We start from the raw sequence: 56320 nt of genomic DNA, 5'->3' as shown, positions 1-56320 counted from the left end.
GATCTGACAGATTGTCAAACATGCCTGTCCGTTACTCCTTTCCGACCCCTGTGGACCGGTAAATGCGAAAAACGCCGGCGGACGAAACCTCGTCAGCCAGCGTGCGAATTGTTTGCCTGGTTACTTCCCTGACGGAAGCTCCCGGACCGAAATCCGACTTTGTTCAGTCTCGAGTGGTGGAGCCTAGCGGGATCGAACCGCTGACCTCTACAATGCCATTGTAGCGCTCTCCCAGCTGAGCTAAGGCCCCGAGCACTCGATATGTGCAGGCGTTGCCGCCTGCGGGAAGCGCCCTTTATAAAGCGCGCCTCCCTATTGCAAGAAGCTTTTTGTTTTTCGCAAGCGCATCCGCGCTTGCATCCTCGCCGCTAATCCCTCCGCTTCGCTATGGGGCGCCTGCGGGCGGCCGGTCGGCCTTGCGCCGGGCGGGTCTTGGTCGCGGCAGCCAAAGCGCGACTGCGCGTCGCGGCTAATGCCGCGAAAGCCAAGCGGGCCGGAGGGCCCGCGCCCGGCGTTTGAGGGCCAAAATACTAACTATCATCCTCATCGTCGTCACCGGCACCGGTGCTGACGCCAAGGTCGTCATCGCCGCCCAGGTCGACATCATTGTCCGGGGAATCGTCATCCTCGTCGATATCTTCCAGATCCTCGAGATCGTCATCGCCGCCCAGATCGCTATCGGCATCGACGTCTTTCTTCTTCTCGTCTTCCTCGAACGGGATCGGCTGCTTCGGCTTGAGCACCGGCTCGGGATACCATTCCTCGCCGCATTCGATGCAAGCGACCGGCTCCGACTTGCCCAAATCGTAGAAGCGTTCCCCGCATTTGGGGCAGGAACGCTTGGTGCCCCATTCTGGCTTTGCCATATCTTTGTATTCCCTTGGTCGGGCCCCTTTGCGAACTTGCCGGGCCGCGCAAAAAATTCTCTTTCTTGATGGGTAGCTTTTCACCCCGAATCAAGAGCGCGGCGCGCCTTGCCATAGGGGCATGGCGCTGTCAAAAGCCGCGCTCCATACCGCATCCACCCAAATCGTCGAGATTCCCTTGCCAGCCCACCGCTTCCAGCCCCTTGGACCCCTGACCGGACGCCTGCGTGTTCCCGGCGACAAGTCGATCAGCCACCGCTCGATCATGTTCGGCGCGCTGGCGGTGGGCGAGACCCGCGTCACCGGCTTGCTGGAGGGCGAAGACGTGATGGCGACAGCTGATGCCATGCGCAAGATGGGCGCCACCATCGAAAAGCGCGGCGAAACCTGGCACGTCCACGGCGTGGGCGTGGGCGGCCTGCTGCAGCCCGAAAGCCCGCTAGACATGGGCAATAGCGGCACCAGCACTCGCCTTTTGATGGGTCTCGTCGCCAGTCACGCGATCAGCGCGACCTTTATCGGAGACGCCAGCCTATCGAAGCGACCGATGGGCCGCGTGATCGAGCCGCTCTCACAAATGGGCGCCGGTTTCGAGGCTTCGGAGGGCGGCACCCTGCCCCTCACCATGCACGGCTCAGTCCCGGCGGTGCCCATCACCTATCGCCTGCCAGTCGCGAGCGCGCAGGTGAAGAGTGCAGTGCTGCTCGCGGGCCTAAACACTCCGGGCATCACCACTGTGATCGAGCCGGTGCCGACTCGCGATCATTCCGAGCGGATGCTGCGCGGTTTCGGTGCGGAGCTGGAAGTCGAGGAAGCGAACGGGGAACGGATCATCCGAATCCGCGGCGAAGCCGAGCTCAAGCCTCAGCAGGTGGTGGTGCCGGGCGATCCCTCTTCCGCCGCTTTCTTCATCGTCGCGGCCCTGATCACCGAAGGCAGCGATCTGGTGATCGAGAACGTCGGGTTGAACCCGACCCGCGCTGGCCTGATCGCGGTCTTGCGCCAGATGGGCGGCAGCATCGAAGAGCTGGACCGGCGCGAAGTTGGCGGCGAACCTGTGGCAGACCTGCGCGTGCGGCATTCACTCTTGCAAGGAATCGCTGTCGATCCAGCCGTGGCCCCCAGCATGATCGACGAGTTTCCTGTGCTGTTCGTGGCTGCTGCGCTGGCGCAAGGCACTACAACGACGAACGGGCTCGACGAGTTGCGCGTCAAGGAGAGCGATCGCCTGTCCGCGATGGCGGCTGCTTTGATGCTTGCCGGTGCGCGGGTCGAGGAACGCGAAGACGGGTTGGTCATCCACGGCACCGGCGGCGATCCGCTGCCGGGCACATCCGGCGAACCCGTCACCACCCATCTCGATCACCGCATCGCGATGTCCATGGCGGTGGCCGGGCTTGCCAGCCGCGCTGGCGTGGAGGTCGATGACACCTCCCCCATCGCCACCAGTTTTCCCAATTTCATGACACTGCTGGAAGCGGCAACCGCGTGAGCGAGCCGACGTACTAGGCCTTCCTGATCGTTGACCCTGCCTGCCCGGCAAGGGATGCTCAGCAATGGGCGAAGGAAAGGCACCGAAGATGCAAAGAGCGTTGACGATCGTGTTCGCTGCAATGGCGTTGGCAGCTTGCGGCAGCGAGCCGGCCAGCGAGCCGCTGGTTGCACCGCCTGAACTGGCCGAGGCATTTATCGAAGGGGCGAAAGCGCAACCTGCCAGCGACACGCCAATTGCCGATCCATGGCAGCGCGCCGGAACAAGCTTCTCGAAATACCCACTAGGAGAAGAGGTGCTGCCGCAAGCGGTCGGGCGCCTTCGCAACGGAGAGATCTGCGACGACGGCGATATCCTTTGCGAATGGGAAGACGAAAGCGGCGTCGTGCATATCTTTGGTGGGCCAAAGCTCGCGATCAAGCTGATCGACGTTTACCCGGACACTGGACCAATTGCCGCATTGGGGATCGGCGATGCGCGCCAGCAAGGTGACGTGCTGAAAAATGTGCGCGCGTTCCTGCCGGAAGTCAAAGTCACTTGCCTCAGCGCTGGCGAAGCGGGCGAAGGTGAAGGGATTTCGTCTTGTGGAGCCGATTTCACCGGTGGCGGCTGGATCAAGCTGCTGTTCGGCGCCGATGGCACGCTCAAGACTGCCCGGATCGACGCTTTCCAGATCGACTAGGCGCCAAGCGGATTGCCGGAGTGGCTTGCGGATCCTATGGCCGCCGCATGATCATCGCAGTCGACGGCCCCACTGCTTCAGGCAAAGGCACCATAGCTAAGGCAATCGCCGCGCATTTCGGCCTGCCGCATCTCGACACCGGGCTACTGTATCGCGCAGTCGGCCGGCAGGTGCAGCTCAATGGCGGCGACCCCGACGATCCGGCCGATGCGCTGGCGGGGTGTCAGTTCCCTGACGACTTGCTGGGCGATCCGATCCTCCGCAGCGAGGAGACCGGCGGCTATGCCAGCCGGGTCTCGATCCATCCCGCCGTCCGCCTTGCCCTTTACGAGCGCCAACGCGCTTTCGCCACGCAGCCCGGCGGCGCCGTGCTGGACGGGCGTGACATCGGCACAGTTATCGCGCCCGAGGCTGACGTGAAGCTCTTCATCACCGCCAGTGTACAGGAACGCGCACGGCGCCGCTGGCTGGAGATGCAGGACCGCGAGATCGAACTGCCCTTGATCGAAATCGAGCGCGACATCGTCGCGCGCGACGCGCGGGACATCAACCGCAAGGACGCCCCCTTGCGGGCCGCACCCGATGCGTTGGTGATCGACACCACCAGCTGCAATCGCGAGCAGGCGATCGAGATCGCCATCGAAGCGGTCGAGACTGCGCTGCGCTAGGCCGCAAATCGCTTGCTTTTCGCAGGTCATTGTCCTAGGCGCGCGCCCGTCCCGGACATCCTTGGATCGAACGGACCTTCGCGACGGCATGCGGCCCCGCGGAGATGTCGGCCTCTTGCCCCGTACACCTGTGCAATCGTGCATGGGGGACGGAGAAAGACCCCGGAAAAACCGGTGGCCGGTAGCAAACATGTGAACAGGAAACCCTGAACTATGGCAACTTCTGCCAATCCCACTCGCGCCGATTTCGAGGCGCTTCTCAACGAACAACTCGGCGGCGCCGGCGAAGATGGCTTCGAGGGCCGCGTCGTCAAGGGCACCGTTACCGCCATCGCCAATGGCATGGTGCACATCGATGTCGGCCTGAAGAGCGAAGGCCGCGTCGATCTCAAGGAATTCATGCGCGGCGAAGACGAGCACGGCCTGGCGGTCGGCTCGGAAGTCGAAGTGTTCGTGGACCGCATTGAAAACGCCGATGGCGAAGCAATGCTCAGCCGTGACCGCGCCCGCCGCGAAGCCGCCTGGGACAAGCTGGAAAGCGAATTTGGCGAAGGCAAGCGCGTGGAAGGCCGCATCTTCGGCCGCGTCAAGGGCGGCTTCACCGTCGACCTCGACGGCGCCGTAGCCTTCCTGCCCGGCAGCCAGGTCGATATCCGTCCCGTGCGCGATGTTGCCCCGCTGATGGACGTGCCGCAGCCCTTCCAGATCCTCAAGATGGACCGCCGCCGCGGCAACATCGTAGTGTCGCGCCGCGCCGTGCTGGAAGAAACCCGCGCCGAACAGCGCAGCGAGCTGATCAACGACCTCGCCGAAGGCCAGATCACCGAAGGTGTAGTCAAGAACATCACCGATTACGGTGCCTTCGTTGACCTGGGCGGTATCGACGGCCTGCTGCATGTCACCGACATGAGCTACAAGCGTGTCAACCACCCCAGCGAAGTGATCGAAATCGGCCAGACCGTGACCGTGCAGATCATCCGCATCAACGAAGACACGCAGCGCATCAGCCTGGGCATGAAGCAGCTCGAAAGCGATCCGTGGGATGGCGTGGCAGCGAAGTATCCGGTTGGCATGAAGCTGTCCGGCACCGTCACCAACATCACCGAATACGGCGCCTTCGTGGAGCTGGAGCCGGGCATCGAAGGCCTGGTCCACGTCAGCGAAATGAGCTGGACGAAGAAGAACGTCCACCCGGGCAAGATCGTTTCGACCAGCCAGGAAGTCGAAGTGATGGTGCTGGAAGTCGACAGCGACAAGCGCCGCATCTCGCTCGGCCTCAAGCAGGCTCAGCGCAATCCGTGGGAAGAGTTCGCCGAGAAGCACCCGGTTGGCACCGAAGTCGAAGGCGAAGTCAAGAACGCCACCGAATTCGGCCTGTTCATCGGCCTCGATGGCGACGTCGATGGCATGGTCCACATGTCGGATATCGCCTGGGGCATCTCGGGCGAAGACGCGCTGGCGCTGCACCGCAAGGGTGAAATGGTCAAGGCGATCGTGCTCGATGTGGATGTCGACAAGGAGCGCATCAGCCTGGGCATGAAGCAGCTCGAAAAGGGTGCTCCGACCGAAGCCGGTACGGCAGCAGCCGGCTCACTGCGCAAGAACCAGACCGTGACCGTGACCGTGCTCGAAGTCCGCGATGGCGGCCTCGAAGTGCAGGTTGGCGAAGATGGCGCGACCGGCTTCATCAAGCGTTCGGACCTCGGCCGTGACCGCGACGAGCAGCGTCCTGACCGCTTCCAGGTCGGCAGCAAGGTTGACGCGATGGTGATCGGCTTCGATCGCTCGAAGAAGCCGAACTTCTCGATCAAGGCGCGCCAGATCGCTGAAGAGAAGGAAGCTGTGGCACAGTTCGGTTCGTCCGACAGCGGCGCATCGCTGGGCGACATCCTGGGCGAAGCGCTGAAGAAGAAGGACTAAGCTTCTACCCTCGCTTTATGGGAATGAGGGCCCGTCTGCTCGCAAGAGCAGGCGGGCCTTTCTTTGCGTAACTTCAGGCCGGGTCGCGCTTCCCTGATGAAGCAAGCAACCAGCCGAGAATCGTTGCCGCAGCAACCATCACGATCACCGCACCCTGAGCGGCGAATGTTAGTGGTATCCCATCGCTGTGGCTCATGGACCCGCCGTAAAGCGGGCTCAGCACATATGCGGCAAGGAAGCCGCCGATCACGATCAACGCAACCGCGCAGGCTTCGCGCTCCCGTCCGCGAAGCCAAACGAGCCAACCCATGTAAGCGGCCAGCGCGCAATGTGTGATCAGCTGCCAGACATTGTGCAGCCGCGCGTGACCTGGCCAGTCAGGATTGAAGACATGCGTAGGACTGACTTCGAGCAGCGGCGTAACCACTGCAAAAGGCAGGATCGCGAGAGTGAACAGCAATTTTCGAATCATCGACACCTCCAGTGAACGTTGACACTGTCAATATAGTGTCGGTTGACAACGTCAATTAAAGAGGCAGGTTCGCCGGTATGAACGCAATCGAAAGCAGCAGACGAAGGAATGGCGACGGGGCGGCAAGGCTGCTGGCCGCAGCCCGCGACCTGCTGGACACGCACGGCGCCGATCATGTCACGATCCGCGAAACCGCACGACGCGCCGGCGTGTCTCACGCCGCACCGGCGAACCATTTTGCGGACCGACGCGCGCTGTTGTCAGCCCTCGCGGCGCAAGACTTCGAAGAAATGGCCCAACTGGTCGAGGCAGCGACAGACGGCCTGCCTCCGGCGTCATTACCCCGCGCACGCGCCATGGCCGATGCGGTGCTGAAATATGCGCTGCGTCATCCCCATCGTTACCGGTTGCTGTGGCGCGCCGATCAACTCGACATCACGAGTGCACCGCTGAATGAGGCAATGGAGCGGCTCTATGCGAACTTGCTGGTCACAATTGGCGATGACCCAGACAGCGAGATTGAGCCCAGTACCAGCCGCTCCCTGGCCCTTTGGAGCCTCGTCCATGGCTATGTCAGCCTGACTATCGACAATCTCTTCTCACTCCAGGCAGACGAGCGGACAGGTGCTCCGCGCCTGCATGCGATGATAGAGCTGCTGTTTGCCGATTAGCTATAGAGACAGCGCCCTCGGCTGATCCCCACTTCCCTAAACCCCTGATCGCTTTTAGGGTGCAAGCCATGCTAGAAATTCACCAGTTCCCCTGCCTGTCCGACAATTACGGATTCCTCATCTACGATCCTGTCAGCGGCGAAACCGCCGCGATCGACACGCCCGATGGCAAGGAATATCTGCGCCAGGCCGAGACCAAGGGCTGGACCATCACCCAGATCTGGAACACGCACTGGCACCCCGATCACGCCGGCGGCAATGCGGATATCGTTGCCGCAACCGGAGCGAAAGTGATCGCCCCGCAGGAGGTTGAAAAGATCTCATCCATCGACCGGGTGGTGGCGCATGGCGATGCCGTGGCGCTGGGCAGCTTCACCGCAGAAGTGATCGACGTGTCCGGCCACACCAATGGGCATATCGCCTATTATATCCCTCAGGCGGGCGTGGCCTTCGTGGGTGACAGCGTGTTTGCGCTGGGCTGCGGCCGGATGTTCGAAGGCGAGCCGAAGCAGTTCTGGGACAGCCTTGCCCGGATCAAGGCGCTGCCGCCGGAAACCACGCTCTATTGCGCGCATGAATACACTCAGTCGAACGCGAAATTCGCCCTGCATGCTGACCCCGACAATGCCGCGCTGCAAGACTACGCCGCCGAAATCGATGCCAAGCGCGCCAAGGGCGAATGGACTGTGCCGACGCAACTTGCGCGCGAACTCGCCACCAACCCCTTCCTGCGTGCCGACAATGACGACATGCAGGCGCGCTGGGGCGGCAACGCACCGCATGAGACCTTTGCCGCATTGCGAGCCGCCAAGGACAATTTCTAAGTCTTCTCGTCATTGCGAGGAGCCCGATAGGGCGACGCGGCAATCCACTGCTGAACGATGGATTGCTTCGCTTCGCTCGCAATGACGAAAGACGTTGATGCAAGCACTTAGGGTAATTGAGCTTACGGATAGTCTTGATGGCGTTGAGCTAGCCGAGCTACCGCAGCCGCAGCGCCAGCCCGGCGAAGTGCTGGTTCGGGTGCAGGCCGCTTCGCTCAATTTTCCCGACCTCTTGATGACGCAGGGCAAATACCAGTTCAAACCCGAAGTGCCCTTCACCAGCGGGCTCGAAATGGCCGGCGAAGTGATCGAAGCCGATCCCGCCAGCGGCTTCGCGCCGGGCGACCGGGTGATCGGCGGCAACAAGACCGGCGCCTTCGCCGAATTCGCCAGCATTTCCGAACGCGGGCTTAGCCCGCTGCCCCAAGGCCTCAGCTTTGCGCAGGGCGCCGCGATGGGCGCGGCCTATTCGACCGCCTACACCGGCCTCGTCGAGCTGTGCGAGCTCAGGCCCGGCCAATGGGTGCTGGTGACCGGGGCCAGCGGCGGGGTGGGCCTCGCCGCGGTCGATCTCGCCAAGGCAATGGGCGCGAAGGTCATCGCTGCGACCGGAGTCGAGAGCAAACGCGTCCGCATCGAAGCGCTCTATGCGCCTGAAGCGGTGATTCTGGCCGAGGGCCGCTTCCGCGAACAGGTGAGCGACATCACCGGCGGGGCACTGGCAGACATCGTGTTCGATCCGGTGGGTGGCGACGTGTTCGACGAATGCACCCGCTGTGTGGCCTTTGGCGGCAGCCTGGTCGTGGTCGGCTTCACCAGTGGGCGGATAACGGAAATTCCCACCAACATTCCGCTGATCAAGGGCTTCTCGATCATCGGCCTGCGCGCCGGCGAATATGCCCGACGCTTTCCCGAACGCGGTGCAGCGATCAGCGCGCAGATCGCGCAGCTTGCTTCGGACGGCCGGATCAAACCCGCCATCGACCGCGTGCTGCCGCTGTCGCGCTGGCGCGAAGGGTTCGAGGCGATGGCCCGCCGTGAGCTTGTCGGCAAAGTGGTGTTCGAACCGGGTGTCTAGCCGAGCAGCACGAAGGCCACGAAGCCGACGACACCGGCTGCACTGCTGCCAATCGTCAGGCGGCGCAGCGGCGGCGATTGCAGGCCCATCACCACCCCGCTGGCGACCAGCACGAACAGGGTGAAGGCGAGGAACGTCGCATAGGCCTTGAAGATCGTGCTGCCCTTGGCCTTGTGCAGCTGGACCAGCCAGCGGTGGAAGCTCGCTTCCTTGACGGTCACCTTGGCAGCCATCGGATTGTCGGTAGCCGTCACGCTGACTTCGGAGCGCGCGCCGGTCCAGCTCAGCTCCTGTTCCGCGCCCTCGCCCGACAGGCTTTCGGCACCGCTCGGGATCGGGACATTATTGCCCAACAGCACTTGCACGGCAACGGAGGTAAGATCACCCTGGCTCTGCGTGGCATAGGGTTCTGCCAGCGTCACCTCATAGCTGTTTTCAAACCACTCGCCCTTGCTGCCCCAGGTGTAAAGCGCGCCGGTGGCGAGGAACATCAGCACCGCCGGGAACATGAAGGCAGCCAGGATCAGGTGGAGCTTGGTCAGGAAAAGGCGGTTCACGATCGAGGGAGTCCTGCTGGAAGTTTCTGCGAATGGTTCGCATTAAAGACATTTGCCGCTCTGCCAAGCCCCTTTCGCACAACAAAAAAGGCGGCCACGCGGGCCGCCCTTCCTGAAATCGTTCTGACGCGCAATCAGATCGATGCGATCATTTCGTCCGCCAGCTTCTTGTCGGCGCTCGCATCGTGCTTTTCAGCGATCAACTTGCGCGCGGCGGCGGCAGCGGCCCCCACGGCGACCGCCTTGACACCCTCAACCGCTTCACGCTCGGCGGCGGCGATCTTGTCTTCCGCCATGCGCTTGCGGCGCTCGACCATCAGCTTGCCGTCTTCCTCTGCCTTCGCGAGGATCGAATTGGCATCGCGCTCGGCATTGGCCAGCATCGCTTCGGCATGCTTTTCGGCATCCTTGAGCTTGGCGGCATATTCGTCACGCAGCGCTTCGGCCTCAGCGCGCAGGCTCTTGGCTTCGTCGAGCTGGTCCTTGATCGCCTGAATCTTGGCATCGAGCCCGCCGGTAATGAGCCCGGGAACCTTCTTCCAGATGAAGATGCCCACCAGGATGAGCATCGAAAGCGAAACCCACTGGTAGTCCTGCAGGCCGAGCGCCACCGGCCCGGAGTGCCCACCCTCTTCGGCGGCGCCAACGAGGATCAAGAGAATATCAGCCATTGGCCATGGCCTCCTTCACGGCAGCCTTGGCGGCCTTGCTATCCACCTTCGCTCCGGCGAGCCGGGCGACGATGTCTTGCGCGGCATCTGCTGCAACGGTTTCGACTTCCGCCATGGCCGCACCGCGTGCTTCTGCGATGCGCTCTTCGGCTTCGGCCAGCTTCTTGTCGAGCCGCTTCTGCGCCGCAGCCACCTTCTTCTCGGTGCTGGCCGCCGCATCGGCCTTGGCTTTGGCGATCAGCGCCTGGGCCTTGGCATGGTTTTCGTTCTCGCGCCGCCGCCAGGTTTCTTCCTGCTCGTCAGCGGCGTCGCGCGCAGCCTGTGCTGCTGCGAGGTCATCCGCGATCTGCCGGTCGCGCATGGCCACGGTTTCCATCACCTTGGGCACCATTCCGCGCCCGATGACGAAAAAGGTGATGCCGAAAAAGATCAGCAGCCAGAAGACCTGGCTGGCATAGGTATCGGCAAGTTGCGCTATCTGAGGCATGTGTCGGGTCCGAAAATCAGTCGACTGAAAAATGCAAGGCCGACCGGCACCATGCCGATCGGCCTGGGCAATTGTCGTTAGGCGACGAAGATCAGGATCATCGCGACGACGAAGGCCAGCAGGCCGAGAAGTTCTGCCGCGGCGAAGCCGATGAACAGGCGGCCCTGCTGGCCGTCGGCTGCACCCGGATTGCGCAGGGCGGACTCAAGGAACGAACCGAACACGTTACCCACGCCGATGGCGGCCATGCCGGCACCGATCGCTGCGAGGCCAGCACCGACGAGCTTGGCTGCTTCTGCTTCCATTTGAAAAACTCCTTTGGGAATAAACTGTTTTGGTTGGAAAAACTTAGTGAAGGTTCTCTGCGTCGTTGATGTAGAGCGACGTCAGAAGAGCGAAAACATAGGCCTGGATGCCTGCGACCAGGATTTCCAGCGCGCTGATGGCCACCATCAGCACCAGGCTGGGAACGCCGATAAACCCGCCATAAACCGCGCCAGCATTCACGCTGCCGATTACAAAGCTGGCGAGCACCTTGAGCAAGACGTGGCCCGCCATCATCGCCACGAACAGTCGCAGCGCGAGGCTGAAGGGGCGGACCATGAAGGAAATGAGCTCGATCACTGGAATCAGCCAGATTAGCCACCACGGCGTGCCATGCGGCACGAATAGGCTGAAAAAGTGCAGGCCGTGCTTCCAGAATCCGACGATCAGCACGATCGAGAAGCTCAGGATCGCGAGTACGCCTGTTACGGTGAAGTGGCTGGTGAAGGTGAACGGGTGCAGGCCCAGCACGCCGATCGGCAGCAGGCCCAGGAGGTTGGCGAACAGGATGAACATGAACAGGCTGAAGATATAGGGCACATATTTGCGCCCTTCCTTGCCCACATTGGCTTCCAGCATGTCATCGATGAAGCCGGTAAAGGTCTCAACCGCCATCTGCCAGCGCCCGGGCACCAGCTGGCGCTTCATGCCGCCGGCCACAAAGGCCCAAAGCAGCACGGTGGTGATCAGCATCCACAGCGCCGAATTGGTAAACGCGATATTGTAACCGGCCACTTCCCAGCCGCCAGAGCCGAACATCGGCTCAATGGCGAACTGCTTCATCGGATCGACCTTGCCTTCTGCGGCTGCCACGATCGCTTTTCCCTAACGCCTGTTTCTCGACCCGCCGTTATCGATCCGTATCAGGATCGTCCGGGCGCGTGTTCGCTGCACGAATAATGTTCCTGAAGGCAACGATGATCCCGAGGAACAGCATCACCAACAGACCCCAGGGCGATGTTCCGGCGAAGGAGTCAATGACCCAGCCGATAACAAAGCCTCCGAAAATCCCGCCGATGAGGTCCGTAAGCACCCGGTTGCCCATGCGCGTATCGGCATCGACACCCTTGACCTGCGGCCGGTTGCGCTCCTCTTCACGCTCGCGTGCGGCTTTTAGCCGCGCTTCGAGCGCGTCGATACGCGCATCCTCAGCGATGGGTTCTCGTGCGGGTTTCTCGTCGCTCATGCCAGCCTCCTAGGGAAGGAACGCGCAGCACGCGCATAAGGTGCCCGCCGAGGGCGCCGCCCCCTTAGAAGGGGGGCATGGGCAAGTCAACCGGTGCTGCAGTGCAAAACGCGGCTATTTTCGGGATTGCGTAGTGATCAAGCGAGGTCAGGCGGGCGGGCAGCGCGGATCGCGCAGCGGAGGGGCCGAAGTGCGGGTCTGCCAAGAGCCGTCGGGCGCCTGGTATTTCTCGCCGGGCACGGTCTTGAGGATCAGCTGGCAGCCGGTGGCGAGCGCATATTCCTCGAGCGTGACCGATTCCGCCTGCGATTTTTCGGCATAGACCGCGCGGCGCTTGATATTGATGTCGTTGACCATGCGGCGCAGGTCGGCGGTTTCGGCACCGACAATGTCGAGATAGCCGTCCATCTTCTCACCCACCTGGCCTGCAGCGCGCGCTGCGGCATAGGCCGGATCGCGCTGTGCCATGGCCGGCGCGGCGAGCACGCCAAGCGTTAGCGCCGCAGCGATACCCGAAACGGCAAGGGATCTGGTCATTATCATCGTCATTACCTTCACTTCAGAAGATTTCCGCATTCTCTTCAATCGTTTCGGCTGCGTCATCGGCCAGCCGATAGATCACTTCCTGCCGGATATTGATGTTGAGTTCGATCACGATCGGCTTGTCGGGCGCTGCAAGGTTGATGCAGCCGCCAAGCATCGCGAAAGGCACCAACGCCAGTCCGGCTCTTGCCCTTGCCATCAATCCTTGCCCTTCCCCCTGCATCGCCGGGGTTGTGGCACCGCCCGATGGCGCGGTCAATTTCGCATGCGTCATGGCAGAGGTTCGCTTTCTTCTGTCTGAATGAGTGATTCATCGTCCGCTGTGTCGCGCGGACGAATCGCGGGTTGGTCCGGCGTGCGGGGCCGCACGAATTGCCCATCTTCGCTGCGCAGCAGGCCCAGCCCGCGCGGATCGCGGATGAAGGCCGGGTCATATGTGCTGCGCAGGCTGGTGAGCAGTTCGTAGAATGCCGCGCGGATATTCACATTGAAGCGAATCGGCAGCTTGGCGATCCGCCGGGTCAGGAAATTGCTGCTGGTGCCCTCGCCCTGGCGCACCCCGTCGAACAGCAGCCGGGTGATGATTTCGCCGGTCAGCGGGCCGTTCATTTCGACCATCATCTGGCTGAAATCGAGCGAACGCAGCGACTGGAAGGCGAAATTGGCCATCGCCCCCATGTCCTCATAGGTAAGCTCGCCGACATAGGAGAGGTTGCCGCCGGGAGGGCGCGAGATCAGCAAGCCGTTCCTGATCTCGCCATTGCCCATTTCGTCGAAGATCAGCGGCACCGTGCCGTCGAAGATGCCGGTGGCGGCGATATTGCCCAATTCCATCGCGGCGATGAATTGTGCAGCGTCGGCCCCGGTGATCTCAATGACATAGCTGCGCTGCTCGCTCACGGCGAGATTGAGCTCGGTCGGGCGCAGTACCATGGCACCGCCGAAGAAAGGCCAGCGCCCGCCCTTGATCGAGATGAGCGTGCCGTCACGCAGGGCGAAATCGAACACCCCGTCAAACACTTCGATACCGGGGTTGATCGAACCGATCTTGAGGCTCTGCGTGCCGTCAGTAGTGAGGTTAAGCAGGTCACTGAAGGTGACAGTGCCGGACACTTGCTGAACCGGGCCAAAGGCGGCGGCGAAATCGAAATCGTCACTGGAAAATGCGCCCTTGCTGGTGATGCCCTCTGCGTCCCAGTCGATACGGCCATTGCCGGAGATGGTGCCTTCCGCCAGAGCGATAACGCCGTCAGCCAGGATGGAAAGCTGGTCGGGCTGCAGGCCATCATCGAAGCGCAGGCCGGGTGTCGCCAGCCTGGCCGAACCCTTGCCAGAGCCGAGATCGTGCTTCAGCGTCACCTCGGTCACCACGCGGTCGCTGTCGGGATTGCGCAAGGCCATCGTGGAGGAGACCGCGCCGCCCTCGACCGCCAGCACGGCATCGCGAGCTAACAGCGGATAGAAGCGCGGGTTCCCGCCTTCCTCTACGCGATCACTGAGCTCGAAGCTCGCATCCGACAGGTAGAGCGCGCCGTCTGCATAGCTCCATTCAGCATTCCCGCTGCTGATATCGAGCGGCACGACGGCAAGGCCGCCGGCAATTCCCTCTGCAATTCCGCCGATCCCGTCGGAGAATGATGCCTGCAAGCGATCAATTGCGAGGCGCGATTGTTCGCCTGTGTTGCCCAGCGTCAGCATGATGTTGCTGGTGCTGAAGCCGTCGCGCGATGAGGCGCGGACGGGCCCGCTCGTTATGGCAACAGGGCTGCCATCCAAATCTCCGGTCAACGTCAGCGCTTCCGTGCGCGCTCCGAACTCCAGGCCAGCGTTCGCACTACGCAGAATCGCATTGCCGCCGTCAGGGCAGATTTGCAGGCGATTGCGAGCCAGCGCCAGTTGGGCAAGCTTCAGTCGTTCAAAGCGCACATCGGCGCACTGCTGCCACATCGCCAACCCGCTCCGGGCGGACCAGCGACCGGTGATCGGCAGGGATAATCCTTCAACCACTCCACCTGGCAAGGGGCCAGCCGTTTCCAGCAGGCCATCGATCTGCCAGCCCCCCACCGCGCCCTGATCAAGCGCAAGCCGCGGCACGGCGAGCCTGCTTGTGCCAGCAGTGTAGGACTCCATTTCCAGCCGCCACGCCGCACGGCCGCCCTCGCCCGCCTCCATCCGCGCACGAATTCGCGGCAGGTCGTTGCCGCCGGTCGCGAAATTGCCTGCCAGCCGGGTCTCGCCGCCATCGCCCACGCCATACTGCAGCTGCGACGCCGCCAGCAGCGCCTGGCCCGTCCGATCGTTGAGCCGCGCTGCCGGGATGACGATGTTCAGGCCTTCATCACTTTGCCGCAGCCTTGCCTCGGCGATAAAACTGCTGCCGGGCAGCGCCTTGGCAAGCCCTTGCGCAAACCGAGCCAGCAGCGGTTCGGCCAGCGTTCCGGCACTGGCCTTGCGCCGCTCCGCCAAGGCTTCATTGGCATCAGCACCAAACCGCGGCTCGACGCCGTCGATCCCCACATCGACCTCGTAACGCCCGTCGGCGGGCCGGATTCGTGCCGCGCCCTGTGCCTTCAGCCGATTCAGCGTCAATGCAGGGGAATCGATTCGGCTGAGGGCAAGGTCATAGCGGGCATTGGCAATGCCATCCCGCCATGACGCGTCGATCGATCCACCAAGCCCCCGGCTGCCAAACTGCCCAAAGCTGGCCGGACCGCCCTTGATCCGCAATTTCGCATCCACCCCGGCCAGATCGCGATCTGCGGTAATGTCCGTCGCCAGGTCGACATTGCCAAGCGCCAGCGCAAGTTCCTCACATTCGGCCGAGGCAAGCTGCAATGGCCCGGCAAAACCGGGCTGTCCGCGCGTGACCGTCACCTTGCCCACCAGCGTCACCTGATCCAGTTTGCAGCCTTCAATCGCCAGCCGCGGTCCGGCCGCGGCAAGGACGCCGCTGAAGCCGCCACTGAGCCGTCCCTTCCCTTCGGCTTTCACCCCGACCACACCATAATCGCTGAAGATGCGGGCGCGGCCATCAACCAGCTTGAGCCGCCAGTCGGGCAGTTCGGGCGGACCATCGCTTTCCATCTCCAGCAGTGGATCAAGCGCCCCAAGGCTCAGCCTGCCATCGCGATAGTTAGCGCGCAGCCGCGGATTGACCAGCGTGATCGATCCGATCCCGGCACCGAAGAAGCCAACCACCGGAACCACCTCGATCCGTTCGATCGAAAGGTCGGGGCGTTCGGGATCGCCGATCACGAAATCGCGCAGCACCTGCCGTGTGGGGCCGATTGAATCGATGGTGTAGCTGGCCTCGATACCCAACCGGTCAAGCTCGGATTCGATAAGATTGCCGACGATCGCCTCGCGCGAACGCCACGTCAGCATGCTCGAAATCGCCAGCAGGATCAGCAGCACGAGCAGGAATTGCCAGCGCTTGCGCCGTGGCCAGTATCGACGCGAACTTGCTGTGTTCTCGGGATTTTCCTCGGCGTCAGCCATTACCGCGCACTCTTGCGCCTTTCCCAAAGCAAAGGCAATGCTGTCATCATCGGGTTGTAGCGGAGGCAGACTTGCCCCAAGCGGAAGAGAATTCGGGCAAACATGCCGGTGCCGGGCACCGAGCGCGACTGCGCGAGCGCTTGCTGAACGGCGGCGCCGAAGCGCTCGCCGATTACGAAGTGCTCGAATACCTACTGTTTGCGGCGATGCGGCAAGGCGACACCAAGCAGGTGGCAAAGGCACTGCTGAAGCGCTTCGGAACGCTGGCGGGCGTGCTCAATGCAGATCCTGCGGCGCTGCAACAGGAACCCGGAGTGGGCGAAACCAGCGCTGCCGCACTTAAGAGCGTGGCGCTTGCCGCACGGCGCATGGCGCGCAGCGAGGTTACGGAAAGACCGGTGCTGGGCAGTTGGCAAGCATTGCTCGATTATCTGGCGATCGACATGGCGCATCTGACCGTAGAGCGCGTGCGGGTGCTCTATCTCGATACGCGCAACCGCCTGATCGATGATCACCACGTGGGTGACGGGTCGATCGACGAAGCCGCGATCCATCCGCGCGAAGTGATCCGCCGCGCGATGGACATCGGTGCCAGCGCGCTCATCCTTGTCCACAACCACCCCAGCGGCAGCCCCGAGCCCAGCCAGGCCGATATCCAGATCACAAGGCGAATCGCAGAGGCGGGGCGGTTGCTGGGGGTGACGGTCCACGATCACGTGATCATCGGCCGCGAGGGGCATGCCAGCCTGCGGTCCAAGGGGTTGATCTGAACCTTCATCGCGCCTAGCCGCCGCGGCATATCCAGATTCCCAAACCGGAGTATCCGATGGTCCCCCGTTACGCCCGCCCTGCCATGACAGCGATTTGGGAGCCCGAGGCGCGCTATCGCATCTGGTTCGAGATCGAGGCGCACGCGACGCAAAAACTCGCTGATCTGGGCGTAGTGCCGGACAGCGCGGCCAAGGCCTTGTGGGATTGGTGGGCAACTGATCCGGTGATCGATGTGCCAGCCATCGATGCAAAAGAAGCCGTGCTCAAACACGATGTCATCGCTTTCCTTGACTGGGTGGCGGAGCAGGTTGGCCCTGAAGCGCGCTTCATGCACCAGGGCATGACCTCGAGCGACGTGCTCGACACCACGCTGGCAGTGCAGCTAGCACGCGCCTCCGACATCCTGCTGGCCGATCTCGACGATCTGCTCGCCGCGATCCGCCGCCGCGCCGAAGAGCACAAATATACGCCCACCATCGGGCGTAGCCACGGGATCCATGCCGAACCGGTCACGTTCGGGCTCAAGCTGGCCCAGGCCTATGCCGAATTCGACCGCTGCAAAGCGCGGCTCGCTGCGGCCCGCGCCGAAATCGCGACCTGCGCGATCTCGGGCGCGGTCGGTACCTTCGCAAATATCGATCCGGCGGTGGAGGAATATGTTGCCGAGCAGCTAGGGCTCAGCGTCGAGCCGGTCAGCACGCAGGTTATCCCGCGTGACCGGCACGCGATGTTCTTTGCCACGCTGGCGGTGATCGCCGGCTCGATCGAGCGGCTGGCGGTGGAAATCCGGCATCTGCAGCGCACCGAAGTGCTGGAGGCGGAAGAATACTTCTCGCCCGGGCAAAAGGGCAGCTCGGCCATGCCGCACAAGCGCAACCCGATCTTGACGGAAAACCTTACCGGACAGGCACGCATGATCCGCGCCTATGCCCTGCCCGCGCTGGAAAACGTGGCGCTGTGGCACGAGCGCGATATCTCGCACAGTTCGGTCGAGCGCTTCATCGGGCCTGACGCCACGATCACGCTCGATTTTGCGCTCGCTCGCCTCACCGGCGTGGTCGACAAGCTGCTGGTTTACCCTGAACGGATGGCGAAGAATCTCGACCGGATGGGCGGGCTGGTGCATTCGCAGCGCGTGCTGCTGGCACTGACGCAAGCGGGCATTACCCGCGACAATGCCTATCGCCTGGTCCAGCGCAACGCGATGAAGGTGTGGGAATCGGACGGGGCGCTCTCATTGCTCGAACTGCTCAAAGCGGATGAGGAAGTGGCTGCGACGCTTTCGCCCGAGGAGCTCGAAGAAAAGTTCAACCTCGATTACCATTTCAAGCACGTCGACACGATCTTCGCGCGGGTGTTTGGCTAGACTTGAGCGCGAAAAGGCTTAGGCTCGGCCTCAAAGAAGGCGGGGAGTAAGTATGCAGATCGTACGTACGATTGTCTGGGTCCTGATCCTGTTCGGGTTGTTGGTGTTTTCCTTTTTCAACTGGGATCCGGTCGAGGTGACCCTGTGGGACAATTTCGTACTCGAAACCAAGGTACCGATGCTTGTGTTGGTGGCCTTCCTTCTCGGCCTGCTGCCAATGTGGCTGTATCATCGAGCCGCCAAATGGAACCTGACCCGCAGGATCACTTCGCTGGAGAACGCCGTGCGGTCGAACGCGCTCAGCAGCCGCCACAGCCCGCCTCCATCTGCCGGTTCTGCGGAAACGCCCCCTTCGACCGATCCCTTGTCACCCGACGGTAACTGATGAGCAATCCTATCTACCTGGCGCTCGACGTCCCGCAAATCGACGCGGGCAAGGCGCTGCTCCAGAAGGTCAAATCGCATATCGGCGGGGTCAAGCTCGGCCTTGAGTTCTTTTGCGCGCACGGCCACTCAGGGGTGCACGAGATCGCGCATATGGGCCTGCCCATCTTTCTCGACCTGAAGTTGCATGACATTCCAAACACGGTCGCCGGCGCGATGCAGGCGATCCATGTCCTCGAACCGGCGATCGTCACCATCCATGCCGGCGGCGGGCGCGCGATGATGGAAGATGCGAAGGCCGCCGCCGCCGATGGCTGCAAGGTCGTTGCCGTGACCATGCTCACCAGCCTGGACGAGCGCGACATGGAGCGCACCGGCATTGCCGGTAGCGCGCATGACCAGGTGATGCGCCTCGCCGAACTGGCGCATGACGCCGGGCTGGACGGGATTGTGTGCTCCGGCCAGGAAGTGAAGGCCGTCCACAAGCAGTGGAAGGATGGCTTTTTCGTGGTTCCCGGTCTGCGCCCCGGCGGCAAGGCGACTGGCGACCAGAAACGAGTCGTCACCCCCCGCCAGGCGCGCGACGATGGTGCCAGCGTGCTGGTGATCGGCCGCCCGATCAGCCGCGCGGACGATCCGCTCGCGGCGGCACGGGCGATCGAAGCCACGCTTTGACATGGCCGACCACGCCACGCCCAACCTGCCTTCGCGCAGCTTTGATATTACCGAGGCATATTACCGCGCCTTAGGTTTCCAGACCAGGTGGCGCAGTCAGGGCTGGATGACCCTGGAACGCGGCGGGACCACGCTGGAATTCTTCCCCTATCCTGACCTCGAACCGGGCAGCAGTTCCTTTGGATGCTGCTTGAGGCTGGACGACCTCGTGGGCTTCTATAAAGTCTGCAAAGAAGCAGGCATCCCCGAGACGAGCACCGGTTGGCCGCGCATCAATCCACCCAAACTGGAAGCGAGCGGGATGACCATTGCCTATATGGTCGATCCCGACGGTACCTTGTTAAGGCTGGTCCAGAACCCCAGCTGACGTTAAGGACGCCGCCGTGCCAACCCAGATCAAGATTTGCGGGCTATCGACCACCGAGACCGTGGAAGCCGCGATTGCGGCCGGGGCCACGCATATCGGGCTGAACCTGTATGAGCCGAGCCCGCGCTACGTCCCGATCGAGCGTGCCGCCGAACTGCGCGAGCTGGCGCGGGGACGCATCATCACCGTGCTGCTGCTCGCCAATGCCGACCCGGAATACACCGCCCGCGCCATCGCCGGGGTGAAGCCCGACGTGGTCCAGTTTCACGGTGGGGAAACGCCCGAGTGGGTGGGCCTGGTGCGCGAAAAGGCCGGGGTCGAAGTGTGGAAGGCGCTGGGCATGAAAGACGCCGGAACGCTTGAACGCAGCGCGAAATTCATCGGCAAGGTTGACCGCCTGCTGTTCGATGCGCCGGCCAAGGCCATGCCCGGCGGCACCGGCGAAACCTTCATGTGGGAGCTGCTGCAGGGCCATGTCCACCGGGTCGACTGGGCGCTGGCCGGTGGCCTGACGCCCGACAACGTGGCCGAGGCGATCCGCCAGACCGGCGCGCCGCTGGTCGACACCGCATCGGGCGTCGAGACCGCGCCCGGTGTTAAGGATGTGGACTTGATCGCTGCGTTCTGCGAAGCGGCCCGATCAGTATGACCGAGATAAAAAACACCTTTCGCAACCAGCCTGACGAACGCGGGCACTTTGGCCAGTTCGGCGGACGTTATGTCGCCGAAACGCTGATGCCGCTGATCCTTGACCTTGAGCGCGAGTATCGCGCGGCACAGGCCGACGCGAGCTTCCAGGCCGAATTCGACGATCTGCTCGAACATTATGTGGGGCGCCCTTCCCCGCTCTATTTTGCCGAGCGGTTGACGGAAGCGCTGGGCGGCGCGCAGGTCTGGTTCAAGCGTGACGAGCTCAACCACACCGGCGCGCACAAGATCAACAATTGCATCGGGCAGATCCTGCTGGCGATCCGCATGGGCAAGACGCGTATTATCGCGGAAACCGGCGCAGGCCAGCACGGCGTTGCCACAGCCACGGTCTGCGCGCGCTTTGGCCTCCCCTGCGTGGTCTACATGGGCGCGGAAGATGTCAGGCGACAGTCGCCCAATGTGTTCCGCATGAAGCTGCTTGGCGCGGAGGTCGTTCCGGTCACCGCCGGGGCGGCGACGCTGAAAGATGCAATGAACGAGGCCCTGCGTGACTGGGTCGCGAATGTGCATGACACCTTCTACATCATCGGCACGGCCGCAGGCCCGCATCCGTACCCCGAGATGGTGCGCAACTTCCAGAGCGTGATCGGCAAGGAAGCGCGCGCGCAGATGCTCAGCCGGACGGGGCGCCTGCCCGATTTGCTGGTGGCAGCAATCGGAGGCGGATCGAATGCGCTGGGGCTGTTCCATCCCTTCCTCGACGATACCGATGTGAAGATGCTGGGCGTGGAAGCGGCAGGCTATGGCCTCGATGGTGACCAGCACGCGGCCAGCCTGCTCGGCGGTTCGCCCGGCATCCTGCATGGCAACAAGACCTATCTGCTGCAGGACGATGACGGCCAGATCACCGAAGGCCACTCGATCAGCGCCGGTCTCGACTATCCCGGCATCGGGCCGGAACACGCCTGGCTCAAGGAATCGGGCCGGGTCGAATACACCGCCGTAACCGATGACGAAGCGCTCGACGCCTTCCAGCTGCTCTGCCGCACCGAGGGGATCATACCTGCACTCGAACCCAGCCACGCCATCGCGGCGGTGGCCAAAGTAGCGAAGCAGATGCCCGACGATGCGATCATCCTCGCGAACCTGTGCGGCCGCGGCGACAAGGACATCTTCACCGTGGCGGAGAAGCTGGGAGTGGAGATGTGATGCAAGCCGTAAAGACCTTGCTCGCAGGCATTGCCTTCTCAACACTTTGCACGCTTACATTGGTACCAATCGCAAGCTACTTCTTCGGAGACGGTTTTAAGCTGACCCCAAGTGATGCGAAGTTCTTTGTCGCAGGTCTTGCGGTTTTCTACTTCAACCGGTGGCTCAGTGAGCGCGCGGCCGGCAAAAACGCGGAAGAAATCAGTTGACCCGCCTCTCCTCAGCCTTCTCTAAGCCCCACCCGGCGCTCGTCTGCTTCATCACAGCGGGCGACGGCGACACTGCAGCCAATCTCGACGCGCTGGTTGAAGGCGGCGCGGACGTGATTGAGCTGGGCATGCCCTTTACCGATCCGATGGCCGATGGTCCTGCAATCCAGGCCGCGAACCTGCGCAGCCTCGGCGCGGGCACGAAGACCGCCGACGTGCTGCTGATCGCCAATGAATTCCGCGACCGTCACCCGGATGTGCCGCTGGTGCTGATGGGCTATGCCAATCCGATGGTGCATCGCGGGGCCGAATGGTTCGCTGCCGAATGCAAAGGTTGCGGCGTGGATGGCGTGATCTGCGTCGATATCCCGCCAGAGGAAGACCAGGAGCTGGGCCCCACATTGCGCGCCCAGGGGATCGCTCCGATCCGCCTTTCGACCCCCACCACCGATGCCGCGCGGCTGCCCGCCGTGCTCGAAGGCTCGGGCGGGTTTCTCTATTACGTCTCCGTTGCTGGGATCACCGGCAAGCAACAGGCCGCGATCGAATCGATCGAAGCCAATGTCAGCCGCATCAAGCAATCGACCGAACTGCCGGTCGCTGTCGGCTTTGGCGTGCGCACGCCCGAACAGGCGCGCGACATCGCCAGGGTTGCTGACGGCGTTGTGGTCGGATCGGCACTGGTCGAACTGGTCGGCGAATTTGGCAAAGACGCCCCTGCCAAGCTAAAGGAGCTGACTTCGGCTCTTGCCCAAGCGGTTCGTACCGCGCGCTAGGAAGATACAGATGAACTGGTTCACACGCGTCCGCAATTCCTTCAGCCGTGGCCCCAAGCGCACCACCGATAAGGATCTGTGGGTCAAATGCCCGTCCTGCGCGGAAATGCTGTTCGAGCAGGAATATCAGGACAATCTGTGGGTCTGCCCACGCTGCGAACACCATGGCAGGATCAGTGCCGACCAACGGTTGGCGCTGTTGCTCGACGCCGGTTTCGAAATGCTGCCCCAGCCCGAAGTCGCCGAAGACCCGCTCGGCTTCAAGGATAGCAAGAAATACACCGACCGGCTGAAGCAGGCCCGCGCCAAAAGCCCGCATGCCGATGCATTCAGCGTCGGATCGGGCGCGATCGACGGGCGCCCGGCGGTGGTTGGCGTGCAGGATTTCGGCTTCATGGGCGGCTCCATGGGCATGGCGGTGGGTGCGGCGTTCGTGGACGGGGCGCAGAAGGCGCTCGACCGCAAATGCGCCTATATCGTCGTGACGGCGGCAGGCGGCGCACGCATGCAGGAAGGCATCCTCAGCCTGATGCAAATGCCCAAGGCGACGGTGATGACCCGGCGCCTGAAAGAGGCCGGGCTGCCCTATATCGTGGTCCTGACCGATCCCACCACCGGCGGCGTGACCGCCAGCTATGCCATGCTGGGCGACGTCCATATCGCCGAGCCGGGCGCCTTGATCGGCTTTGCCGGCCAGCGGGTGATCCAGGACACAATCCGCGAGAAATTGCCCGAGGGGTTCCAGCGCGCCGAATATCTGCACGAACACGGCATGGTCGACATGGTGGTGCACCGGGCGAACCTGAAGGAAACGCTGGCGACGCTGCTCGGCTACCTCCAGCCGCGCAAGGCGGCTTAAGGCAGGCATCATGCGCGACTTCGGGCGCTCGGACGACCCGCGCGTCCAGGCGCAGCTTGACCGGCTGGGCCAACTCAGCGTGCCGCAAGGGCGCCTGGGTCTGGAGACGATCACCGCCCTGCTCGCCCGCCTTGGCGATCCGCATCTGCGCCTGCCGCCGGTGTTCCATGTCGCGGGCACCAACGGCAAGGGATCGACCTGCGCCTTCCTGCGGGCGATGCTGGAGGCCGAGGGCTACAAGGTTCACGTCACTACCAGCCCGCATCTGGTACGCTATAACGAGCGGATCCGGCTGGCGGGCGAACTGATCTCTGACGAAGCGCTGGCGGAAGTACTGGCAGAAGTGCTCGACGCGGGCGAGGACCTGAATCCGAGCTTTTTCGAAGTGACCATTGCTGCGGCTTTCCTGGCCTTCAGCCGTACTCCCGCCGACGCCTGCGTGGTCGAAGTGGGCATGGGCGGCAGGTTCGATGCGACCAATGTGCTGACGCCCGTTGTGCTCGCCGCCTGCGGCATCGCGGCGCTGGGGCTGGACCACGAACGCTTCCTGCTTGCGCCCGAAGACGGCGTGCCGACCGAACCAATGGCGCGGATTGCGTTCGAGAAGGCGGGGATCGCCAAAAAGGGCGTGCCACTGGTGACGATCGCGCAGCCGGAACTCGAGATGCAGGCCATCACCGTGGTGGCTGAGCGAATTGGCGCGCCGCTGCACATCGCCCAACCCCTAGCCGAGAACACCCTCGGCCTGACCGGCGCGCATCAGGTGGTCAATGCGGGCCTGGCCGTGGCCTTGCTCCGGCATCAGCGCGCAATCAGCGTATCAACCGATGCAATTCGCGCAGGGCTTGCCAAGGCCAAGTGGCCCGCACGCCTGCAGCGCCTTTCCGATGGCCCGCTGACCGGAGGCCGCGAAGTGTGGCTCGACGGCGGGCACAATCCCAGCGCAGGTGAAGCCCTTGCCCGCCATTTCGCTGGCAAGAAAGTACATCTCGTCATCGGCATGATCGAAGGCAAGGACCCCGCCTCGCTGATCGGCCCGCTCGGGGATTCGCTTGCCAGCATCACCGCCGTGCCCGTGCCAGCACATGACTGGTACCCCGCTGAGGCGTTCGGACCGCGAGCGATCGCGGCGCCCGATGTCCCTGCTGCCCTCGCCACTCTACCTGACGACGGTTTGCCGGTGCTGATCGCCGGTTCGCTCTACCTTGCGGGCGAAGTGCTGCGGCTCAACAACCAGCTGCCGGACTGATCACTCCGCTGGCTGAGCCGCAACATCGGGCGTCACAACTCCAGAAGCCTTGCCTGCGCGCCGCTCGCGCGCCCATTCCAGCAGCACCAGCACCACCGCGCCCAGCCCGATGAAGGTGGTGAGCACGAAAACGTCGAAATAGCCCTGGTTCTCGATCATCTCGCCCAGCGCGCCGCGCCCCAGCGTGCCGACCAGCATGGTCAACGATGAGAGCAGCGCGAATTGTACGGCGCTGAACTGTTTCGACACGATTGAGGACAACCAGGCGATATAGGCCGCACCCGCAATTCCGATCGCGAGGTTTTCGAACCCGATCGTGATCGTCAGTTTGGCGAGCTTGGCGCTGCCGATTTCAGGGATTTGCTCGATGAGCCAGGTAAAGCCCGTCGCATCGCTCAGCGCCGCCATGCGGTGGCCGCCCACGGCAAGGTCGGCATAGAGCAGGTTCGTAAGCGCAGCGAGCAGCCCGCCCAGCGCCAGCGTGAACATGCGGCCTAACGCGGTCAGCATCCAGCCGCCCAGCGCCAACCCGAGGATGATCGCACCGACACCGAAGAACTTGGAGGCAAAGGCGACCTCGTCATTGGTGTACTGCAGCTCCCCCAGGTAGAACGGATAAGCGAAAGTCCCCCAGATCGCGTCGCAGATGCGATAGGTCAGCACCACCGCCAGGATCAGCACCAGCGACCAACCCATCCGCCCGACGAATTCGACCAACGGCAGCACCAGCGCGCGATAGAGATGGTCGAGCGCGAACTCGAACCCCTTCGATGGCGGCGCATCTTCTTCCAGCAGGTTCAGCCCCTGCTTCTTCTGTGAGGCCAGCCAGCCGGCAATCAGCGCAGGCAGGATGATCGTCGCGACGATGATCCATGGCCCGAAATTGACCGTGAATTCCGTCGGGTTCGGCCGATCCTCAGGCGCATAGGTCAGCGACATGATCATGAACGCCAGCACAACAGCAATCGCACCCGCCCACAGAATTCCGACCACTGCCAGTGCACGGTTGCGGACATGGGGTGCAAGTTCGCCCGCCTGGCGCAGCACCCGCACCTGCGCATCGCTGGCCGCCATCGTGTTGGCGGCATCCCCGTCTGCATTCGGCGCGAACAAGCCGATGAAGCCCGCTGCCAGCAGAATCCCACCCATCAGCATATAGGTTTCCGGCCAGCCGATCCGCGCCGCGATGATCAGGCCCAATGCCCCGCCGACCAGCGACGAAAAGCGGTATCCCATCTGGTAGATCGTGGAGAGGATATCGAGCGTTGCCTCTTCGTCTGCCACGTCGATGCGCCAGGCGTTGATCGCGATATCCTGCGTGGCGCTGGCGAAGGCGCCGATCCCGGCCAGCAGCGAGAACATGCCCAGCTGCAACTTCGGATCGAGCAGGCTGAGCGTGACCAGGATCGTTCCCAGCAGCACCTGCATCGGCACGATCCATTGCTTGCGCTTGCCCAGCTTGCGCAGCAGCGGGATATCCACCTTGTCGATCAGCGGCGACCACAGGAACTGGAAGGCATAGGCAAGCCCAATGAGCGAGAAGATGCCCATCGTCTCCAGCTCAACCTCGGCCTCGGTCAGCCAGGCGAACAGCGTACCCAGGAACAGCGCAAACGGCAGGCCGCTGGCAAAACCGAAGACAAGCATGAAGCCGGTTTTGCGGTTGGTCAGCGCCTGGCCAAGGATGCGCCACGAGGATTTCTTTCCTGTCGCAGCTGCTGCAGCCATTCCCTAGCGTCCTTCCTGATTGCTCCGATTTGTGCGACACTAGCCGTGGAGAGTTGAGATAGGAACGCCCCGATGAACGAGGCTGATACGAAATCACCACCTTTGCGCCCGACCGAAGGGCAACTGGCGCTGGCTGAAGCAATTGCCCGGGGTGAAGAACGCAGCGGAAGCGAGATCAGGCGCGTCCCGGCGAGCGTCTACACCGATCCTGACCACTTCTTGCGGGAAAAGACAGCGCTGTTCGACCGGCTGCCGCAGGTACTTTGCCCCTCTGCCCTCCTGCCAGAACCCGGCATGGCGGTGCCGCATGATGCGACCGGGCGCCCGCTCCTCATCACCCGCGATGCCGAGGGGACAGCACATGTCTTCCTCAACGTCTGCCGCCATCGCGGCACGCGGCTGGTCGAAGGCGCGGACGTGCAATGCGCCAAGCGACTGGTCTGCCCCTATCACGCATGGACCTATCGCCTCGACGGCAAGCTGCTAGCCCTGCCACGCCCGGAAACATTCCCCGGCATGGACAAGGGCGATTACGGCCTGGTCGAACTGCCCAGCTGCGAAGCTGGCGGGTTGATCTGGTTTGCGCCGGTTGAAGGCGCAGACTTTACCGATGCCCGCAAGCTCGGCGAGGATCTCGACACCTTCGGCACGCGCGACCTGGTGCTGTTCCGGCGCAAGCTCCACACCGTGAAAGGCAATTGGAAGCTGATCATGGATGCTTTCCTGGAAAGCTACCATGTCACCCGCCTGCACGCGCAGACGATCGGCCCCTTCTTCAAGGACGGGGTGACCAGCGGTGACCAGATCGGCCCGCACCAACGCAGCGCCGTCGGGCGGCTGGAGGAGATGGAGGGCGTGGACCTGACCGATATGGCCGCGCTGCGCCGCGTCGTCACCTTCGCTTACCAGTTGCTGCCCGCCACCATCATCATCCCCAGCCCGGATTACCTCAATGTCATGGTGCTGATGCCGCAGGCGCATGACCTGACGCTGGTCGAGGACTTCATGCTCATCCCCGAGGCGCCCGCAACGGAAAAGGCGCGCGACCATTGGGAACGCAGCTGGGCCTTGCTCGACGGGGGCGTATTCGCCAGCGAGGACTTCCGCGCCGCCGAATTGGGCCAGCAGGGGCTTTCGACCGGTGCGGTGCCCGAACTGACGCTGGGCACGCTAGAAGGCGGCGTCCATCGCTTCCACGAGATTGTCGAAGAGGCGTTGCGCGCGGTCAATTGAACGCGTAACCGGCGGATATGCCTGACAACCCCCGCCCCGCTGGTGATCGCCCCGAAGGCGAACGCATCGCCAAGTTGCTGGCGCGCGCTGGTGTCGCCAGCCGCCGCGAGGTGGAGCGCATGATTGCGGATCGGCGCGTGGCCATTGACGGGCTCATCCTGGAAACGCCGGCTACGATCCTGAAGGACCTGCGCGGCGTGACGGTGGACGGAAAGCCAGTTGCCGCACCAGAGCCGACCCGGCTGTTCGCCTTTCACAAGCCGACCGGCCTGATCACCGCCGAAAGCGATCCCAAAGGGCGCCCCACTATCTACAATGCGCTGCGCAACGCCTTGCCCCGCAAAACCCCGCGGCTGATGCCGGTCGGCAGGCTTGACCTCAACACCGAAGGCTTGCTGCTGCTGACCAATGACGGCGAGTTGAAGCGCCAGATGGAGCTGCCTTCCTCCGGCATCCCGCGCACATATCGTGCGCGCACATTCGGCGATGTAACGCAGGAAATGCTGGAAGAGCTGATCGACGGGATCACTATTGATGGCGTCCATTACGGCAGCATCGACGCCAATCTTGAGCGGCGCACCGGCCGCAACCAGTGGATCGAACTGACCATCACTGAAGGCAAGAACCGCGAAGTGCGCAAAGTGCTGGAACACCTTGGCCTGCAGGTCAGCCGCCTGATCCGCACCGCCTATGGCCCGTTCGAACTCGAAGATCTTCCGCGCGGTGCCGCGCGCGAAATTCGCAGCCATGAACTCGGGCGGTTCCGCAGCCAGATCAAGCGCTCGGGCAGCCAGTGAGGATCATCGCCGGGGAATGGCGCGGGCGCAAGCTGGTTGCCCCGAAGGGCGACGCTACGCGCCCGACCGCGGACCGCACCCGCGAAACCCTCTTCAGCATGCTCACCAGCAGGCTTGGTTCGTTCGAAGGATTGCAGGTTGCCGACTTGTTTGCCGGCTCGGGCGCGCTGGGGCTGGAAGCGCTCTCGCGCGGCGCGGCGCATTGCCTGTTCGTTGAGCAGGACAAGCCGGCGCTGGACGCGATCAAGGCCAATATCCAGGCGCTTGGCGCGCGCGAGCGTACCGCGGTTCAACAGGGTTCGGTACTAACGCTCGGCCCGGCGAAAGAGCCTTATGACCTGATCCTGCTCGACCCGCCCTACGCCACCGGCGCCGGAGCGGTTGCGCTGGATCGGTTACTCAGGCTGGGCTGGATCGGACCGGCGACATGGATGGCGGTCGAAACGTCCGACAAGGAAAGCGTTGAGGTCAAAGGGCTGGACGTTGCAGCCGAACGAAAGGTCGGCAAGGCCAAGCTGACACTGTTGACCGCCGCCAGCTGAGCCTTGCGGCACGCGCCAACGTTCTCTACCTGTTCACTTGCCCATGTCCGATCCGAGCACCCTTCCCTCGCCCACGGGCGACGCTGGCCTTCCCCCTATGCCGCACGGCTGAACCCGCCGCAGCGCGAAGCAGTGCTGACCACCGAAGGCCCGGTGCTGATGCTGGCGGGCGCCGGTACCGGCAAGACCGCAGCGCTTACCGCGCGGCTCGCGCATCTGGTGGCGACCGGACGTGCCTGGCCCAGCCAGATCCTGTGCGTGACCTTTACTAACAAGGCTGCGCGCGAAATGCGCGAACGCGTCGGGAGGCATCTGGGGCAAGCGGTCGAGGGCATGCCATGGCTTGGCACCTTCCATTCGGTCTGCGCCAAGATGTTGCGCCGCCATGCCGAATTGGTGGGCCTCGAAAGCAATTACACGATCATCGACACGGACGACCAGCTGCGCTTGCTCAAGCAGCTGATCACCCAGAACGACCTTGACGAGAAGCGCTGGCCTGCGCGCCAGCTGGCCGGGCTGATCGATCGCTGGAAGAACCGCGGGCTCAACCCCGCCGATCTCGATGCGGTGGAAAACGAAAGCTATGCCAACGGGCGCGGACAGCAGTTCTACCAGCTTTACCAGGACCGATTGAAAGCGCTCAACGCCTGCGATTTCGGCGATCTGATGCTGCATATGCTCAACATCTTCCGCACGCACCGCGAGGTGCTGGAAGATTACCAGCGACGCTTCAAATATATCCTGGTGGACGAATACCAGGATACCAACGCGGTCCAATATTTGTGGCTCAGGCTGCTGGCGCAGGCGCACAAGAATATCTGCGTCGTGGGGGATGACGATCAGTCGATCTATTCCTGGCGCGGGGCGGAAGTCGCCAATATCCTGAAGTTCGAGAAGGATTTTCCCGGCGCCAAGGTCGTCAAGCTCGAGCAGAACTATCGCTCCACCCCGCATATTCTGGGCGCGGCATCGGGCCTGATCCGCGCCAATTCGCAGCGTCACGACAAGACGCTGTGGACTGAAGCCAATCACGGCGAGAAGCTGCGCGTCATCGGCGTGTGGGACGCGCCGGAGGAAGCACGCCGCGTAGGCGAGGAGATCGAGCGTCTCGAACGCGAGGGCGCACCGCTAGATAAAGTCGCCATCCTGGTGCGCGCGCAATACCAGACGCGCGAATTCGAAGACCGCTTCATCCAGATCGGGATCAACTACCGCATCGTCGGTGGCTTCCGCTTCTACGAGCGCGCGGAAATCCGCGATGCGCTGGCTTACCTGCGTATGATCGCACAGCCGCAGGACGATCTGGCCTTCGAACGGATCTACAACCAGCCCAAGCGCGGGCTTGGCGCCAAGACGCTGGAGAAAATGCACCAGCATGCGCGGCGCACCGGGCTGCCGCTGGCCGCCGCCTCGCTCCAGCTGGCCGACAGCGACGAGCTGCCTGCGCGTGCCGCCAATACTATCGGCGAATTGCTGAGGCAGTTTCTTGCATGGCGCGAACAGGCCGAACTCGTCACCCCGGCAGACTTGCTACGCATGGTGCTGGAAGATTGCGGCTACTTTGCCATGCTCGAGGCCGAAAAGACCGCTGAGGCCAAGGGCAGGCTCGAAAACCTTTCCGAACTGGCCCGCGCGATGGAGGAATACGAAACGCTCGGCGATTTCCTCGAGCATGTGTCGCTGGTGATGGACAATGACGCCGCCGACGATGGCGAGAAGGTCACCATCATGACCATGCATGCGGCCAAGGGGCTGGAATTCGACCATGTCTTCCTGCCCGGCTGGGAAGAAGGCGTATTCCCCAGCCAGCGGGCGCTCGATGAAGGCGGGCTAGCCAGCCTGGAGGAAGAGCGCCGCCTGGCCTATGTCGCGATCACCCGCGCGCGGCGCCGCTGCACCATCCTGCATGCCGCGAACCGCCGCATCTATGGCCAATGGACCAGCAGCATTCCCAGCCGCTTCATCGAGGAGCTGCCAGCGGAGCATTTCGAACAGGAGACCACGCTGAGCGGCGGCGCATCGCTGTGGCGCGCCAACTGGACCGAGAACGAAGATCCCTTCGCACATGTCTCGACCTCGCGACCCGAGCGTTCGTCGCAACGCGGCCCCGGCTGGCAGCGGGCGCTCTCGACCGGATATGACAGCAAGCAGGCGCGCGTGCGCGAAAGCACCCGTTCCGCCGCCAGCTTTGCCGCCAAGCCGCGCAGTGACATCGCCATCGGCCAGCGCGTGTTCCATGAGAAATTCGGTTATGGCACCGTCACCGACCAGGAAGGCAACAAGCTGACAATCGAGTTCGAGCACGCTGGTGAAAAGCGTGTGATCGACAGCTTTGTGACAGTGGTGCGGTAGTCCAACCGGTACTAGTACACTTTGCCCCTTGCGTCGCCTTGTGTCTTATAGAATTAATACAGCGATGCACTACCGACCCGGCCGTATGGCACTCGCTCTCGTCACTCTGCCAATTTCACTGCTTTCTGCCGGTGCGGCATGGGCAGAAGCGCCCGCTGAACCAGCGGATCCCTTCGCACTTTATCTGGACCAGTGTCGCCTCGCTGAGGTTTGCAATGGCACCTATCTGGTCGCCCGCAAGGGCAAGCCGATCCATCGCGCCGCTATCGGCGATGCCGGCGATCTGGATCGCTCACCGCTGACCATGGACAGTCAGTTCGATATCGGCTCGATTTCGAAGCAATTCACCGCCGTCGCCGTCTTGCGGCTGGCGCGACAAAAGCGCCTTGCGCTGGCCGATCCGGTGGCGCGGCATCTGCCCGCGTTTCCCTACCCGGACATCACCATTGCTCAGCTGCTGAGCCACACCTCCGGCATGCCCGATGTGCTCAACCATTATTCAGCGCTGTTGCGATCGGGCCAAGCCACCGCCCCGCTCGACGGCTCGGATATCGTCTCGGTGCTGGCCGAGGGCAAACGCCCGGCCGTTTTCGCACCGGGGACAAAGTACGCGTACAACAATTCCGGCTATCTTGTTCTTGCCGCATTGGTCGAAGCCCGGACGGGCGAGACCTTCTCCGATCATCTCCATCGTACCTTGTTCAAGCCGCTGAGGATGAAGCGCACCCTCGTACGGACACCCGCGAACGAAGGGCAGATTTCCCGGCGCGCGTTTGGCTTTCAGCCGATGCCTGATGGCACCCGCAGGGCCTACGACCAGACGCCGATGTTCTACATCCGCGGGGCAGGAGGGATCTATTCGACGGTCGACGACCTGCTGCGCTGGCAAAATGCACTGTCTGGTGGGCGCATTCTGAGCCCGCGCGAATGGCGCATGGCAACCACCGCCATGCAGCTGAGCGACGGCACAGCAGCACCCTATGGCTATGGCTTTGCCCTGCGCAAGACCCCCGAAGGTCTCGCCAAAGTGGGCCACAACGGCCATTTTCGCGGCTTCAAGTCCGAACTGGCCTATTTCCCGGCCAGCCAGGTTACCGTGATCCAGCTGACCAACAACGCCCAGGACGACCGGATGGACGCGAACGCCCGCGCGCTATTCCAGCTGTCGCAAGGGAAGGCGCCGCCCGCCGTCAGGCCGACCATCGGCAAGGCGTTGTATCAACGGGTGACAGCGGGGTCCGAAGCGGACACCCGTCAGTGGTTTGCCGACCAGCTTTCCGCCACCTCGCCTGCGTTCGAACTGGATGAGGATGAACTCAACCGGCTGGGGTACAGTCTGCTGAAAGCGCCGGACAAGCGCCCGGCGATCCTGGTGTTCGAACTGACGGTTCTGGCCTTTCCAAAATCCGCCAACGCATACGATAGCCTATCGGAAGCGCAGGAGGCCGCGGGTGACACAGCGGCCGCGCTGGTCAGTTCTCGCATGGCACTCGCGCTTGAGCCGCAATCGGCGACCTTGCAAAAGCGGGTGGAATTGCTGAGCAAGGCTCCACAATAGCTCAACGGGTGGTTTGTCAGCCGCCAAAGCCGACGCTAAGGAAGTCCGGTTTGGGGCCATTCCATTCCCCAGCCGGTACCGGCTCGTCATCATCGTCGCGGCGCGGGCTCGAACGCTTGGGCTTTTCAGCCCGCATTTCCTTTTCCCGGCGCGGCTTCTTGGGGCGTTCTTCGCGCGGCTCATCCGCCGGCTGCCTGGCGGGTATGCGCGGCGGCTTTTCATCAGCCTCGGGCTCGGCCGGCTTTAGTTCGACGCGAACGTCTTCCTTGCCGAACACCTTGATCTTGCTGCCGGTCAGCTTTTCGACATTGGCGATCGCCTCGGCATCTTCTTCGGCTACGAAGGTAAAGGCCCGGCCCTTTGCCCCCGCCCGGCCCGTGCGTCCGATGCGGTGGACATAGTCGTCCGGGTGCCATGGTGTATCGAAATTGAACACGTGGCTGACGCCCTTGATATCGAGACCGCGGGCGGCGACGTCGGAAGCGACCAGAATATTCACTTCGCCCTGCTTGAACCGGTCGAGTTCCTTGAGGCGCGAGCTCTGATCCATGTCGCCATGGATCTCGCTGCTCCTGAAGCCGTGACGCTGCAGGCTCTGGTTCAGTTCACGCACGGTGGTCTTGCGGTTGGCGAAGATGATCGCGGTTTCAACCAGGTCATGCCGCAGCAGCCAGCGCAGTGTCTCGCGCTTCTGACGGCTCTTGACGGGCACCTTGAAGGCAGTGATGTCCTTGTTGGTGCTTGCCGCCCGGCTGACTTCCATCCGCTTGGGATTGTTGAGGAATTTCTTTGCCAGCTTCTCGATCGGCGGCGGCATGGTGGCGCTGAACAGAAGGGTCTGGCGCGTTTCAGGCAGCTTGGAACAAATGAATTCGATGTCGGGGATGAAGCCCATGTCGAGCATGCGGTCGGCTTCGTCGATGACCAGCAGTTCGCACCCGCTGAGCAGGATCTTGCCGCGCTCGAACAGGTCCATCAGCCGGCCCGGCGTGGCGATCAGCACATCCACACCCTCATCGAGCGCCTTGAGCTGGTCGCCCATTTGCACCCCGCCGATCAGCAGCGCCATCTTGAGATCATGGTTCTTGCCGTATTTTTCGAAGTTCTCCGCCACCTGCGCGGCAAGCTCGCGCGTCGGCTCAAGGATGAGTGAGCGCGGCATCAGCGCACGGCGGCGCCCGCTGGCGAGCACGTCGATCATCGGCAGCACAAAACTCGCGGTCTTGCCCGTCCCGGTCTGCGCAATACCGATCAGGTCCTTCATCATCAGGACTGCTGGAATGGCCTCCGCCTGGATGGCAGTGGGCGTGGTATAGCCGGCGGCTTCAACCGCCTTGAGCAATTCGGGAGAGAGGCCGAGGTCGGCGAAGGTCATGCGTCGATCGATTTCCGGGTAAGCTAGCGCGAAATCGCGCCGGTCATTGTGCAACCGCGAAGAAGATCGCGGGCGACGCCGCGCCTGTTGCCGAAAATGCGCCGGAAGTCAAGAAATCACGCGGTATGGAACCGTCCGGTCAATCGTTGACCGGAACCAGCTCGCGCAAACGATCGACCTCGCAATTGGCGCCCGCCCTCGATTGCAGCTTGTCGCGCTCGATGCAAAGCTTCCCGTCCTTGCTGCGTTCGAGATAGAAACCGGAGTAGAAATCGCGCGCACGGCACGCTTTTTCCAGCCGCGCGCTGACCATGCGCCGATCACGCAGGAACAGGACCAATCGGTCGCCGCTGCCGGTTTGCACCCCCGCGATATCATCAACCGATACGCATTTGCCGATCTTTCGCTCCTGATAGCGTGTCGGGCGCGGAGCTTGGGGCATTTCCGCCATCAGGCTTTGCCGTTCGATCGTGCTGCGGCTTGTAAGCGGCGTAATCCGGACCGTTACCTGTCGTTCGATACGCACTTGATTAGCGGCGGGCGATTTCGGTGGCCATTCCGCCACAAGGCTGTCACGCAGCACCGCTCCCGGGTTTATCTCCACATCCGGCTGTTCGGGGCCAAACCTTAAAACCTCAGGCTGATTGCTCCACCGTGCATCATGCGCGACGCCGGCGGCGGCGAGCAGTGCGACAGGCGCGAGCGAGGCGATCAGGCTGGGCATGCTGGGAAATCCGGGCGACGTGTACCGCTGATTTATCGACCTTCTGGTTGCTTGGTGCGTTCCCGTCTACCACGCGGGCTTGAATGGAGGCTTAATCCATTTTCACCTGCCAGCAAGTGCTGGCATTGCGGGCTGCGGATATGGCATAGGCGCAAACATGACCTCATCGGAGAATTTCCTGCGCCGCGCCGCAGAACTTTTGGGGCCGCGCGGCTTCACTTGCGATCCTGATTTGCTGGAGCCATGGCTAACCGATTGGCGCGGCCGGTTTCACGGAAGCGCGCTGGGCCTGGCTTCCCCCGCCTCTACCCGCGAAGTGTCGGAATTCGTCAAACTATGCGCCGAATGCGGCGTGCCGATTGTGCCTCAGGGTGGCAATAGCGGGATGTCGGGCGGCGCGACTCCCGATGCCAGCGGACAATCGGTAGTGTTGTCACTGCGCAGGATGGAAGCGATCCGCAGCTTCGATCGGGAAAACCGGCAAATCGTTTGCGAGGCGGGTGTGATCCTCCAAAACCTTCACGAAGCTGCTGAACAAGAGGGGCTGCGATTTCCGCTTACACTAGGCGGCAAGGGCTCTGCCACGATTGGCGGCCTGGTATCGACAAATGCGGGCGGCACGCAGGTATTGCGGCACGGCACGATGCGCGCGCAGGTATTGGGGATCGAGGCGGTGCTGGCCGACGGGCAGATTTTCGACAGCCTGACTGCACTCAAGAAGGATAATCGCGGCTTTGACCTCAAACAGTTGCTGATCGGATCAGAAGGTACGCTGGGGATCGTCACAGCTGCCAACCTGCGCCTGATCCCGGCGATTGACGAACGAGTGGTGACATGGGCCGGCGTAGAAACGATCCACGAGGCGCGCGAGCTGCTCCTGCATTTCGAACGCACGATGCCAACCGAGCTTGAAGGCTTCGAAGTGGTACCAGCGCATTGCCTGGAAAGCGTGCTGCTGCACCTCCCCAATGCGCGCGCGCCCTTGGCAAATGCTTATCCCTGGCATGCATTGATCGAATTGGTCGGCGGCCCTGACAGCAAGGGCGAATTGCGGGAGCATGCCGAAGGTGCCCTCGCAGCCGCGATGGAAGCGGATTTGCTGGACGATGCTGTAATCGCAGCGAACGAGGCTCAGGCGGAGCAGTTCTGGCTGCTGCGCGATTCCATTGCGCCAGCCGAACGTGCGATCGGCCCTGCGATGCAGCACGACATATCCGTTCCCGTGGAGCGCATGCCGAGCTTCATCGAAACAGCCATTCCCGACGTTGAAATGCGTTTTCCAGGCACAACCGGGGTCGCGTTCGGCCATCTGGGCGACGGCAATGTCCACTTCCATGTCCTGGCGCCCAAAGGTGCAAAGCGCGGCGAGTGGGAGGAGCGCGAGGGGAAGGCGATCAGCCGCCATGTGCACGATATGGTGGCCGAATGGGGCGGATCGATCAGCGCAGAACACGGCATCGGCCAGATGAAACGCGATGAACTGGCCCGGCTGCACGATCCCGCAGCGCTTTCAATTATGCGCAGCGTTAAGCAGGCACTTGACCCTTATGGCCTGCTCAATCCTGGCAAGCTTGTCTCGCTTGCCTCTGGCCAGTTGAACGCCTAAAGGCGCTGTGTCCGGCCCGCTGGCACGCCAGCGCGGCCTTTTTGAATTTAACACCACGTTTCGGAGAATTCCCATGGCCAGCGCGCCGCAGCCTCAACTGCCCCTGTTTTACAAAGACCTCCTGCCGCTCAACAGCCGCGACCACAAGAGCTGGAAGATCAAGCCGTTTGCCGATGCAGGCTTCATCGGCCAGACTCACGCGCTTCCCGTCACCGTCGATGAACTGATCGACGCGCAGCGCGATTTTCCGATCGTGTTCAGCGCTGGCGACAACCCGGTGCCGCTGGCGCTGATGGGGCTGAACGAAGGGGTGAACACCTTTGTCGACGCCGAGGGCAAGATCACCGAGAATGTGTACCTGCCCGCCTACACCCGCCGTTATCCCTTCATGCTCGCGCGGCTGCAGCCCGGTGCAGAAGAGCTTTCGCTCTGCTTCGATCCGAGCGCTGGAGTGGTCGGCGATTTCGCTGAAGGCGATGCGCTGTTCGACGAGAATGGCGAGCCCAGCCAGGTTACGCAGGGCATCCTTGATTTCTGCCAGAAGTTCGAGGAATCCGGTTCGCGCACCAAGGCGTTCATGGACGAGCTGGCCAAGCATGACCTGCTGATGGACGGTGAAATCGCGATCACCCGCAATGACAAGCCCGACCAGCCGTTCATCTATCGCGGCTTCCGCATGGTCGATGAAAACAAGCTGCGCGAGCTTCCGGCGGCAACGCTCGAAACGCTCAACAAGAACGGCATGCTGCTGATCATCCATGCGCACCTGTTTTCACTGAACCTGATGCGGGTGATTTTCTCGCGCCAGATGGCCCAGGGCAAGGTGCCCGAACCCAATGCTGCAACCGAGAATATGGAAGCCGCAAACTAGACATCAGAGCGGGTCAAGCCAGGCGAAGCTTGAAAACTTCGCCGGCGACACCTAGGTTTACTTTATCCGGCGCAGGCTTCCCTCATTGCCTGCACGGATGTTGCGTCCCGCTTGTGGGCGCATCCTCCCTGAACCTTGGCCACCTCGTGCACTTCGCACGAGGTGGTTTTTTCATGCTTGAATGGAAATCGCGTAGGCTTGCCTCACTCGGCCGCGAGCTGGATGGTGCCACCAGCTGCCATTCGCGCGGTTTCAATGCCCAATTCGCGCACCCAGGCTGCCAGCAACCGCGCCAGCGGCTTTATCCTGGCCGTCGAGCGCTCTAGCCGGGCGTCGAGATAGCTTGAGCGGCATACTTCGAGCTGCAGCGCATGGATCCCCCGTTTGGGCGCGCCATGGGTCTCCAGCACATAACCGCCTGCATATGGGCGGTTGTGGGCAACGGAATGCCCCCTCGCCTCAAGGAAGCGGTATCCGTGGCTGGCCAGCGCCGAAACGCAGCTTGTCCCGAACCGGTCGCCCAGCACGAATGCCGGTGGATCTGGCAATTCGCGCGTGCGGCGCAGCGGCGGCATGGAATGCAAATCGATCAGCAAGGCTGCACCCCATTGGTCGCGGATCCTGGCAAGCTCGCGTGCGGTTGCCGCATGATAGGGCCGGTGGATGCCTTCGATTCGGCTTTCAAGCTCGGCAGCGGGCAACTGCCTGCGCCATATCTCGCCATGCCCGGGGAGGCGGCGCGGTACCAGCCCAAGCCCGCTGCGGGCGCGCCGATTGGCCATCGAATGCCGCACACGCGGCGAGCGATGGCCTTCAATCATGTCCCAATCGACATCGTCGCGTGCGCGATTGAGATCGAGCATCGCGCGCGGCGCATGGGCCATGATCAGCACAGCCCCCGTTTCCTCGGCAACCAGCGCGGCAACTTCATCTATCAGGCGATCTTCCAGCCGCAGGCAGGCGTAGTCTGGATCGCGCATGGCAGCGAGAAGCGGCGAAGGGTAATCACGCCCGGCGTGGGGCACGGTGATCAGCACAGGCAATGGCGGCGATAGCGGCGCGCGCAGGCTGTAAGCCGGACGCTCACCCTCACTGCCGGTATGACCGGGAATGAAGCCGCCCGCTTCGTGCCGCACGGGTCTTGATTCGCGTTCCGCAGTGGTCATCCCTTGGTGCTGCCGGTTGGATGGCCGGATGTCAAAGCCCGGGTGCCCCTCGCGGGATCGGTGGCGGCATCAGGCAGGGTGAAAAAGGTTTCTTAATGGACTCACGCTAAACCGGAAGGATGACAGCTGGAACACCCTTGCGAATTCTCCTTGCGGAGGATGAAGATGCAATGCGCACCTATCTGGAGCGCGCGCTGACCAATGCCGGTTATGAAGTGGTTGCGGTCGATCGCGGTACGGCGGCAGTGCCCTATCTCGAACGCGAGCCGTTCGACCTGTTGCTGTCGGACATTGTCATGCCAGAGATGGACGGGATCGAGTTGGCACAGCGTTGCGCCGAGATCGCGCCGCGCACGAAGGTGATGTTCATCACCGGCTTTGCTGCGGTATCGCTGAAGGCTAGCCGCGAGCAACCGCATGCGAAAATGCTCTCCAAGCCGTTCCATCTGCGCGACCTAGTGCTGGAAGTTGAACGCATGTTCGAGGACCGCCGCGAAGCTTCACTCTAAAATAGCGCCGGAACCCCTTGATTGGCAGAAAGGCTCAAGCTAAGGGGCCTCTCCGCCGCTCAAGGAGTGGCCGTTCGATGGTGCGGGCGTATAGCTCAGTGGTAGAGCACTATGTTGACATCGTAGGGGTCCCAAGTTCAATCCTTGGTACGCCCACCATCCAAAACCCGCCGCGTGTCGGCGGGTTTTTTATTGCCCGCCCCCTCCCTTGCGCGCACGCACACCTCTGCTAAAGCCCGCGCGAACTCCAATTCCCAAAAATTGCAGCGAACAGGGACAACATGCAGAAAATCCAGGTCAAGAACCCGGTCGTCGAACTCGACGGCGACGAAATGACGAGAATCATCTGGCAGTGGATCCGCGAACGTCTGATCCTGCCCTATCTCGATATCGACCTGAAGTATTACGATCTCTCGATCGAGAAGCGCGACGAGACCGACGACCAGATCACCGTCGATGCCGCCAATGCCATCAAGCAATACGGCGTCGGCGTGAAATGCGCGACGATCACCCCGGACGAAGCCCGCGTCGAGGAATTCAGCCTCAAGAAAATGTGGAAGAGCCCCAATGGCACGATCCGCAACATCCTGGGCGGCGTGGTCTTCCGCGAACCGATCGTGATCGAAAACGTGCCGCGGCTGGTGCCCGGCTGGACCGATCCGATCGTCGTCGGCCGCCATGCCTTTGGCGACCAGTATCGCGCGACTGACACGCTGATCCCCGGCCCCGGCGAACTGCGGCTGGTTTTCAAGGGCGAGGACGGCCAGGAAATCGACCTCAAAGTGTTTGACTTCCCCAGCGCCGGCGTCGCCATGGCGATGTACAACCTTGACGATTCGATCCGTGACTTTGCGCGCGCCAGCTTCAATTATGGCTTGAACCTGGGCTGGCCGGTGTATCTCAGCACCAAGAACACCATCCTCAAGGCGTATGACGGGCGCTTCAAGGACCTGTTCCAGGAAGTGTTCGACAACGAAGGTTTCGCCGAGAAATTCAAGGAAGCGGGCATCGTCTACGAACACCGCCTGATCGACGACATGGTTGCATCGGCGCTGAAGTGGAACGGCAAGTTTGTATGGGCCTGCAAGAACTACGACGGTGACGTCCAGTCGGACACGGTGGCGCAGGGCTTCGGTTCGCTGGGGCTGATGACTTCGGTCCTCATGACCCCGGATGGCAAGACTGTGGAAGCGGAAGCCGCCCATGGCACCGTCACCCGCCATTATCGCCAGCACCAGCAAGGCAAGGCGACCTCGACCAACCCCATTGCCAGCATCTTCGCCTGGACCCGGGGCCTGATCTATCGCGGCAAGTTCGACGGTACGCCGGACGTGGTGCGGTTTGCGGAAACGCTTGAGCGGGTCTGCATCGAAACCGTTGAAAAGGGCGACATGACCAAGGATCTGGCGCTGCTGATCGGCCCCAACCAGAACTGGCTTACCACCGAGCAATTTTTCGAGGCGATCGTGCAGAACCTTGAAAAGGAAATGGCCAGCTGGAGCTGATTTTCGGAACAACAGCTGTGCCATAGCGTAAGTTCAGGGCAGCCCTTCCCCAACCGGATCGGCTGCCCTTTGCATGTAAAGACTTGGACCGGGGGACTTTCATGACCGAAACGCGCGCCAGGGCACGGCTGGAAATTCGCCAAGCAAAACTGTCTGATGTGCGGGCGATCGCCGATCTCGTAAGGCGGGTGTATGACGATATGCCGGCCTATACCCACGGCGAAATCCGCGGCCAGTTGAACAATTATCCGGAAGGCTGCTTTGTCGCCAAGCTGGATGGCAAGCTGGTGGGCTATTGCGCGTCGATGCGGCTGAGCCAGCGTGTCGCCTTCTCCGATCACAGCTGGGACGAAGTGACCGGAAACGGTTTTGGCAGCCGCCACAATGCCAAGGGCGAATGGCTCTATGGCTACGAAATGTGCGTCGATCCAAAGACGCGCGGTACGCGGATCGGACGCAGGCTTTACGAAGAACGCCGCGCGCTGGCCGAACGGCTTGAATTAAGCGGGATCGTGTTTGGCGGCCGGATGCCAGGTTATACCCGGGCCAAGCGTCGCAAGACCAATCGCGCCGACACACCCGAACAATATCTGGAGATGGTGCTCGCCGGGAAGATCCACGATCCTGTCTTGCGTTTCCAGCTCGCCAATGGCTTCGAGGCGCAGGGTGTGCTGCGCGCCTACCTGCCAGAAGACAAGCAATCGCGGACTAATGCGGTGCGCATGGTATGGCGTAACCCATACGTAGACACAGACGCACCGCCCAAACACAGGGTGCCGCGCGATGTCGAGAGCGTGCGCATCGCCACTTGCCAGCTGCAGGCGCGCGCAGTCTCCGGCTTCGATGAATTCATGCAGCAGGTCGAATATTTCGTCGACGTGGCATCCGATTATGAAGCCGATTTCATCGTCTTCCCCGAGCTTTTCACGCTGATGTTGCTAAGCGCGCAGGAGCAGGAACTCAGCTCGCAAGAGGCGATCGAGGAACTCAGCCGTTTCACGCCGCGGATCCGCACCAGGCTGAGCGAGATGGCGCTCGGCTACAACATCAACATAATCGGCGGATCGCACCCGACCCGGATGGACGATGGCGACATCCACAATGTCGCCTATGTCTGCTTGCGCGATGGATCGGTCCACGCGCAGGAGAAGATCCACCCCACACCCAACGAAGCCTATTGGTGGAACATCAAGGGCGGCGATACTATCGATGCGATCCAGACTGATTGCGGCCCCATTGGCGTGCTGATCTGCTATGACAGCGAGTTCCCCGAACTCGCCCGCCGGCTGGTTGACGAAGGCGCGCGGATCATTTTCGTCCCGTTCTGCACCGACAGCCGCCAGGGCTATATGCGCGTGCGTTATTGCGCGCAGGCCCGCGCGATCGAGAACCAGTGCTACGTTGTGATGAGCGGCAATGTCGGGAACTTGCCCAATGTCGCCAATATGGACATCCAGTATGCGCAAAGCTGCATCCTCACACCCTGCGATTTCCCCTTCGCACGTGACGGTATCGCCGCCGAGGCGACCGAAAATGTCGAAACGCTGACGATCAGCGACGTCAACCTCGCCGATCTCAGCTGGGCCAGGGCAGAGGGCACGGTCCAGAACCTCGCCGACCGCCGCTTCGATCTCTATCGCATCGAATGGGACAAGCGCGTAGGCCAGGTTTCCCCCGCATCGGCGAAGATAGCGACAGCACCGAGCCATCGACCGGGCCGCACGGTGGCCGTGGTGGATAGCTATGCAAAGCGGGTGACCATCGCAGCAAGGGCGCTATAGTCATTGCATGGCAGGCGAACTCGCACCTTCCCCGATGTTGTCTGATGCGCTGGTGATCCTGGGCGCTGCCGGTATCGTGATTCCGGTATTCGCGCGTTTCCGGATTACGCCGATCATCGGATTTATCCTGATCGGGATTGCCGTGGGGCCGTATGGCCTGGGCTCGCTTGTGCCGCAAATCCCGTGGCTGGCGCATATCACGATCACCGATCCAGAGGGCCTGACCCCCTTCGCCGACTTTGGGATTATCCTGCTGCTCTTCGCAATCGGTCTCGAACTGAGCTTCAACCGACTTTGGCAATTGCGCAGGCTGGTGTTCGGGCTGGGCGCGCTCGAACTGCTGATTATCGGTTCCTCGCTCGCGGCCTTCCTTGGCATGGTGAATGGCCAGGCCTGGACCGGGGCGCTGGCGCTGGGCTTTGCGCTCGCCTTTTCTTCGACCGCCATTGTGCTGCCGATCTCCGGGACAAAAACGCCGGTCGGGCGTGCGGCGCTCTCCATGCTGCTGTTCGAAGATATCATGATCGTGCCGATTGTTTTCATTCTCGGCGCCATGGCCCCCCACGCCCAGGACGCTGGCTGGAGCGGAATGGTCGACACCCTGTGGCAAGGCGGGCTGGTGGTTGCCGCCCTGCTCGTACTTGGGCGGATCGCGTTGCCGCGCCTGTTTGCGCAGGCAGCCCGTACCAAAAGTCCGGAACTGTTCCTGGCCGCCTCGCTACTGGTCGTGATCGGAGCGAGCCTCGCCACTGCCGCGACCGGCTTGTCACCCATAGTTGGCGCTTTGATCGCCGGCCTGTTGATCGCTGAAACCGAATACCACGCCGAAGTCGAAACGATCATGGACCCGTTCAAGGGCCTTGCGCTTGGCGTGTTCCTGATCACGGTCGGCATGAGCATCAACCTCATCACGATCTGGGAAAACCTCGGCCCGATCATGCTGGCGGTGGTGGGCGTGCTGGTGTTCAAGGCGATCGTCACGGGTATCCTGTTGCGCCTGATGGGCGCGCGGAGGGGCACATCGGCCGAAACCGGCGTCTTGATGGCCAGCCCCAGCGAAACGACGCTGATCGTGCTCGCGGCCGCCAGTTCTGCGCTGTTGATCGATGCGGAAACCGCGCAATTCTGGCAGATAGTCACCGCGATCGGCCTGACTGTTACACCGTTGCTGGCACGGCTTGGTCGCGTCATTGCCCGCCGCGTCGAACCTGTCCCGGAACTGGCTCAGGTCGAGGTCGACGAGCCGCGGACGATCATCGTCGGCGCCGGGCGCGTCGGGCGGCTCGTCGCGGATATGCTGGCCAAACACAACAAGCCCTATGTTACGATCGATTCCGATCCGGACCTGATCGAGCGCGCCAAGCGTGAGGGTTATCGTGCCGCCTTCGGCGATGCAGCGCGGGGGGATGCCTTGTCGCGGCTGGGGATCGAGACCGCGCCGGCAGTTGTGCTGACCATGGACGAGCCAGTGCTGGCGCAGCGACTGGTCGCCAAGCTGCGCGCGGCGCATCCCGATCTCCTCATTGTTGCCCGCGCACGCGATCCTGAGCACGCCGCCGCTCTCTATCGCGCCGGGGCAAGTCATGCCGTGCCCGAAACGCTCGAGGCGACGCTGCAGCTGTCGGAGGCGGTGCTTGTCGATATCGGCGTGGCCATGGGCCCGGTGATCGCCTCGATCCACGAAAAGCGCGACGAATTCCGCGAACAGCTCGAGCGCGACGGCCAGCTGGACTTCCGGCCGAAACTACGGACCTCCAGCGCCGATAGCTAAGGCAAACCTTCAGGCGCTGACTTTGGCCAGCGCCTCGCGCACCGCAGCCAGCGCCTGATCGGCCTTGCTGCCATCCGGGCCACCGCCCTGCGCCATGTCGGGCCGCCCGCCGCCGCCCTTGCCGCCCAATGCCTCCACACCAATGCGAACAAGGTCGACCGCGCTGAAACGGGCTGTCAGGTCATCGGTCACGGCAACGGCAAAGGCCGCCTTGCCGTCATTCACTGCCACGGCCGCAGCAACACCCGAACCGAGCCGGTTCTTGGCTTCATCGAGCAGTGGGCGCAGCTCTTTGGGGTCAAGGCCTTCAAGCACCTGGCCGCTGAACGTGACGCCGCCGATCTCCTCGTCAGCCGACTGCGCCGGGCCGCTAGCGCCGCCGCCTGCAAGCGCCAGCGCCTTCTTCGCTTCGGCGAGCTCTTTCTCAAGCGTCCTGCGCTCGGCCAAAAGCGCCGCAATGCGCGCGGGCACCTCTTCCGGCGTTGCGCGGATCTCACCGGCAGCAGCCTTCAACGCCTCTTCGCGGTCGACCAGCCACTGGCGCGCAGCCTCGCCGGTCAGGGCTTCGATCCGGCGGATACCGGAAGACACGGCGCCTTCGGATACGATCCGGAAAATTCCGATGTCGCCCGTCGCGCGGACATGGGTCCCGCCGCACAGTTCGACCGAGTAATTGCGGCCGCCGGTCGCCGCGCGTCCCATCGCCAGAACACGCACTTCGTCGCCATATTTCTCGCCAAACAGCGCCAACGCGCCCGCCTCGACCGCCTCATCTGGGCTCATCAGCCGGGTCGACACCGGCTCGTTGGCGCGGATTTCCGCATTCACTTCGGCTTCGACCGCAGCGATCTCTTCGGCAGTCAGCGGCTTGGGGTGCGAGAAATCGAACCGGAAGCGGTCATCCGCCACCAGCGAGCCCTTCTGCGTCACATGCGCCCCCAAGGTGTTGCGCAGTGCGGCATGCACCAGGTGCGTCGCCGAATGATTGGCCCGGATCCGGTCGCGCCGTGCCACGTCGACATCGAGATGGACGGTATCGCCCACGGCGATTGAACCCGCCTCGATGCGGGTGTGATGCGCATGCAGCCGCCCGAGCGGCTTCGAGGTGTCGTGCACAGCGGCACGCAGGCCAGCGGCGGTAGAAATTGACCCGGCATCGCCCGTCTGCCCGCCGCTTTCGCCATAGAACGGCGTCTGGTTGGTCAGGATGACAACTTCGTCTCCCGCAGCGGCCTGCTCGATCTCGGCCCCGTCCTTGACCAGTGCCACGACCCGGCCCTCGCCGCTGGTTGCGGTGTAGCCGGTAAACTCGGTCGCGCCTTCCCGCTCGGCAATGTCGAACCAGACTTCGCTGTCAGCCGCCTGGCCGGAGCCCTTCCAGGCCGCACGGGCGGCCGCCTTCTGGCGCGCCATGGCCGCATCGAAGCCGGCGCGGTCGACACTGATTCCGCGCGAACGCAATGCGTCTTCGGTCAGGTCATAAGGGAAGCCGTAGGTGTCATAGAGCCTGAATGCGGTTTCGCCATCAAGCTCGCCGCCTTCGCCCATGTTGCCGGTCGCTTCGTCGAGCAGCCGCAGGCCCTTGTCGAGCGTCTTGCGGAACTGGGTTTCCTCACGCTCGAGCACTTCCTGGATCAGCGCCTGGCCCCGGGTCAATTCAGGATAGGCCTGGCCCATTTCGGTCACCAGCGCTGGCACGAGCCGATGCATCAGCGGCTCGCTTGCGCCCAGCAAGTGGGCATGGCGCATGGCGCGGCGCATGATCCGCCGCAGCACATAACCGCGCCCTTCATTCGAGGGCAGGACGCCGTCCGCCATCAGGAAACTGGTGGAGCGCAGGTGATCGGCGATTACCCGATGGCTGGCCTTGCTCTCCCCTTCAGCCTTGACCCCGGTCAGGCTTTCCGATGCCGCGATCAGCGCCTTGAAGGTGTCTGTGTCGTAATTGTCGTGGACGCCCTGCATCACTGCCGCGATGCGCTCGAGGCCCATGCCGGTGTCGATCGAGGGTTTGGGCAGGTTGCTGCGCGTGCCATCAGCCTGCTGGTCGAACTGCATGAACACGAGGTTCCAGATCTCGACGAAGCGATCCCCATCCTCATCCGGGCTGCCCGGAGGGCCGCCGAAGATGTGCTCACCATGATCGTAGAAAATTTCCGAGCAGGGACCGCACGGGCCGGTGTCCCCCATCGACCAGAAATTGTCGTTGGTGGGGATACGGATGATGCGGCTTTCAGGCAGGCCCGAAATCTTGCGCCACAAGTCAAACGCCTCGTCATCGGTGTGATAGACCGTGGTGGTCAGCTTGTCCGCCGACAGGCCCCATTCCTTTGTCAGCAGGGACCACGCGTGGTGGATCGCCTGTTCCTTGAAATAGTCGCCGAACGAGAAATTGCCGAGCATTTCGAAGAAGGTGTGATGCCGCGCGGTGTAGCCGACATTGTCGAGATCGTTGTGCTTGCCCCCGGCGCGCACGCATTTCTGCGAGCTGGTGGCGCGCGGCGCAGGCGGGGCTTCGAGGCCCGTAAAGGAATTCTTGAACGGCACCATGCCCGCATTGACGAACATCAGCGTGGGATCGTTGTAGGGAACAAGCGGCGCGCTCGCGATCTCGGCGTGGTCAGCCGAAGCGAAATAGTCGAGGAAGGAGCGGCGGATTTCGTTGGTCGACGTCATGGATGCGCAGTTAGGGCTTACTTGGCCGCGCGACAAGCCGGTTAGCGCATTCAGCTGTGCCGCGCTGACACAATCCACACACCGGCACCCAACGCGACTTTCCCGTGACGCAAATTTGCCTCGGACAGTTCGCGAATGCGCGCCAGCATTTGCTCCTCTTCAGCCCCTTCGATGTCGGCGAGCGCGCGCGCCGCTGGGCCGATGCGGCTGAAATAGCCCACCGCATCTTGGACCGGATGCTCGCCCGCACCAGCGATCATATCGAAATCAAAGGCTTCAAAACGGATATCTCGCCAACCCGCCTCGGCCAGGATACGCTCGACCCGGTCCTTGTCCGCGAAGGCAAAAGGACCTGGCGCATGCGGATCGCCCGGCGGTGCTGCCGGATCGGGAGGAACCAGGCGCCCCGCCTCGCGAAAGAACGGATTCTGGTCGATCTCCCGAAAGCAGGAAAAGATCATACAGGCACCAGGCGCGGAAATGCATCGGAGATTGGCAAACGCCGCCACCGGATCGTCGAAGAACATTACCCCATGGCGAGACATCAATAGGTCGGGTGCAGCCCCATCATCCGGATGCCAAGTGGCCGCATCGGCCAGTTCGAAATGCAGATTCTCGATCGAGCGCGCCCGAGCCCGTGCCGCCTCGATCAGGTCGGGCGATACATCCACCCCCACCACCTGCGCGTTGGGGCGCGCTGCGGCCACCGCCAGCGACAATTCGCCGGCGCCACAGCCGATATCGAGCACATGCGAAAATTCGAGGGCGAAGATTTGCCGCTTCAGCTCTTCCGTTAACTGCGAGAAGCTGCGATCGGTGCGCTGCCACTCGGCAGCCCACGATTTGCCCACCCGGCCCTGCCATTCCTGTGTATCGACGCCAGCCATAGTCTCTCCGATGGTTCTTGCGGTCCCAAGCTCCGGAGCCCGTCAGTTCCCCATGCGCGTCGGTGCGGGAGAATTCAATCCATGCGCAGGAATCGAAAAGCCGACGCGGGCCCTGGAGAGGAACGCTCGCGCCGGCTTTCCGGTTTTCCAGGCGCCGCTTGCGCCTGCTTGAGGATCAGTCGTCGGAATCCGCGTCCGGGCCCGTCATCATCTCCTCGGCGACCTTGTCGGTCTGGCTGCGGATGGCAGCTTCCAACTTGTCGCAAATCTCTGGGTTGTCCTTGAGGTACTGCTTGGCATTTTCGCGGCCCTGGCCGATCCGGATGCTGTCATAGGAGAACCAGCTGCCGGATTTCTCGACCAGCCCTGCCTTGACGCCCAGGTCCAGGATCTCGCCGATCTTCGAGATGCCTTCGCCATACATGATGTCGAATTCGACCTGCTTGAACGGTGGCGCGACCTTGTTCTTCACCACTTTCACGCGAGTGGTGTTGCCAACGATATCGTCACGATCCTTGATCTGGCCGGTGCGGCGAATGTCGAGCCGAACCGAGGCGTAGAACTTGAGCGCATTGCCGCCGGTGGTGGTTTCCGGATTGCCGTACATCACCCCGATCTTCATGCGCAGCTGGTTGATGAAAATCACCATGCACTTCGAACGGTTGATCGAACCCGTCAGCTTGCGCAGCGATTGCGACATCAGGCGGGCCTGCAGGCCGACATGGCTGTCACCCATCTCGCCTTCGATCTCCGCGCGCGGCACCAGCGCCGCGACCGAGTCCACCACCAGCACATCGATCGCATTCGAACGCACCAGCGTATCGGTGATTTCCAGCGCCTGCTCGCCCGTGTCGGGCTGCGACACGATCAACTCGTCGATATCGACGCCGAGCTTCTTGGCATAGACCGGGTCCAGCGCATGTTCGGCATCGACGAAAGCCGCCGTGCCGCCATTCTTCTGCGCTTCGGCAATCACATGCAGCGCCAGCGTGGTCTTGCCCGAGCTTTCCGGACCATACACCTCGATCACGCGCCCCTTGGGCAATCCGCCGATACCAAGCGCGATATCGAGGCCGAGCGAGCCGGTCGAAATCGATTCGACCTGCATCGTTTCCTTCGAACCGAGCTTCATCGCCGAGCCTTTGCCAAAGGCCCGGTCAATCTGGGCCAAAGCGGCTTCGAGCGCCTTCTGACGATCCACGGATGACTCCTTTTCAACCAGTTTCAGACTCGTCGCCATCGCATGGCCTCCCTTGCTTGCCTAGGGCTGAAAGCCGGTTATCGACCGCCCTGTTGAGAGGCTATGTATCGGGTTTGTTCCACAAGAACAAGTGGGGAACGAAATTTTTTGTCACAACACCGCCAAGGCCGGAAAAACGAACAGCACAAACGCGTCAGTCAAGCTCTCGGACCCAGAACTTCATCTCGGAAGTTCCCCCCGCCGCGACACGCACGGTCACTACGTGCGTGCCATTGCGCACCCTTGCCCCACGCGCCTTTTTTACCTGCCAGCCGGTACTGCTGCCGATTTGAAGTTCGACCTCGATCGAATTGCTTCCCGCATTGGTTAGCACCGCGCGCACTTCCTGCCAGTCGTTCTCGTCAGGCCCCATGTCCTGGGACGATCCCGTGCCTGCACATTGGCCAAAGACGAGGGAGCTTTCACCCAGCCGGATTTCGACCTCTTCGCCAACAGCATAATCGCGCAGGCCGCTTTCGCCGATCAGCAGTTCTCCCGCCGAAGAAGGTTCGAACACTGTCGCGCCGCCGCGCGGCAATGACGCGCCGAGGCCCAGCTTTTCTTCGTTCTCAACGCGGTAAAGCAGGCTGACGGGGCGGAAATCCTGGTCGTCATCAAACCGGTCGTAAAGATCGCAATAGGCTTCTTTGATCAATTCGCCGCGCACCCGGTCCTTGTCGAGAAAGGCGACCTGCTTCATCCCCTTAGCCCGTACGGTGACCGGCTCCGGCACGCGAAACAGCTTGAAATCGCCGAGATTTTCCTCGCTCGCGATCATCGCTACGGGAGACGCGGAATCGAATTCCTTTGCGCGAAGGCGCGAACCGGTGACCATGATCGCTTCGCTGATCGGGGCCATCATCATGGGCGGAGGAGGGGCCGGCAGGTAATCGATATACGTCCCCAGCGCAGTGCTCCCGATCGGCCAGCATTCGAGTCGCAGCGGCGCGCCGCGCGGAGGCTCAGCCAGATCCTCGAAGTCAGATTCGATATTGAGCGTGCCGGCAACAACCGACAGTTCGGCATTTTCGAAGCTCTGCGCATTGTCATTCACCAGTGTCAGCCAGCTGCGCATGCGCATGTCACGGCGCCCGCCTGCCTTGCCGTCATGCAGCGTCGCGACATAATGCGCGCGCCAGTCGAAGCCCCAGGCGAGATAGGTCAACGTGACGGTGTAGTTGCCGCCGGTCTCGTCGCGCGTGTCGATGGTAAACACCGGTTCCGCTGACAGTCCCGCCGGTACACGGTCAAAGCCGAGCCGTTCGGGCAGGCCTGAGCAGCGCACCGCTTCATATCCTTGCGACGTTTGCAGCACGATGCCGCCATCGGCACGGGTGCGGACGACCGCTTGCTCGCTTTGTGCAACGCCGGTTGCGGGGTTCGTGCGGGTGACGGTAACGCGGTTGCCCAGTGTTCCGTCGACCAGCGCAGCAGGGGAAAGCAGCGCTGCATTGCGGTTCTTCTCGATCGTGCCGCCGGGCAGGCCGGTGACCATGGCCGAGACCGCGACCATTCCCTCGGCGACGCCGGTGAAGCGGATAGTCGATTCGCCGGGTGGCAAGGTGACTGTGCGGGTTTCGCTGATCAGGCCGAAGCCTTGCGGCCTATCGGGATCGAACTCTCCCTGGCTGGGATCGCGATAGATCGTGACCGCAAGCTTTTCTGGCGCGGATGCATCCACTACCTCGCGCGCGGCCAGCGGACCGCCGAGCAGTGCCAGCGCGGCAATTACACAGGCGCGCAAGCGGCGCATCGGATCAATACCGCGTAGCGTAGGTCACCCGCACCACCCGCTCGCCATTGGCGGGCACGCTGATGACATATTTGCGCTTGTTGGCGTTCAGCTGTTCCCCCGGCACGTCCTCGCTGACAACACGGAAATCGCGGCTCCACCAGCCATAGTCGAGCCCGGCCTGGACCAGTTCGACCTCTACAGGCGAGGATTTGGCGTTGGTCAGCGTATAGCGCATCGTGGTGGTCCAATAGGTCTTGGGCCGCTCACGAATGCCGCTCACGGCCTCGCCATCGGGCAAGGTGACCTTGAAGCGTTCGACCCGCTCCCACTCGTCCGGGGTCATTTTCTCGCGCTTTTCGACTTCGGACTTCACTTGGATATCGAAGGCATCGCCGGTTCGCAGCGTCAGCTCGCTGCCCATGGGAGTGTGATCGATCGCGCTCTCACCGATGAATTGCGGGCTGCCCTTGCGGTCGCGCTGATAGAACCGCACGGTGCCTGCGGGCAGCGCATCGCCCAGCCCGCCCGAGCGCGACGAACTGAAGGCGATCTCGCTGCTGACGTTCTGGGGTTCACCATCATTCGCCAGCCAGACAACAGTGTGGCCATAGACCTTGCGCGCCGGAACGCCGTGCGCGTCAAGGAAGCTGACCTGCTTGGTCTGGGCGTTGGCAATCGTGGTCCGCCCGCTGATCGGGTAAAGGTAGAAATCGCCCACCTGTTCGCGGTCCGCACTTTCCGTGCCGGGGCGCGTGGTTGCGACGGCGCGCGACATGATCTGCCGATACCGCACAGATGCATTGGACGGGTTGCCAGCCACCAGCAGGGTGTTGGCGTTGTTGAAAGTGGTGCCGGTGTTATTGGTCAGCGTGACCCAGCCCTGGACGTCGATCGTGCCCCGCCCTTCGTCGAACAGCGCGACATAGTCGGCGTTCCAGCCCAGCCCCGGGGTCAGGTAACGGATCGAGGCAGGGCGCGTGCCGGCCCGGTCGCTCTGGACGTTTACCGAGAGTGTCGGCCGCGCGCGCAGGTTCGGGGGAACCCGGTCGAACACGACGCGCACCGGCAGGCCGTCGTCACGCAGCACTTCGATCCGGTCACCGATCTGGATCACCACGCCGCCTGCGGTCGACAGCACCTTGGCGCGCTCGCGCGTTTCTGCACCGGTTGCGGGATTGGTGCGGATCAGCGTGACCGTTTGGCCGATCGCCTTCTCCATCATCTTTTGCGGGGTCAGCAGGTCAAAGTCGAAGTTCTGCTCGACAATCGCCGCGCCACTGGCAGCGAAGCTGAGCGTTTCCGGCCTGATCTGGGCCGAGACATCGGGGAATTCGATCCGGCTGCGGCCTGCAGCGATCGCAATTTGCCGTACGTCCTGCACCAGCGCCTGGCCGTTATTGTAGATGGTGATCGAAAGGTCGCCCTGCGCGCTTTCGTCGCTTTGGGAGAGCACCGCCGTACTCGTCGCCAGCAAGGTCCCTGCCAGAGCAACCCGCTTCCATTTGCGAAAATTCGCCATCAAATCCTCCTGCCCGCAATCCAAGCCACTGTTTCACAGTCCGTTTGTGAACCAATGCTGGCCGACAGGATAGACGACTACGGTCGCTTCGCCCTCTATATGGCGTACTAGTGCCTCGGCAGGGCCTGCATGATCCCGGCAACCTTGTCGCTGATCTGCTGCACGCTGAACGGCTTCGCCAGGAAGTGCATGCGCGGGATGTCGATATCCTTGCGCAGCTGTTCCTCGGCATAGCCGGACATGAACAGCACCGGCAGATCGGGCTGCGTCTGGCGGATCGCGCGCGCCATGGCCGGGCCATCCATCCCGGGCATCACGACATCGCTTACGACCAGGTCGAATTCGCCCCCCGGAGGTGATGGCGGCAAGTCCTTCCTCGCCATCGGCACAGGGGGTGACGACATAGCCTGCGCGGCTGAGCGCGCGCTCGGCCACGGCACGCACCATGTCTTCGTCCTCCACCAGCAGGATGCGCCCGCCGCCCGACCATTCGCTCGACGGCGCTTCAGCGGGTGCTTGCGGTGCCTGCGGCATCGGCCCTTGGTGGACCGGAAGATAGACTGCGAAACGCGCACCGATCACGCGCCCGCCAGCACCCGTCACATTGTCTGCGAACAGGAAGCCGCCCGACTGCTTGACGATACCGTATGCGGTCGACAGGCCAAGCCCGGTGCCCTTGCCTTGCTCCTTGGTGGTGAAGAACGGTTCGAACAGCTTTGGCATCACCTGCGGCGGTATGCCCCCGCCGGTGTCTTCGACCACCAGCACGGTATAGTCGGCCGCAGGGAGGATTTCCGAACCCATCTGCTCAACCTGCCGCATATTCACCCGGCGTGTGGTCAACGTAATCTTGCCCGCCCCGCCGCGGTGCATCTGGATCGCATCGCGCGCATTGACCGCAAGGTTCATGATCACCTGTTCAAGCTGCTGCGGGTCGGCACGCACCGGCCCCAGGTCGCGGTCATGCTGCACCTTGTATTCGATCTTTTCGCCAAGCAGGCGGGTGATCAGCGGGTTCACTTCGCTGACGACATCGGGCAGCTGCAGGATTTCAGGGCGCAGCGTTTGCTGGCGGGAGAAAGCCAGCAATTGCCGCGTCAGCGAGGCGGCCCGGTTCGAATTCGCACGGATCTGCTGGATATCGTCGTAATCGCTGTCCCCCGGCGTGTGACGCAGCAGCATCAGGTCGCATGTGCCGATGATCGCGGTCAGCACATTGTTGAAGTCATGTGCCACGCCGCCGGCCAGCTGGCCCACCGCCTGCATCTTGGTGGCTTGTGCGACCTGGCGCTTGAGCTGGGTTTCTTCCTTCGAGTCTGTGAGGCTCAGCAGGACAGCGGCTTCGCCCAACCCGCGCACGCCGGCCAAGCCCAGCGATACCGTCTCATCGGGCGCATGGCTCAGCCGTATCGCCATGTTGCCGCTGGTGGCAGGACCGCGGCCATGGCGCCGCACCGCGTCAGACAGCGCGGCCTTGTCCTCCCGCACCACCAGATCGGTCGGGAATGCCGGAAGCCCGCGCTGCTCGCGGTCGATCGCCCGCAGGAATGCCTCATTCGAGAACAGGAACCGGCCATCCCGATCGGTCATGGCGAGGCCTAGCGGCAGCTGCGCCAGCAATGCCTCCAGCTGGGCCACGCCTTGGGAAGATGTTTCCCATCCGGAACCGATGCCAACCCCGCTATCGACCAGCAGCATCAGCGATTGCGCCTCTTCCGGCCCTGCCGGCGAGGGATTGTCGGGATCGTCCAGCGGGACATGGATCAGGGTCTGCGGCGTTCCGCCCTTGCCTTCGCGCGCGAAATAAATGCGCTCGCGGTCGTCGGAGCGAAGGAAAGACACGAAATCCTGCCCGGCCAGAGTGGTATGCGCGTCTCCGGCGGCGCGCTCTGCGAAACCGGCACTGGCACTCTTGATCGTGCCATCGGGGCCGGTGATGGCAGCTTCGATCCCGGCCTTGGCCAGCATCCGCCCGAACGCCCCTGTCACATCGTAACTCGCCAGCGGATCGGCGATCTTGGGTTCGATCTTGCGGAAGCGCCAGATCAGGTGATCATCACCCCTGCCCGCACGTTGCGCACTGGCTGTAAACGGTGTCGTGCCGTTCGTGCCGTCAAGTCGATCAGCCTGAGCCTTCCCATCGCGCCATGCCCGGCGGACCAGCCGCACAAGCTCCTCAAGCGCCGCTCGCTCAACCGGCAAGCTGGGCGGCGCGGCATCCACGCCAAACCATTCAACATAGGCTGAATTGGCGCACACCAGCCGGTTGGCGCGGTCAGTAATGGCAATCGCTTCGCCAGGTTTGTCAATCGCGGCAACCGTCACCGACCAGTCAATGGCAGCAGCGATTTCGCCCTGTGGCAGGGATTGCAGGCGCTGCATGGCAAGGCCTGCGCCAAACAGCACCGCGAGGCCCAGTGCATATGCCAGCACCAGCAGGATTTCGCCTGTAGCGAGCCACAGGATTGCCGCACTCAGCAGCATCGCACCGGCGATACCGCCCAGCAGCACTGTGGGTTGGTCGATTGCCTTGCCGTCCAGCAAACCGGCTCGCAAATTCATCCTTTGCCGACCCCGAGCCGGTCATCCAGCCGCATTTCCATCTGCCGCAATCGCCGGGAGCGGCGGCGCGATACGATGATGCGCCAGATCGCGCCTGATGCCAGATAGCCGATCGCCGCGGTCACAACGGCCAGCACGATGAAACCGAAGGCGGTGACGCCGGCCAGCTCCCAAAGCTCTTCCAGCCAGGCAAACCGCCCGCTTTCCATGCCATGGGTTGCCACCCCGGCTGTGGCCGCGTCGACCATCAGCGTCAGGCCCCCAACCTTGTTGGCGACAACCAGCCAGAAGGGCAGCGTGAAGGGATTGGTGACAAAGGTCACCGCTGCCGCTAGCGGCACATTGGCCCGCGCCGGAAGTGCCAGGAACGCCGCGAGGAAAATCTGGCCGATCGGCACGATAAAGGCGGCGAACAGGCCCAGCGCCACTCCGCGCGGCACCGAGCGGCGGGTAAAGCGCCACAGCTCAGGGCTGAGGAAGCGATGCGCAATCGGCGCAAGCCAGCGATTGCCGGCCATTTCCTCGCGAGTCGGGAAATAGCTGCGCAATTTGTCCGCCAGCCATGTTTTCGATCGTGGTCGCCATTGCCTTTTCCGCCGCCGCCTTGCGCCCGAAACTGCCGCTCCGCAAGGGGAGCACGCGGCAATTTCGGCAAAGCGGGTTATCTGGCCGATATGGGTAGCAGGATTTCCCTGACAATATGGTGAATCCGCAACAGCGAAACCGGTTTTTTTAGCCCCGTTCGCGCATCAGCCGCGCCTTGTCGCGCTTCCAGTCGCGTTCCTTGATCGACTGGCGCTTGTCATGCGCCTGCTTGCCCTTGGCCAGCGCCAGTTCAACCTTCGCCCGGCCGGTCTTGTTGAAATAGATCGACAGCGGGATCAGCGTCATGCCCTTGCGCTCTACCGCGCCGAACAGTTTTTCGATCTCGCGGGCATGGAGCAGCAGCTTGCGCGGGCGGCGCGGCTCGTGGTTGAGCCGGTTGCCATGGCTGTATTCGGGGATATTGGCATTGACGAGCCACACCTCGCCATCGCGGACTTCAGCATAGCTTTCGGCGATCGAGGCCTCGCCCGCGCGCAGCGCCTTCACTTCAGTGCCGGACAGCGCCAGCCCGGCTTCGAACTTGTCCTCGATGGCATAGTCAAACCGCGCACGCCGGTTTTCGGCGACGGTCTTCTGCTTGTCGAAGGTTTCGGGTTTCGGGCGAGCCATGATGGCGCGCCATGTAGGGGCTAAAACATCAAAGCGAAAGGGGCGGTCTGGTCAGAGCAGCCCGGCGATCGCCAGCGCTTCGTCGACCTGCTTCTTCGCCGCGTCCGAACATTCGACCAGCGGCAGGCGCACCGTCGGTTCGATCCAGTCATGCACCCGGCTAAGCGCATATTTGACCGGCGCGGGCGAGGCATCGCTGAACATGGCGTAATGCAGCGGAAACAGCCGGTCGTTCAGCTCACGCGCCTTCTTGAGCTCATTCGCGGCGATCGCTTCGTGGAATTCCGCGCAAAGCGCCGGAGCGACATTGGCGGTCACAGAAATGCAGCCCCGCCCGCCTGCTGCCGAGTGTGGCAGCCAAAGTTCGTCATTGCCGGAAAGCTGGCAGAACTCGCGCCCGATCCCCATGCGGTGGTCGGCGACGCGCGACAAATCGCCGCTCGCATCCTTGATCGCCACGATCCGGTCAGGGTACTTCTTGACCAGCGCAACCACCGTTTCATCCTCGATATC

Annotated in this window: 53 protein-coding genes, 2 tRNA genes and 1 pseudogene (2 of these 56 only partly in view); 30 read left to right on the top strand and 26 right to left on the bottom strand. The window is 62.7% G+C overall.

From position 1 onward, the window contains the following. From ffh to G6N82_RS14670, 3 genes are all read right to left on the bottom strand, one after another. On the bottom strand, positions 1-22 hold the 5' end (the start) of the coding sequence (gene ffh, locus G6N82_RS14680; protein ID WP_165197715.1) for a signal recognition particle protein. It extends 1451 nt beyond the left edge of the window; the window shows 22 of its 1473 coding nt (coding positions 1-22); its start codon is at positions 20-22; the stop codon falls past the left edge of the window. A gap of 152 nt (positions 23-174) precedes the next feature. After that, positions 175-250, bottom strand: a tRNA-Ala gene (locus G6N82_RS14675). Positions 251-530: 280 nt separating this feature from the next. Beyond that, entirely contained in the window at positions 531-866 is a 336-nt protein-coding gene (locus G6N82_RS14670; RefSeq protein WP_165197713.1) for a TIGR02300 family protein, read from the bottom strand. A 121-nt stretch (positions 867-987) separates the two neighbouring features. Here G6N82_RS14670 and aroA point away from each other — a divergent pair, with 121 nt between their 5' ends. The 4 genes from aroA (at position 988) to rpsA (ending at position 5628) form a co-directional block, all read left to right on the top strand. Next, a complete protein-coding gene (aroA, locus tag G6N82_RS14665) occupies positions 988-2358 on the top strand; it encodes a 3-phosphoshikimate 1-carboxyvinyltransferase (RefSeq protein ID WP_165197711.1) in 1371 nt (456 codons plus the stop codon). A gap of 88 nt (positions 2359-2446) precedes the next feature. After that, positions 2447-3040 (top strand): hypothetical protein, encoded by a 594-nt coding sequence (locus G6N82_RS14660; protein ID WP_165197709.1) that lies wholly within the window; start codon positions 2447-2449, stop codon positions 3038-3040. 47 nt (positions 3041-3087) lie between these two features. Next, positions 3088-3708 carry a d(CMP) kinase gene (locus G6N82_RS14655; RefSeq protein ID WP_165197707.1) on the top strand — a complete coding sequence of 207 codons (621 nt, stop codon included), beginning with the start codon at positions 3088-3090 and terminating at the stop codon, positions 3706-3708. A gap of 213 nt (positions 3709-3921) precedes the next feature. Further along, positions 3922-5628 (top strand): 30S ribosomal protein S1, encoded by a 1707-nt coding sequence (rpsA, locus tag G6N82_RS14650; protein ID WP_165197705.1) that lies wholly within the window; start codon positions 3922-3924, stop codon positions 5626-5628. Positions 5629-5701: 73 nt separating this feature from the next. On the opposite strand, the gene G6N82_RS14645 is transcribed toward rpsA, so the two are convergent. Further along, positions 5702-6100 (bottom strand): hypothetical protein, encoded by a 399-nt coding sequence (locus G6N82_RS14645; protein WP_165197703.1) that lies wholly within the window; start codon positions 6098-6100, stop codon positions 5702-5704. A gap of 77 nt (positions 6101-6177) precedes the next feature. Between G6N82_RS14645 and G6N82_RS14640 the strand changes: the two genes are divergently transcribed. From G6N82_RS14640 to G6N82_RS14630, 3 genes are all read left to right on the top strand, one after another. Further along, positions 6178-6771: a TetR-like C-terminal domain-containing protein gene (locus G6N82_RS14640; protein WP_165197701.1), complete on the top strand. Its 594-nt coding sequence runs from the start codon at positions 6178-6180 to the stop codon at positions 6769-6771. A gap of 68 nt (positions 6772-6839) precedes the next feature. Next, the gene (gene gloB, locus G6N82_RS14635) at positions 6840-7595 is read left to right on the top strand and encodes a hydroxyacylglutathione hydrolase (RefSeq protein WP_165197699.1); all 756 of its coding nucleotides are present in this window, start codon (positions 6840-6842) and stop codon (positions 7593-7595) included. A gap of 97 nt (positions 7596-7692) precedes the next feature. Next, positions 7693-8673, top strand: a complete 981-nt coding sequence (locus G6N82_RS14630; RefSeq protein ID WP_165197697.1) for an NADPH:quinone oxidoreductase family protein — start codon at positions 7693-7695, stop codon at positions 8671-8673. Here the strand turns inward: G6N82_RS14630 and G6N82_RS14625 are convergent. The 9 genes from G6N82_RS14625 to G6N82_RS14585 form a co-directional block, all read right to left on the bottom strand. Next, positions 8670-9230: a PepSY domain-containing protein gene (locus G6N82_RS14625; protein WP_165197695.1), complete on the bottom strand. Its 561-nt coding sequence runs from the start codon at positions 9228-9230 to the stop codon at positions 8670-8672. The genes G6N82_RS14630 and G6N82_RS14625 overlap by 4 nt on opposite strands. A gap of 134 nt (positions 9231-9364) precedes the next feature. Next, positions 9365-9901 carry a hypothetical protein gene (locus G6N82_RS14620; RefSeq protein ID WP_165197693.1) on the bottom strand — a complete coding sequence of 179 codons (537 nt, stop codon included), beginning with the start codon at positions 9899-9901 and terminating at the stop codon, positions 9365-9367. Then, the gene (locus tag G6N82_RS14615; RefSeq protein ID WP_165197691.1) at positions 9894-10388 is read right to left on the bottom strand and encodes an ATPase; all 495 of its coding nucleotides are present in this window, start codon (positions 10386-10388) and stop codon (positions 9894-9896) included. The genes G6N82_RS14620 and G6N82_RS14615 overlap by 8 nt, the downstream gene beginning before the upstream one ends. A 77-nt stretch (positions 10389-10465) precedes the next feature. Next, complete coding sequence (locus G6N82_RS14610; RefSeq protein WP_027442220.1) at positions 10466-10693, bottom strand: F0F1 ATP synthase subunit C; 228 nt, start codon at positions 10691-10693, stop codon at positions 10466-10468. Between the two features lie 43 nt (positions 10694-10736). After that, positions 10737-11495, bottom strand: a complete 759-nt coding sequence (locus G6N82_RS14605; RefSeq protein WP_165198311.1) for a F0F1 ATP synthase subunit A — start codon at positions 11493-11495, stop codon at positions 10737-10739. 67 nt (positions 11496-11562) lie between these two features. Further along, positions 11563-11898 (bottom strand): AtpZ/AtpI family protein, encoded by a 336-nt coding sequence (locus G6N82_RS14600; protein WP_165197689.1) that lies wholly within the window; start codon positions 11896-11898, stop codon positions 11563-11565. Between the two features lie 147 nt (positions 11899-12045). Next, positions 12046-12435, bottom strand: a complete 390-nt coding sequence (locus tag G6N82_RS14595) for a YdbL family protein (protein ID WP_165197687.1) — start codon at positions 12433-12435, stop codon at positions 12046-12048. Positions 12436-12457: 22 nt separating this feature from the next. Then, entirely contained in the window at positions 12458-12715 is a 258-nt protein-coding gene (locus G6N82_RS14590; RefSeq protein WP_241255129.1) for a YnbE family lipoprotein, read from the bottom strand. Beyond that, a complete protein-coding gene (locus G6N82_RS14585) occupies positions 12712-15939 on the bottom strand; it encodes a YdbH domain-containing protein (protein WP_165197685.1) in 3228 nt (1075 codons plus the stop codon). The genes G6N82_RS14590 and G6N82_RS14585 overlap by 4 nt, the downstream gene beginning before the upstream one ends. Before the next feature lie 71 nt (positions 15940-16010). Between G6N82_RS14585 and radC the strand changes: the two genes are divergently transcribed. Genes radC through G6N82_RS14530 form a run of 11 tightly spaced genes read left to right on the top strand, consistent with a single transcriptional unit; the run spans position 16011 to position 24455 of the window. After that, positions 16011-16709 (top strand): DNA repair protein RadC, encoded by a 699-nt coding sequence (gene radC / locus G6N82_RS14580; protein WP_165197683.1) that lies wholly within the window; start codon positions 16011-16013, stop codon positions 16707-16709. 56 nt (positions 16710-16765) lie between these two features. Beyond that, a complete protein-coding gene (purB, locus tag G6N82_RS14575) occupies positions 16766-18076 on the top strand; it encodes an adenylosuccinate lyase (RefSeq protein ID WP_165197681.1) in 1311 nt (436 codons plus the stop codon). 52 nt (positions 18077-18128) lie between these two features. Then, on the top strand, positions 18129-18461 hold the full coding sequence (locus G6N82_RS14570) for a LapA family protein (protein WP_165197679.1): 333 nt from the start codon (positions 18129-18131) through the stop codon (positions 18459-18461). Next, positions 18461-19135 carry an orotidine-5'-phosphate decarboxylase gene (gene pyrF / locus G6N82_RS14565; RefSeq protein ID WP_165197677.1) on the top strand — a complete coding sequence of 225 codons (675 nt, stop codon included), beginning with the start codon at positions 18461-18463 and terminating at the stop codon, positions 19133-19135. The genes G6N82_RS14570 and pyrF overlap by 1 nt, the downstream gene beginning before the upstream one ends. 1 nt (position 19136) lies before the next feature. After that, positions 19137-19502, top strand: coding sequence for a bleomycin resistance protein (locus G6N82_RS14560; RefSeq protein WP_165197675.1), 366 nt, complete (start codon positions 19137-19139; stop codon positions 19500-19502). Between the two features lie 16 nt (positions 19503-19518). Next, positions 19519-20151 carry a phosphoribosylanthranilate isomerase gene (locus G6N82_RS14555; RefSeq protein WP_165197673.1) on the top strand — a complete coding sequence of 211 codons (633 nt, stop codon included), beginning with the start codon at positions 19519-19521 and terminating at the stop codon, positions 20149-20151. Beyond that, on the top strand, positions 20148-21362 hold the full coding sequence (gene trpB, locus G6N82_RS14550) for a tryptophan synthase subunit beta (RefSeq protein ID WP_165197671.1): 1215 nt from the start codon (positions 20148-20150) through the stop codon (positions 21360-21362). The genes G6N82_RS14555 and trpB overlap by 4 nt, the downstream gene beginning before the upstream one ends. Then, entirely contained in the window at positions 21359-21571 is a 213-nt protein-coding gene (locus G6N82_RS14545; protein ID WP_165197669.1) for a hypothetical protein, read from the top strand. The genes trpB and G6N82_RS14545 overlap by 4 nt, the downstream gene beginning before the upstream one ends. Beyond that, entirely contained in the window at positions 21568-22347 is a 780-nt protein-coding gene (gene trpA / locus G6N82_RS14540) for a tryptophan synthase subunit alpha (RefSeq protein WP_165197667.1), read from the top strand. The genes G6N82_RS14545 and trpA overlap by 4 nt, the downstream gene beginning before the upstream one ends. Positions 22348-22357: 10 nt before the next feature. Further along, positions 22358-23206 (top strand): acetyl-CoA carboxylase, carboxyltransferase subunit beta, encoded by an 849-nt coding sequence (gene accD / locus G6N82_RS14535; RefSeq protein WP_165197665.1) that lies wholly within the window; start codon positions 22358-22360, stop codon positions 23204-23206. A gap of 10 nt (positions 23207-23216) precedes the next feature. Then, positions 23217-24455, top strand: coding sequence for a folylpolyglutamate synthase/dihydrofolate synthase family protein (locus G6N82_RS14530; protein ID WP_165197663.1), 1239 nt, complete (start codon positions 23217-23219; stop codon positions 24453-24455). Here the strand turns inward: G6N82_RS14530 and G6N82_RS14525 are convergent, their stop codons facing one another. Next, positions 24456-26183, bottom strand: a complete 1728-nt coding sequence (locus G6N82_RS14525; protein WP_165197661.1) for an AmpG family muropeptide MFS transporter — start codon at positions 26181-26183, stop codon at positions 24456-24458. Positions 26184-26255: 72 nt separating this feature from the next. On the opposite strand from G6N82_RS14525, the gene G6N82_RS14520 reads away from it, so the two are divergent. The 5 genes from G6N82_RS14520 (at position 26256) to G6N82_RS14500 (ending at position 32665) form a co-directional block, all read left to right on the top strand. Continuing rightward, positions 26256-27416, top strand: coding sequence for an aromatic ring-hydroxylating dioxygenase subunit alpha (locus G6N82_RS14520; protein WP_165197659.1), 1161 nt, complete (start codon positions 26256-26258; stop codon positions 27414-27416). Positions 27417-27433: 17 nt separating this feature from the next. After that, complete coding sequence (locus tag G6N82_RS14515; protein WP_165197657.1) at positions 27434-28213, top strand: pseudouridine synthase; 780 nt, start codon at positions 27434-27436, stop codon at positions 28211-28213. Next, positions 28210-28755: a 16S rRNA (guanine(966)-N(2))-methyltransferase RsmD gene (gene rsmD / locus G6N82_RS14510; RefSeq protein WP_165197655.1), complete on the top strand. Its 546-nt coding sequence runs from the start codon at positions 28210-28212 to the stop codon at positions 28753-28755. Before G6N82_RS14515 ends, rsmD begins: the two co-directional genes overlap by 4 nt. A 159-nt stretch (positions 28756-28914) precedes the next feature. Next, positions 28915-31107, top strand: coding sequence for a UvrD-helicase domain-containing protein (locus G6N82_RS14505; RefSeq protein WP_241255277.1), 2193 nt, complete (start codon positions 28915-28917; stop codon positions 31105-31107). Between the two features lie 64 nt (positions 31108-31171). Continuing rightward, the gene (locus G6N82_RS14500) at positions 31172-32665 is read left to right on the top strand and encodes a serine hydrolase domain-containing protein (RefSeq protein WP_165197653.1); all 1494 of its coding nucleotides are present in this window, start codon (positions 31172-31174) and stop codon (positions 32663-32665) included. A 16-nt stretch (positions 32666-32681) separates the two neighbouring features. Here the strand turns inward: G6N82_RS14500 and G6N82_RS14495 are convergent, their stop codons facing one another. Beyond that, the gene (locus G6N82_RS14495) at positions 32682-34040 is read right to left on the bottom strand and encodes a DEAD/DEAH box helicase (RefSeq protein ID WP_165197651.1); all 1359 of its coding nucleotides are present in this window, start codon (positions 34038-34040) and stop codon (positions 32682-32684) included. 139 nt (positions 34041-34179) lie between these two features. Beyond that, entirely contained in the window at positions 34180-34764 is a 585-nt protein-coding gene (locus G6N82_RS14490) for a hypothetical protein (RefSeq protein WP_165197649.1), read from the bottom strand. 157 nt (positions 34765-34921) lie between these two features. Between G6N82_RS14490 and G6N82_RS14485 the strand changes: the two genes are divergently transcribed. Together G6N82_RS14485 and G6N82_RS14480 are read left to right on the top strand one after the other, a co-directional pair. Beyond that, positions 34922-36370: an FAD-binding oxidoreductase gene (locus tag G6N82_RS14485; protein ID WP_165197647.1), complete on the top strand. Its 1449-nt coding sequence runs from the start codon at positions 34922-34924 to the stop codon at positions 36368-36370. A 73-nt stretch (positions 36371-36443) separates the two neighbouring features. Next, a complete protein-coding gene (locus G6N82_RS14480) occupies positions 36444-37241 on the top strand; it encodes a SapC family protein (protein ID WP_165197645.1) in 798 nt (265 codons plus the stop codon). Between the two features lie 203 nt (positions 37242-37444). Here G6N82_RS14480 and G6N82_RS14475 read toward each other — a convergent pair whose 3' ends face one another. After that, complete coding sequence (locus G6N82_RS14475) at positions 37445-38407, bottom strand: N-formylglutamate amidohydrolase (protein WP_165197643.1); 963 nt, start codon at positions 38405-38407, stop codon at positions 37445-37447. A 119-nt stretch (positions 38408-38526) separates the two neighbouring features. Here G6N82_RS14475 and G6N82_RS14470 point away from each other — a divergent pair, with 119 nt between their 5' ends. The 5 genes from G6N82_RS14470 to G6N82_RS14450 all read left to right on the top strand — a co-directional run bounded on the left by G6N82_RS14470 (position 38527) and on the right by G6N82_RS14450 (position 43973). Further along, entirely contained in the window at positions 38527-38916 is a 390-nt protein-coding gene (locus G6N82_RS14470; RefSeq protein WP_165197641.1) for a response regulator, read from the top strand. 84 nt (positions 38917-39000) lie between these two features. Further along, positions 39001-39075: transfer RNA gene (locus G6N82_RS14465), tRNA-Val, on the top strand. Positions 39076-39197: 122 nt separating this feature from the next. Further along, positions 39198-40421, top strand: coding sequence for an NADP-dependent isocitrate dehydrogenase (locus tag G6N82_RS14460; RefSeq protein ID WP_165197639.1), 1224 nt, complete (start codon positions 39198-39200; stop codon positions 40419-40421). A 101-nt stretch (positions 40422-40522) separates the two neighbouring features. Continuing rightward, positions 40523-42202, top strand: a complete 1680-nt coding sequence (locus tag G6N82_RS14455) for a bifunctional GNAT family N-acetyltransferase/carbon-nitrogen hydrolase family protein (protein ID WP_165197637.1) — start codon at positions 40523-40525, stop codon at positions 42200-42202. Positions 42203-42209: 7 nt separating this feature from the next. Then, positions 42210-43973 (top strand): cation:proton antiporter, encoded by a 1764-nt coding sequence (locus G6N82_RS14450; RefSeq protein WP_165197635.1) that lies wholly within the window; start codon positions 42210-42212, stop codon positions 43971-43973. 9 nt (positions 43974-43982) lie between these two features. Here G6N82_RS14450 and alaS read toward each other — a convergent pair whose 3' ends face one another. The 9 genes and pseudogenes from alaS to dapA all read right to left on the bottom strand — a co-directional run. After that, positions 43983-46649, bottom strand: a complete 2667-nt coding sequence (gene alaS / locus G6N82_RS14445; RefSeq protein ID WP_165197633.1) for an alanine--tRNA ligase — start codon at positions 46647-46649, stop codon at positions 43983-43985. 50 nt (positions 46650-46699) lie between these two features. After that, entirely contained in the window at positions 46700-47536 is an 837-nt protein-coding gene (locus G6N82_RS14440) for a class I SAM-dependent methyltransferase (RefSeq protein ID WP_165197631.1), read from the bottom strand. 175 nt (positions 47537-47711) lie between these two features. Next, positions 47712-48776 carry a recombinase RecA gene (gene recA, locus G6N82_RS14435; protein WP_165197629.1) on the bottom strand — a complete coding sequence of 355 codons (1065 nt, stop codon included), beginning with the start codon at positions 48774-48776 and terminating at the stop codon, positions 47712-47714. A gap of 154 nt (positions 48777-48930) precedes the next feature. Beyond that, on the bottom strand, positions 48931-50529 hold the full coding sequence (locus tag G6N82_RS14430; protein ID WP_165197627.1) for a hypothetical protein: 1599 nt from the start codon (positions 50527-50529) through the stop codon (positions 48931-48933). A gap of 4 nt (positions 50530-50533) precedes the next feature. Continuing rightward, positions 50534-52030, bottom strand: coding sequence for a DUF4139 domain-containing protein (locus G6N82_RS14425; protein WP_241255128.1), 1497 nt, complete (start codon positions 52028-52030; stop codon positions 50534-50536). A 107-nt stretch (positions 52031-52137) separates the two neighbouring features. Continuing rightward, positions 52138-54514: pseudogene (locus G6N82_RS14420) on the bottom strand (response regulator). Positions 54515-54588: 74 nt separating this feature from the next. After that, positions 54589-55110 (bottom strand): DUF2062 domain-containing protein, encoded by a 522-nt coding sequence (locus tag G6N82_RS14415; RefSeq protein ID WP_165198303.1) that lies wholly within the window; start codon positions 55108-55110, stop codon positions 54589-54591. A 214-nt stretch (positions 55111-55324) separates the two neighbouring features. After that, on the bottom strand, positions 55325-55807 hold the full coding sequence (gene smpB / locus G6N82_RS14410) for an SsrA-binding protein SmpB (RefSeq protein WP_165197618.1): 483 nt from the start codon (positions 55805-55807) through the stop codon (positions 55325-55327). A 51-nt stretch (positions 55808-55858) separates the two neighbouring features. Next, a protein-coding gene (gene dapA, locus G6N82_RS14405; protein ID WP_165197608.1) for a 4-hydroxy-tetrahydrodipicolinate synthase crosses the window boundary here: on the bottom strand, positions 55859-56320 show its 3' portion. 420 nt of this gene lie beyond the right edge of the window; 462 of the gene's 882 nt are visible here — the last part of the coding sequence; its start codon lies off the right edge, out of view; it ends in the stop codon at positions 55859-55861.

This window comes from Altererythrobacter sp. BO-6 (genome assembly GCF_011047315.1).
GTDB lineage: Bacteria > Pseudomonadota > Alphaproteobacteria > Sphingomonadales > Sphingomonadaceae > Erythrobacter.
Note: the sequence above shows the minus strand (reverse complement) of the source record. Positions and strands in the feature narration are given on the sequence as shown.

What these genes read in the sequence shown, in the direction of transcription:
- G6N82_RS14455 (WP_165197637.1), top strand. Translation starts at nt 40,523, where the DNA reads ATGACCGAAACGCGCGCCAGGGCACGGCTGGAAATTCGCCAAGCAAAA.
- gloB (WP_165197699.1), top strand. Translation starts at nt 6,840, where the DNA reads ATGCTAGAAATTCACCAGTTCCCCTGCCTGTCCGACAATTACGGATTC.
- pyrF (WP_165197677.1), top strand. Translation starts at nt 18,461, where the DNA reads ATGAGCAATCCTATCTACCTGGCGCTCGACGTCCCGCAAATCGACGCG.
- G6N82_RS14585 (WP_165197685.1), bottom strand. Translation starts at nt 15,939, where the DNA reads ATGGCTGACGCCGAGGAAAATCCCGAGAACACAGCAAGTTCGCGTCGA.
- G6N82_RS14495 (WP_165197651.1), bottom strand. Translation starts at nt 34,040, where the DNA reads ATGACCTTCGCCGACCTCGGCCTCTCTCCCGAATTGCTCAAGGCGGTT.
- accD (WP_165197665.1), top strand. Translation starts at nt 22,358, where the DNA reads ATGAACTGGTTCACACGCGTCCGCAATTCCTTCAGCCGTGGCCCCAAG.
- G6N82_RS14520 (WP_165197659.1), top strand. Translation starts at nt 26,256, where the DNA reads ATGAACGAGGCTGATACGAAATCACCACCTTTGCGCCCGACCGAAGGG.
- G6N82_RS14670 (WP_165197713.1), bottom strand. Translation starts at nt 866, where the DNA reads ATGGCAAAGCCAGAATGGGGCACCAAGCGTTCCTGCCCCAAATGCGGG.
- G6N82_RS14660 (WP_165197709.1), top strand. Translation starts at nt 2,447, where the DNA reads ATGCAAAGAGCGTTGACGATCGTGTTCGCTGCAATGGCGTTGGCAGCT.
- G6N82_RS14640 (WP_165197701.1), top strand. Translation starts at nt 6,178, where the DNA reads ATGAACGCAATCGAAAGCAGCAGACGAAGGAATGGCGACGGGGCGGCA.
- G6N82_RS14590 (WP_241255129.1), bottom strand. Translation starts at nt 12,715, where the DNA reads ATGACGCATGCGAAATTGACCGCGCCATCGGGCGGTGCCACAACCCCG.
- G6N82_RS14480 (WP_165197645.1), top strand. Translation starts at nt 36,444, where the DNA reads ATGGCCAGCGCGCCGCAGCCTCAACTGCCCCTGTTTTACAAAGACCTC.
- G6N82_RS14605 (WP_165198311.1), bottom strand. Translation starts at nt 11,495, where the DNA reads ATGAAGCAGTTCGCCATTGAGCCGATGTTCGGCTCTGGCGGCTGGGAA.
- G6N82_RS14620 (WP_165197693.1), bottom strand. Translation starts at nt 9,901, where the DNA reads ATGGCTGATATTCTCTTGATCCTCGTTGGCGCCGCCGAAGAGGGTGGG.
- G6N82_RS14570 (WP_165197679.1), top strand. Translation starts at nt 18,129, where the DNA reads ATGCAGATCGTACGTACGATTGTCTGGGTCCTGATCCTGTTCGGGTTG.
- purB (WP_165197681.1), top strand. Translation starts at nt 16,766, where the DNA reads ATGGTCCCCCGTTACGCCCGCCCTGCCATGACAGCGATTTGGGAGCCC.
- G6N82_RS14460 (WP_165197639.1), top strand. Translation starts at nt 39,198, where the DNA reads ATGCAGAAAATCCAGGTCAAGAACCCGGTCGTCGAACTCGACGGCGAC.
- G6N82_RS14515 (WP_165197657.1), top strand. Translation starts at nt 27,434, where the DNA reads ATGCCTGACAACCCCCGCCCCGCTGGTGATCGCCCCGAAGGCGAACGC.
- G6N82_RS14525 (WP_165197661.1), bottom strand. Translation starts at nt 26,183, where the DNA reads ATGGCTGCAGCAGCTGCGACAGGAAAGAAATCCTCGTGGCGCATCCTT.
- G6N82_RS14450 (WP_165197635.1), top strand. Translation starts at nt 42,210, where the DNA reads ATGGCAGGCGAACTCGCACCTTCCCCGATGTTGTCTGATGCGCTGGTG.
- G6N82_RS14500 (WP_165197653.1), top strand. Translation starts at nt 31,172, where the DNA reads ATGCACTACCGACCCGGCCGTATGGCACTCGCTCTCGTCACTCTGCCA.
- smpB (WP_165197618.1), bottom strand. Translation starts at nt 55,807, where the DNA reads ATGGCTCGCCCGAAACCCGAAACCTTCGACAAGCAGAAGACCGTCGCC.
- alaS (WP_165197633.1), bottom strand. Translation starts at nt 46,649, where the DNA reads ATGACGTCGACCAACGAAATCCGCCGCTCCTTCCTCGACTATTTCGCT.
- G6N82_RS14415 (WP_165198303.1), bottom strand. Translation starts at nt 55,110, where the DNA reads ATGGCCGGCAATCGCTGGCTTGCGCCGATTGCGCATCGCTTCCTCAGC.
- aroA (WP_165197711.1), top strand. Translation starts at nt 988, where the DNA reads ATGGCGCTGTCAAAAGCCGCGCTCCATACCGCATCCACCCAAATCGTC.
- G6N82_RS14615 (WP_165197691.1), bottom strand. Translation starts at nt 10,388, where the DNA reads ATGCCTCAGATAGCGCAACTTGCCGATACCTATGCCAGCCAGGTCTTC.
- G6N82_RS14470 (WP_165197641.1), top strand. Translation starts at nt 38,527, where the DNA reads ATGACAGCTGGAACACCCTTGCGAATTCTCCTTGCGGAGGATGAAGAT.
- trpB (WP_165197671.1), top strand. Translation starts at nt 20,148, where the DNA reads ATGACCGAGATAAAAAACACCTTTCGCAACCAGCCTGACGAACGCGGG.
- G6N82_RS14430 (WP_165197627.1), bottom strand. Translation starts at nt 50,529, where the DNA reads ATGCGCCGCTTGCGCGCCTGTGTAATTGCCGCGCTGGCACTGCTCGGC.
- G6N82_RS14560 (WP_165197675.1), top strand. Translation starts at nt 19,137, where the DNA reads ATGGCCGACCACGCCACGCCCAACCTGCCTTCGCGCAGCTTTGATATT.
- G6N82_RS14645 (WP_165197703.1), bottom strand. Translation starts at nt 6,100, where the DNA reads ATGATTCGAAAATTGCTGTTCACTCTCGCGATCCTGCCTTTTGCAGTG.
- rpsA (WP_165197705.1), top strand. Translation starts at nt 3,922, where the DNA reads ATGGCAACTTCTGCCAATCCCACTCGCGCCGATTTCGAGGCGCTTCTC.
- G6N82_RS14440 (WP_165197631.1), bottom strand. Translation starts at nt 47,536, where the DNA reads ATGGCTGGCGTCGATACACAGGAATGGCAGGGCCGGGTGGGCAAATCG.
- G6N82_RS14595 (WP_165197687.1), bottom strand. Translation starts at nt 12,435, where the DNA reads ATGACCAGATCCCTTGCCGTTTCGGGTATCGCTGCGGCGCTAACGCTT.
- G6N82_RS14490 (WP_165197649.1), bottom strand. Translation starts at nt 34,764, where the DNA reads ATGCCCAGCCTGATCGCCTCGCTCGCGCCTGTCGCACTGCTCGCCGCC.
- G6N82_RS14610 (WP_027442220.1), bottom strand. Translation starts at nt 10,693, where the DNA reads ATGGAAGCAGAAGCAGCCAAGCTCGTCGGTGCTGGCCTCGCAGCGATC.
- G6N82_RS14475 (WP_165197643.1), bottom strand. Translation starts at nt 38,407, where the DNA reads ATGACCACTGCGGAACGCGAATCAAGACCCGTGCGGCACGAAGCGGGC.
- G6N82_RS14485 (WP_165197647.1), top strand. Translation starts at nt 34,922, where the DNA reads ATGACCTCATCGGAGAATTTCCTGCGCCGCGCCGCAGAACTTTTGGGG.
- G6N82_RS14655 (WP_165197707.1), top strand. Translation starts at nt 3,088, where the DNA reads ATGATCATCGCAGTCGACGGCCCCACTGCTTCAGGCAAAGGCACCATA.
- G6N82_RS14600 (WP_165197689.1), bottom strand. Translation starts at nt 11,898, where the DNA reads ATGAGCGACGAGAAACCCGCACGAGAACCCATCGCTGAGGATGCGCGT.
- recA (WP_165197629.1), bottom strand. Translation starts at nt 48,776, where the DNA reads ATGGCGACGAGTCTGAAACTGGTTGAAAAGGAGTCATCCGTGGATCGT.
- G6N82_RS14425 (WP_241255128.1), bottom strand. Translation starts at nt 52,030, where the DNA reads ATGGCGAATTTTCGCAAATGGAAGCGGGTTGCTCTGGCAGGGACCTTG.
- G6N82_RS14505 (WP_241255277.1), top strand. Translation starts at nt 28,915, where the DNA reads ATGCTGGCGGGCGCCGGTACCGGCAAGACCGCAGCGCTTACCGCGCGG.
- G6N82_RS14630 (WP_165197697.1), top strand. Translation starts at nt 7,693, where the DNA reads ATGCAAGCACTTAGGGTAATTGAGCTTACGGATAGTCTTGATGGCGTT.
- G6N82_RS14530 (WP_165197663.1), top strand. Translation starts at nt 23,217, where the DNA reads ATGCGCGACTTCGGGCGCTCGGACGACCCGCGCGTCCAGGCGCAGCTT.